Source organism: Nonomuraea sp. NPDC049649, assembly GCF_040675175.1.
In the GTDB taxonomy this organism is placed as follows: Bacteria; Actinomycetota; Actinomycetes; order Streptosporangiales; family Streptosporangiaceae; genus Nonomuraea.
Window position 1 is genome coordinate 1 of sequence record NZ_JBFAOH010000050.1, and the last position, 40,744, is coordinate 40,744.

Annotated in this window: 37 protein-coding genes and 1 tRNA gene; 21 read left to right on the forward strand and 17 right to left on the reverse strand. The window is 69.9% G+C overall.

Annotated elements, in window-relative coordinates:
- Nucleotides 1-263 precede the first annotated feature (263 nt).
- The 3 genes from AB0J42_RS34065 to AB0J42_RS34075 form a co-directional block, all read right to left on the reverse strand.
- Nucleotides 264-3,941, reverse strand: a complete 3,678-nt coding sequence (locus AB0J42_RS34065) for a hypothetical protein (protein ID WP_364301918.1) — start codon at nucleotides 3,939-3,941, stop codon at nucleotides 264-266.
- Between the two features lie 533 nt (nucleotides 3,942-4,474).
- Nucleotides 4,475-4,548 (reverse strand) — tRNA-Pro (locus tag AB0J42_RS34070).
- A 62-nt stretch (nucleotides 4,549-4,610) separates the two neighbouring features.
- Nucleotides 4,611-5,504 (reverse strand): metallophosphoesterase, encoded by an 894-nt coding sequence (locus AB0J42_RS34075; protein WP_364301920.1) that lies wholly within the window; start codon nucleotides 5,502-5,504, stop codon nucleotides 4,611-4,613.
- A gap of 60 nt (nucleotides 5,505-5,564) precedes the next feature.
- On the opposite strand from AB0J42_RS34075, the gene AB0J42_RS34080 reads away from it, so the two are divergent.
- On the forward strand, nucleotides 5,565-6,020 hold the full coding sequence (locus AB0J42_RS34080) for a GatB/YqeY domain-containing protein (RefSeq protein ID WP_364301922.1): 456 nt from the start codon (nucleotides 5,565-5,567) through the stop codon (nucleotides 6,018-6,020).
- Nucleotides 6,021-6,081: 61 nt separating this feature from the next.
- On the opposite strand, the gene AB0J42_RS34085 is transcribed toward AB0J42_RS34080, so the two are convergent.
- Nucleotides 6,082-8,286, reverse strand: coding sequence for a transglycosylase domain-containing protein (locus AB0J42_RS34085; RefSeq protein WP_364301924.1), 2,205 nt, complete (start codon nucleotides 8,284-8,286; stop codon nucleotides 6,082-6,084).
- A gap of 298 nt (nucleotides 8,287-8,584) precedes the next feature.
- On the opposite strand from AB0J42_RS34085, the gene AB0J42_RS34090 reads away from it, so the two are divergent.
- Nucleotides 8,585-8,881, forward strand: coding sequence for a WhiB family transcriptional regulator (locus AB0J42_RS34090; RefSeq protein ID WP_364301926.1), 297 nt, complete (start codon nucleotides 8,585-8,587; stop codon nucleotides 8,879-8,881).
- Between the two features lie 39 nt (nucleotides 8,882-8,920).
- Here AB0J42_RS34090 and AB0J42_RS34095 read toward each other — a convergent pair whose 3' ends face one another.
- Both AB0J42_RS34095 and AB0J42_RS34100 read right to left on the reverse strand, forming a co-directional pair.
- Nucleotides 8,921-10,048 (reverse strand): ArsA family ATPase, encoded by a 1,128-nt coding sequence (locus AB0J42_RS34095; RefSeq protein ID WP_364301928.1) that lies wholly within the window; start codon nucleotides 10,046-10,048, stop codon nucleotides 8,921-8,923.
- Nucleotides 10,045-11,046 (reverse strand): ArsA-related P-loop ATPase, encoded by a 1,002-nt coding sequence (locus AB0J42_RS34100; protein WP_364301930.1) that lies wholly within the window; start codon nucleotides 11,044-11,046, stop codon nucleotides 10,045-10,047. Before AB0J42_RS34100 ends, AB0J42_RS34095 begins: the two co-directional genes overlap by 4 nt.
- Before the next feature lie 76 nt (nucleotides 11,047-11,122).
- Here AB0J42_RS34100 and AB0J42_RS34105 point away from each other — a divergent pair, with 76 nt between their 5' ends.
- The 4 genes from AB0J42_RS34105 to AB0J42_RS34120 are packed head-to-tail and all read left to right on the forward strand — an operon-like array spanning nucleotide 11,123 to nucleotide 13,383.
- Nucleotides 11,123-11,278: a hypothetical protein gene (locus tag AB0J42_RS34105; protein ID WP_364301932.1), complete on the forward strand. Its 156-nt coding sequence runs from the start codon at nucleotides 11,123-11,125 to the stop codon at nucleotides 11,276-11,278.
- The gene (locus AB0J42_RS34110) at nucleotides 11,275-11,733 is read left to right on the forward strand and encodes a RidA family protein (RefSeq protein WP_364301934.1); all 459 of its coding nucleotides are present in this window, start codon (nucleotides 11,275-11,277) and stop codon (nucleotides 11,731-11,733) included. Before AB0J42_RS34105 ends, AB0J42_RS34110 begins: the two co-directional genes overlap by 4 nt.
- Before the next feature lie 46 nt (nucleotides 11,734-11,779).
- Nucleotides 11,780-12,598: an NUDIX hydrolase gene (locus AB0J42_RS34115; RefSeq protein ID WP_364301936.1), complete on the forward strand. Its 819-nt coding sequence runs from the start codon at nucleotides 11,780-11,782 to the stop codon at nucleotides 12,596-12,598.
- Nucleotides 12,595-13,383: an MBL fold metallo-hydrolase gene (locus AB0J42_RS34120; RefSeq protein ID WP_364301938.1), complete on the forward strand. Its 789-nt coding sequence runs from the start codon at nucleotides 12,595-12,597 to the stop codon at nucleotides 13,381-13,383. The genes AB0J42_RS34115 and AB0J42_RS34120 overlap by 4 nt, the downstream gene beginning before the upstream one ends.
- Here AB0J42_RS34120 and AB0J42_RS34125 read toward each other — a convergent pair.
- On the reverse strand, nucleotides 13,365-14,045 hold the full coding sequence (locus tag AB0J42_RS34125; RefSeq protein WP_364301940.1) for a Crp/Fnr family transcriptional regulator: 681 nt from the start codon (nucleotides 14,043-14,045) through the stop codon (nucleotides 13,365-13,367). The genes AB0J42_RS34120 and AB0J42_RS34125 overlap by 19 nt on opposite strands.
- Before the next feature lie 282 nt (nucleotides 14,046-14,327).
- On the opposite strand from AB0J42_RS34125, the gene nth reads away from it, so the two are divergent.
- Together nth and AB0J42_RS34135 are read left to right on the forward strand one after the other, a co-directional pair.
- On the forward strand, nucleotides 14,328-15,059 hold the full coding sequence (gene nth, locus AB0J42_RS34130; protein WP_364301942.1) for an endonuclease III: 732 nt from the start codon (nucleotides 14,328-14,330) through the stop codon (nucleotides 15,057-15,059).
- Between the two features lie 39 nt (nucleotides 15,060-15,098).
- Entirely contained in the window at nucleotides 15,099-15,746 is a 648-nt protein-coding gene (locus AB0J42_RS34135) for a CoA pyrophosphatase (RefSeq protein WP_364301944.1), read from the forward strand.
- On the opposite strand, the gene AB0J42_RS34140 is transcribed toward AB0J42_RS34135, so the two are convergent.
- A complete protein-coding gene (locus AB0J42_RS34140; protein WP_364301946.1) occupies nucleotides 15,723-16,241 on the reverse strand; it encodes a HEAT repeat domain-containing protein in 519 nt (172 codons plus the stop codon). The genes AB0J42_RS34135 and AB0J42_RS34140 overlap by 24 nt on opposite strands.
- An 82-nt stretch (nucleotides 16,242-16,323) precedes the next feature.
- Here AB0J42_RS34140 and AB0J42_RS34145 point away from each other — a divergent pair, with 82 nt between their 5' ends.
- The gene (locus AB0J42_RS34145; RefSeq protein ID WP_364301948.1) at nucleotides 16,324-17,517 is read left to right on the forward strand and encodes a MarP family serine protease; all 1,194 of its coding nucleotides are present in this window, start codon (nucleotides 16,324-16,326) and stop codon (nucleotides 17,515-17,517) included.
- Nucleotides 17,518-17,524: 7 nt separating this feature from the next.
- Here the strand turns inward: AB0J42_RS34145 and AB0J42_RS34150 are convergent, their stop codons facing one another.
- From AB0J42_RS34150 to acs, 4 genes are all read right to left on the reverse strand, one after another.
- Complete coding sequence (locus tag AB0J42_RS34150; protein WP_364301950.1) at nucleotides 17,525-17,980, reverse strand: DUF309 domain-containing protein; 456 nt, start codon at nucleotides 17,978-17,980, stop codon at nucleotides 17,525-17,527.
- Nucleotides 17,977-18,894: an alpha/beta hydrolase gene (locus AB0J42_RS34155; protein WP_364301952.1), complete on the reverse strand. Its 918-nt coding sequence runs from the start codon at nucleotides 18,892-18,894 to the stop codon at nucleotides 17,977-17,979. The genes AB0J42_RS34150 and AB0J42_RS34155 overlap by 4 nt, the downstream gene beginning before the upstream one ends.
- Nucleotides 18,884-19,330, reverse strand: coding sequence for a phage holin family protein (locus tag AB0J42_RS34160; protein WP_364301954.1), 447 nt, complete (start codon nucleotides 19,328-19,330; stop codon nucleotides 18,884-18,886). The genes AB0J42_RS34155 and AB0J42_RS34160 overlap by 11 nt, the downstream gene beginning before the upstream one ends.
- Nucleotides 19,331-19,593: 263 nt before the next feature.
- Complete coding sequence (acs, locus tag AB0J42_RS34165) at nucleotides 19,594-21,567, reverse strand: acetate--CoA ligase (RefSeq protein ID WP_364301956.1); 1,974 nt, start codon at nucleotides 21,565-21,567, stop codon at nucleotides 19,594-19,596.
- 239 nt (nucleotides 21,568-21,806) lie between these two features.
- Here acs and AB0J42_RS34170 point away from each other — a divergent pair, with 239 nt between their 5' ends.
- From AB0J42_RS34170 to AB0J42_RS34205, 8 genes are all read left to right on the forward strand, one after another.
- Nucleotides 21,807-22,586 carry an oxidoreductase gene (locus AB0J42_RS34170; protein ID WP_364301958.1) on the forward strand — a complete coding sequence of 260 codons (780 nt, stop codon included), beginning with the start codon at nucleotides 21,807-21,809 and terminating at the stop codon, nucleotides 22,584-22,586.
- Between the two features lie 692 nt (nucleotides 22,587-23,278).
- A complete protein-coding gene (gene ssd / locus AB0J42_RS34175; RefSeq protein WP_364301960.1) occupies nucleotides 23,279-24,346 on the forward strand; it encodes a septum site-determining protein Ssd in 1,068 nt (355 codons plus the stop codon).
- Nucleotides 24,331-25,647 (forward strand): TadA family conjugal transfer-associated ATPase, encoded by a 1,317-nt coding sequence (locus tag AB0J42_RS34180; protein ID WP_364301962.1) that lies wholly within the window; start codon nucleotides 24,331-24,333, stop codon nucleotides 25,645-25,647. Before ssd ends, AB0J42_RS34180 begins: the two co-directional genes overlap by 16 nt.
- The gene (locus AB0J42_RS34185) at nucleotides 25,644-26,348 is read left to right on the forward strand and encodes a type II secretion system F family protein (RefSeq protein ID WP_364301964.1); all 705 of its coding nucleotides are present in this window, start codon (nucleotides 25,644-25,646) and stop codon (nucleotides 26,346-26,348) included. Before AB0J42_RS34180 ends, AB0J42_RS34185 begins: the two co-directional genes overlap by 4 nt.
- Nucleotides 26,349-26,490: 142 nt before the next feature.
- Nucleotides 26,491-27,273 carry a type II secretion system F family protein gene (locus tag AB0J42_RS34190; RefSeq protein WP_364301966.1) on the forward strand — a complete coding sequence of 261 codons (783 nt, stop codon included), beginning with the start codon at nucleotides 26,491-26,493 and terminating at the stop codon, nucleotides 27,271-27,273.
- Nucleotides 27,274-27,454: 181 nt separating this feature from the next.
- Nucleotides 27,455-27,688 carry a DUF4244 domain-containing protein gene (locus tag AB0J42_RS34195; protein ID WP_364301968.1) on the forward strand — a complete coding sequence of 78 codons (234 nt, stop codon included), beginning with the start codon at nucleotides 27,455-27,457 and terminating at the stop codon, nucleotides 27,686-27,688.
- Nucleotides 27,685-28,038: a TadE family type IV pilus minor pilin gene (locus AB0J42_RS34200; RefSeq protein ID WP_364301970.1), complete on the forward strand. Its 354-nt coding sequence runs from the start codon at nucleotides 27,685-27,687 to the stop codon at nucleotides 28,036-28,038. Before AB0J42_RS34195 ends, AB0J42_RS34200 begins: the two co-directional genes overlap by 4 nt.
- A gap of 14 nt (nucleotides 28,039-28,052) precedes the next feature.
- Nucleotides 28,053-28,415 (forward strand): Rv3654c family TadE-like protein, encoded by a 363-nt coding sequence (locus tag AB0J42_RS34205; protein ID WP_364301972.1) that lies wholly within the window; start codon nucleotides 28,053-28,055, stop codon nucleotides 28,413-28,415.
- Between the two features lie 485 nt (nucleotides 28,416-28,900).
- On the opposite strand, the gene AB0J42_RS34210 is transcribed toward AB0J42_RS34205, so the two are convergent.
- The 3 genes from AB0J42_RS34210 to AB0J42_RS34220 all read right to left on the reverse strand — a co-directional run bounded on the left by AB0J42_RS34210 (nucleotide 28,901) and on the right by AB0J42_RS34220 (nucleotide 33,471).
- Complete coding sequence (locus AB0J42_RS34210; RefSeq protein WP_364301974.1) at nucleotides 28,901-29,362, reverse strand: transposase; 462 nt, start codon at nucleotides 29,360-29,362, stop codon at nucleotides 28,901-28,903.
- A 370-nt stretch (nucleotides 29,363-29,732) separates the two neighbouring features.
- Nucleotides 29,733-30,992, reverse strand: coding sequence for an arginine deiminase (locus AB0J42_RS34215; protein ID WP_364301976.1), 1,260 nt, complete (start codon nucleotides 30,990-30,992; stop codon nucleotides 29,733-29,735).
- Nucleotides 30,993-31,086: 94 nt separating this feature from the next.
- Nucleotides 31,087-33,471, reverse strand: coding sequence for a DEAD/DEAH box helicase (locus AB0J42_RS34220; RefSeq protein ID WP_364301978.1), 2,385 nt, complete (start codon nucleotides 33,469-33,471; stop codon nucleotides 31,087-31,089).
- Nucleotides 33,472-33,880: 409 nt separating this feature from the next.
- Here AB0J42_RS34220 and AB0J42_RS34225 point away from each other — a divergent pair, with 409 nt between their 5' ends.
- The 4 genes from AB0J42_RS34225 to AB0J42_RS34240 all read left to right on the forward strand — a co-directional run bounded on the left by AB0J42_RS34225 (nucleotide 33,881) and on the right by AB0J42_RS34240 (nucleotide 38,201).
- Nucleotides 33,881-34,231, forward strand: coding sequence for an STAS domain-containing protein (locus AB0J42_RS34225; protein ID WP_043629845.1), 351 nt, complete (start codon nucleotides 33,881-33,883; stop codon nucleotides 34,229-34,231).
- The gene (locus AB0J42_RS34230) at nucleotides 34,232-34,660 is read left to right on the forward strand and encodes an ATP-binding protein (protein ID WP_364301980.1); all 429 of its coding nucleotides are present in this window, start codon (nucleotides 34,232-34,234) and stop codon (nucleotides 34,658-34,660) included.
- Nucleotides 34,661-35,174: 514 nt separating this feature from the next.
- The gene (locus AB0J42_RS34235) at nucleotides 35,175-37,457 is read left to right on the forward strand and encodes a sodium-translocating pyrophosphatase (RefSeq protein ID WP_364301982.1); all 2,283 of its coding nucleotides are present in this window, start codon (nucleotides 35,175-35,177) and stop codon (nucleotides 37,455-37,457) included.
- A 270-nt stretch (nucleotides 37,458-37,727) separates the two neighbouring features.
- Nucleotides 37,728-38,201, forward strand: coding sequence for a histidine phosphatase family protein (locus AB0J42_RS34240; protein WP_364301984.1), 474 nt, complete (start codon nucleotides 37,728-37,730; stop codon nucleotides 38,199-38,201).
- Here AB0J42_RS34240 and serB read toward each other — a convergent pair.
- Entirely contained in the window at nucleotides 38,173-39,411 is a 1,239-nt protein-coding gene (gene serB, locus AB0J42_RS34245; protein WP_364301986.1) for a phosphoserine phosphatase SerB, read from the reverse strand. The genes AB0J42_RS34240 and serB overlap by 29 nt on opposite strands.
- A gap of 51 nt (nucleotides 39,412-39,462) precedes the next feature.
- Nucleotides 39,463-40,479: an S-adenosylmethionine:tRNA ribosyltransferase-isomerase gene (locus AB0J42_RS34250; protein ID WP_364301988.1), complete on the reverse strand. Its 1,017-nt coding sequence runs from the start codon at nucleotides 40,477-40,479 to the stop codon at nucleotides 39,463-39,465.
- Nucleotides 40,480-40,744: the final 265 nt, after the last annotated feature.

Sequence of the window (40,744 nt, forward strand, 5' to 3'; positions counted from 1 at the left end):
GTCCTCCAGATCGATCTCCGTCGATGCCTGGATCACAGTACTCATCAGGTGCGTTCTCCTTGATCAGGAGTTACACCGAAAACCGTACAGTCCCGGCATAGCCGGAAACTTCTTGAAGGGTTGATCCGGTCGATGTGTTGTTGAGTCCATGCCAGCCAACGCTCGGCGTTGGAGACGCTGCCGCCGTTCGACTTCACCTGGTCTATGCGCAATATCAGCGCCTCGCAATACTCCTTGAACTCTCGAACCCCCTTGGTGGGGTCTCAACGACGCATGATGACCCGGATGCCATGGATCTTCCCGGGTCGGAACGAACTGACCCGGCCGTGACGCTTGAGCTCGTTGAGCAGTTCGTTCGTCCCGTCCAGTTCCTTCAGCTTGGGACGGTGGCCACCGGTCCTGGTGAGCGGTTCGTACTCGTCGCCCAGCGCCAAAAGAATCTGGTCCAACACCGGTAGCTCAATGCCAGAAAGGTGGGGTTCCAGCAGACTCAGGATGTGCTCGGCGGGCGCTGCGGCTTCGCTGAGTTTGACCAGCAGATCCACCGAGACCGTGTTGCCCATGGCCGCCCACTCGCAGATCGCGATGGCACCCTGCTGGGACAACCGGCCGTGTACGTACTCCGCGTCATCGGCGATTGCCCGCTTGACGGCCGATACCACACGCGGGCTCCGCATGAGCTTGGGCAGGTCGTCGCTCGATAGCGGTAGTTCACATACGTAGGACGCCAGGTTCTTGGACGCCGCGAAGTACTCCTCGCGGACCGCGAACGGGCTACCGACCACACACGCATATGTCTCGGCGGCATCGGGCACCAGTTCGGCAACCAGCAGTGCCGGGAGCAGCTCAAGCCCGGCGCCCGTCAGGCGCTCGGGATCCAACTTGCCGGAGAGCTCGAGCTGCTTGACCAACCGGACCCTCGCTGCCGAGTCCAGGTTCTCGGCATGTGTCAGCGCATACCCGAGCTCGTACCTGGACTCCTCCTTCACCTCCTCGATCTCGGTGAGGTCGATGCTGTTCAGGTTCTTCACCAGTTCTTCGTGGACGCCGAACTTCGCTACGAACTGGCTCACGTTCCGGGCGGTAGGCGTGAACCGGCTCGCCGACACCACTGCAGTCCATGCCGTTTCGTCGAGGTCATCCAGGTCGGCTACCTTGCACGTCTGCGACGCGCCCTTGGCAACCGGCAGCACCACCGATTCGTCGGCACCGGCGACGTCGTTCAGCACCGCGACGAACTCCTCCGAGGCATCGACGGTCACTTCGCCCTCCTGACGAGCATGGAGGTAGCGGTCCAGATTGTTGAGGATGTGCTCGTAGACGGTCGCGTTGGTCGCCTTCACCATGTCGAGGGCCAGCGGGGTGCCTTCACCGAGTGCCGCGGACAGGTTCTCCCTCGTGACCGGGTACAGGCTAGCTGTGACCACCGCCTCACGCTGTGCGTCCCCCAGCACCGTGAGGTCGCCGACCTGGATGCCAAGACGACGAATCAGAACCACCAAATCAGCCGCCTTTGATGCCTCCATGGTGCTAACAAATGCCTGCATCTGGGCGTAATGCTCCGAGAGGAACTCTTCCACCCGGTCGGAGGAGTCGTAGTCGACGTCGCGAGCAGCGCTCCGGACAGCGGTGTCGACGAGCTCAACCGCCGCTGAGAGCTCGAACGGGGCTTTCTCGACCAAATGGACGAACATGCCCGTCCAACGAGGAGTCAGTTGGCTTACGAAGAGCGCCTTAGACTTGCCATCCATGAGGTACATATCGATGAAAGTGGAGTCGGTCCCGGCGCGTATGGCGAGCTTGTCGAAAGCCTTGTATAGCCGCTCGGGGCGTGCGGGCAGGTAGTGGTCGAAGACCTCAAGGTTGAAGACGCTCTCGCCGTCGAGGAAGCGATCGCCCATTTCCTTCTCAACGGCGTCGATGGAGGCAGCCTCGTCGAACCGGAAGCGGTGGTCTGCGCGGTCGACCTGGACGCAATGGAGGATGAAATTCATGGCGCTGACGCTGATAGCGATGCCGTGGTAATCCGAGCAGTACAGAGTAAAGTTCTCGTCGATGTAGCCCCTGGCAAGGAGGTCGTGGGCCAAGGGCGACACGAGGTCGGCAACGATCGCATCCAGGTTGCGCTCCACGCCGCCATCGGTGGGCATGACTAGGTCCGCCTCAGCCATGAGCTGCGCCATCGTGGCTTTCGCGACAAAGTCCTTCGTCTCCCGCGCAGCCCGGGAGACGCGCCGAAGACGTGCGACATCGGCATCCACCGGCGCAGCGGCTCCACCCCCGACCAGCGCGATCACCTCATCGAACGACAAGGTGACACCACCGTATCTCGGGTGAGGGTGGACAAAGTTCACCTCTTTGCGGGTCTTGTGCAGCGACCTCCAAAAGTCACCAGATGTAAGAGCCGCGAGCGGGTAGCGCTCCGACTCATACCAAAGGGCCGACTCGCCACCAACCCGCGATGCCTGGTGAACCATCTGCAGCACCTTCTGGAGCCGTTCGCCGGCGGCCTTCGCGTGCTTGTCCCACAGGGCGTTCGACGCGATCCGGTCGAGCGCCTCCTTGCTGACAGCTGCCTGGTGGCTCGTCTGATACGTGACCATGTCACGGAAAGCCTGGTAAGCCTCGTCGATCTTGCTCGTGCCCAGCCGGATGGCCTCGAAGTCCTCCAGATGTAGGTTTTTGTAAACCATCATCGCGAATAGCCGGTCCGCAGCGAGGCCTTTGAGACCTTCCTCTCCCAAAACCGCGGCACGGTAGATCTCGAACTCATTCCGAATATTGCGAATCAGGCGCATGTCAGTCAGACGCCCGCCAACTAGATTCACCAGTGCGGTCGAAGGCTTCTCTTCCGCTTCGGAGAACTCCGCCATCAACAGATCCCGCGCCGACCGGTGCGTAATGAACGGAACCATCGGGACAACCAGGTCGAAAAACTTTGTCCTGTTCGCTGACGGAGCGGACTCCAGAATAGACGCACGAAGTGCTACCGCGTCGGCATCGGCATCCGCATCGCTGTCCTGGGCGACATCGATGGAGAGTTGCTCAAAGATACTGTCACGGACCGCATACACGAATCGAACTGGCCGTGACTTGATCTGCTCGGAGTTGTTCAAGACGGTGTTCAACTCGCGTAGCGTCTCGAAAATGTGTGGATCCCCGAACCGGTCCAGGTCCTCAAAGATCGCAACCTGGGTCCGCGTCTTCTGGAAGAAGTAGACGATCTCGTCGAGGTACTCATCAAAGTACGAGTTTTCCTTGGCTCTCAGCGTGACGGCCGCTCCGCCCGCGGAGACGCTCTCCACGCGCACTCGGCTTTGCAGAGCACGCAAACCGAGAAAGCAGATCACACCCAGGAACACGCCGAACCCAGCGACGATGACCCACGGCACCCAGTCATGACTGGTGACCACGGCCTGGGGTCCCACCTGCTTCACGCGCTCCACCAGCCCGAGCAGGACCGCGACCACAAATGACCCTACAGCGGCCAGGGCGCTCCAGACCGCAGCCGGCCAGGGCCTGAACGAGTCGATACGGAAGTACCTCGACCCCGGCATGTCCGCAGGGGCCTTCCGGTAGAGCAACTGCTTGACGATCTCCTTCTGGATGAGGTTCGTCAGTGGAGCGAGGGTGCTGTCATCCTGGATGCGTGCCCGCTTCGTGTCGCCTATGCCCAGGCTCGACAGCGACAGATTGACCCAGCTGATCTTCCGCTTATCGAGCTCCTCCTGGACACCGCGAATGACACTGCTCTTTCCGCTGCCGTAGTGCCCCGCGAGCGCGATATTCCTCGCGGCGTTCGCGGACTTGTCGGTCAGAACCTTGAGGAGGACTGCGGCGTGCCGCCCATGCAGGTTCTCTTCGTACGTGGGCCCGAGACTTCGCAGGACCGGCACATCGGGCTGTGATGCGGACTGACGGGCCGGGCGCACTCGGAACATGGACGGAATCTTATGCCCGGGTTCCGCAGTTGGTGGTCACATGTGATGCCGAATCCGGGGCAAGAGCTGGGCGAACGTCGGCAGGGTCGGGGGGCATGTGTCCACACCCTGCCGACCGGTTCCGATCCCATGGGCTGGCTGGTGTGGGCCTCTCCTGGTTGCCCGGCACCGTTCATGACGCGATCGTCGCCTTGATCGACGTCTTAGCCGCCGCTCGACGTGACGACCTTCTCGGACAAGGCTTATCAGGGTGCTGCACGATCCGGGCGCCGTTCAAGCGGCAGCGCCATCGTCCGCGGCGTTGCTTGGGCAAGTCCATGCTCATGGGCAGCATCCGCGGTAGCTGCTCCTTACTTTGAACCACCGGAGACGGCAGACCGGCACCGATTCAGCGATCAAGGTGCCCAGGAGAACTCGTTTGAACCCGCCAATGCCGCCTGGAGGCGTTCAGACCCACGGTCAAATGACGGTCAAACGATCAAGGGCCCGACCGCTGTCTCCAGCGATCAGGCCCTTGACCTGCTACTGCACTGTCGGGGTGGCGGGATTTGAACCCACGACCTCTTCGTCCCGAACGAAGCGCGCTGCCAAGCTGCGCCACACCCCGGTGCACGTCGTCTTGCACGTGCCTGTAGAAGTCTAGCCGACTTCGTGGGTGCTTGTGACCACTCAGCGCCTCGGAACCAGTGTGAGCAGGGACGCTTCGGGAAAACAGGCGAACCGGGCGGGGGCGTACGGGGAGGTGCCGAGGCCGGCCGAGACGTGGAGCCAGGCGGAGGAGTGGCGGCTGAGGCCCTTGACGCGCTTCCTGTCGATGCCGCAGTTGGTGACGAGGGCGCCGTAGAAGGGGATGCAGAGCTGGCCGCCGTGGGTGTGGCCGGCGAGCAGGAGCTGGTAGCCGTCGTCGGCGAAGCGGGTCATGTTGCGCGGCTCGGGGGAGTGCATGACGCCGAGACGGAGGTCGGCGTCGGCGGGGGCGGGGCCGGCGACCAGGTCGTAGCGGTCGCGGGAGATGTGGGAGTCGTGGATGCCGGCCACCGCCACGTCGAGGTCGCCGACCTTGATGCGGGCGGTGGTGTTGTTCATGTCGAGCCAGCCTTCGGCGGCCATGCCGGCGCCGAGTTCTTCCCAGGGGAGGTTGGGGATGTGCTGGCGGCGTTCGTTGCGGGAGGTGCGCCAGAGGTAGCGGAGGGGGTTCTTGGGCTGGGGGGCGTAGAGGTCGTTGGACCCGTACACGAACAGGCCGGGGCGGCTCAGGAGCGGCTCCAGGGCGTGCAGCAGCGACGGCACGGCCTCGGGGTGGGCGATGGAGTCGCCGGTGTTGACGACCAGGTCGGGCTCCAGGGCGCCGAGTGAGCGCACCCAGTTGATCAGCATGGTGCGCCGCGGAGTCAGGTGCAGGTCGGACAGGTGCAGAATCCGTACCGGACGCTGGCCTCGTGCCAGGACCGGCACGTCGAAGCGGCGCAGCCGGAACGAGTTGCGCTCCACGACCGACGCGTAGGCGACGCCGGCCACGCCGAGCCCGAGCACTGACAACGGAACCGCGACTGCTTTCCTCACGTTCTCATGATGCCCGACATCCGGCACGGGGTGTCCCGGGCACGCGGCAAGATGGTCCGCATGAGTGCATTGAAAGACAGGCTGAAGGCCGATCTCACGGCCGCGATGAAGAGCCGGGACGAGGTGCGGCTGCGGACCATCCGGATGGCTCTGGCCGCGGTGAACGTGGAGGAGGTCTCGGGCAAGCAGTCGCGGGAGCTCTCCGACGCGGAGGTCCTGAAGGTGCTGACGAGGGAGGCGAAGAAGCGGCGGGAGGCCGCGGAGGCGTTCGGCAACGCCGGGCGCGCGGAGCAGGCGAAGGCGGAGCTCGACGAGCAGGCGGTGCTGGAGGAGTATCTCCCGGCGCAGCTCTCCGACGAGGAGCTGAACCGGCTGGTCGAGGAGTCCATCGCGGAGCTGGGCGTGTCGGGCCCGCAGGCGATGGGTCAGGTGATGAAGGTGGTCAACCCGAAGGTCGCGGGACGGGCGGAGGGCGGCCGGGTGGCCGCCGCGGTGCGCGCCAAGCTGACGTCCTGAGTGCCCGCCTGGACGGGCCTCCGGTCAGGGGCGGAGGCCTCGTCCTCGTACGGGCGAGCGGTCAGTCGGTCGGCGCCAGGCCGGTCTCGTTCCAGCCGCCCCAGTCGCCGCCGCGGCCCCGGTCGCCGCGGCCGCGGTCGCCACGGCCGCCGCGGTCGCCCCGGTCTTCGAACAGGTCGCGGAGGTCGTCGATGTCGCGGATCTCGTCGCGGTCCTTCTTCTTGGGCTTGGGCGGGCACTTGTCGCCGCAGCCGCCGAAGCGGGACCGGTTGACCGGGTGGAACTTGGCGGCCTCCACGCCCTTCAGCGCGGAGATCATCGAGTCCTTCCAGATGGGGCCGGCGATGGACGCGCCGTAGACGTACGGGTAGTAGCGGCCGCCGATGGTGACGCCTATGAGGTTGTGGCTGAAGGCGCCGCGCGGGTCGCCGATGCTGACGGCCGACGACAGGTTGGGGGTGTAGCCGGCGAACCAGGCGGCGGTGTAGTTGTCGGTGGTGCCGGTCTTGCCGGCGGCGTCGCGGCCGATGCCGCCGACCCCGCTCATCGTGCCCTTGGTGAACACGCCGGACAGGATGGCGCTGACGGCGTCGGCGACCTCCTTGTCGATGACCTGCTGGCACTTGGGCTTGAAGCGGGTGACCTTGCCGTCGCGGTCCTTGACCTCGGTGATGGCCAGCGGCTTGCAGTACTTGCCGCGGGCGCCGAGGGTGGCGTAGGAGTTGGCGACGTTGACCGGGTCGGCCTCGTTGATGCCGAGCGTGAACGTCTCGTACTCGCCGAGCTTCTGGCCGTCGGCGCGCTTGAGGCCCATCTCCTTGGCCGTCTTGACGGTGTCGCAGAGGCCGACGCTCTGCTGCAGCTTCATGAAGAAGGTGTTGACCGAGCCCCAGGTGCCGGTCTCCAGGGTCTTGAAGCCGCCGCCGCCCTCGCTGGAGTTGGTGACGGTGTGGGAGGGGTCGCCGACGTTGTTGCCCTTGCAGTCCTTGAAGGAGTTGTAGCCGGAGGCGCGGTAGCCGTTGGGGGAGGCGAAGCCGTCGCCGAGCTTCATGCCCTCCTTCAGGGCCGCGGTCAGCGTGTAGACCTTGGCGGTGGAGCCCTGCTGGAAGCCCCGGCCGCCGCCGTGCGCGGCGTCGGCGACCAGGTTGTAGGACATCTCGTTCTTCTTCTTGGAGTTGCCGAACTTGCGGGAGGCGGCCATCGCCTTGATCTCGCCGGTGCCCGGCACGATCATCGCCTGGGCGGCGACGGGCTTGTCCTTGGGGCTGACGTACTTGCGGATGGCCTTCTCGGCGGCCTTCTGCATCTTCGGGTCGATCGTGGTCTTGATCGTGAGGCCGCCGCGCTGGAGGAGCTTGAGCCGCTCCTCGGCGGTCTCGCCGAAGTCTTCGTTGAGGAGGATCTCGTTCTGCACGTAGAGGCAGAAGTACGGGTACTTGCTCTCCTCGCAGCCGCCGGGCATCTCGACGTCCTTCCAGCCCAGCTTCTTCTTCTTGGCCGCCTCGGCCTCGGCACGGGAGACGAAGCCGACCTCGGCCATCCGGTCGAGGACGACGTTCCGCCGCTCCAGGAGCAGGGCGCGGGACTTGGGGCCGACGTTGGGGTCGGTCCTGGCGGGGTTCTGCACCGCGCCGGCCAGCGTGGCGGCCTCGGCGAGGTTGAGCTCGGAGGCGGGCTTGTCGAAGAAGCGCCGGGCGGCGGCCTGGACGCCGTGGGCGCCCGCGCCGAAGTAGGCGATATTGAGGTAGCGCTCCAGGATCTCGTCCTTGGAGTACTTCTGCTCGATCGCCATCGCGTAGCGCAGCTCGTTGAGCTTGCGGGAGACGGTGGTGGCGGTGGCGGCGGCCCGCTCCTCGTCGGTCTCGGCCGCGTTGACCAGCACCTGCTTCACGTATTGCTGAGTGATGGAAGAACCGCCCTGAGTGACCCCGCCGGTGGTAAGGTTTTTGATCAGAGCCCGGGCGGTGCCCTCGATGTCGATGGGGCCGTGCTTGTAGAAGCGGAAGTCCTCGATGGCGATGAGGGCCTTCTGCATGATCGGCGCGACCTTGTCGAGGCTGACGGACTGGCGGTTCTGGAAGTAGAACTGCGCGATCTGCTTGCCGTTGGCGTCGACCAGGCGGGTGCGCTCGGGCAGTGGCGGCTCGTCGAGCTCTTCGGCCCTGAGGTCGAGCGCTCCCACGGCCGACCTGGCGGAGACGCCCGCGCCGCCGACGGCAGGCAGCGCGACGGCGGCGACGAGCACGCCCGCGGCAGCGCCTGCCACCGTCAGTTTGATGACGTTCAGGATCGGTGAAGAACGATCTTTGCCCTGAGCTTGCACAGTCCCAAGCCTACGTTGAAAGCGTGTGACCAACGGTAACACGACACCATTTCGCCTTGACTGGCTGGGGTGACTAGTCATTCCCGGTCAACAGTCCGGCGAGAATTTGGTCCTCTGGGGTCTGTCGGCCCGAACGTCTCCTTGCGTACGTTCTCCATGCGGCAACTGAATACGGAGGCTCGGCGCCCGCGCCCGTCGGCCCCAAATGACGACTGACCACCTAAGGGGAGTGGGGTCGAAAATGTGGATCACGGATTGGACCTCCCGTGCCGCCTGTCGAGGTGCGGACCCGGACGCGCTGTTCGTCCAAGGGGCTGCGCAGAACAGGGCGAAGCTGATCTGCCGAGGATGCCCGGTCCGTACCGAATGCCTCGCCGATGCGCTGGACAACCGCATCGAGTTCGGGGTGTGGGGCGGTATGACCGAACGCGAACGGCGTGCGCTTCTACGCCGGCGACCCGACGTCGACTCGTGGCGGCAGCTGCTCGAGTCCGCGAAGGAAGAGTACGAGCGGACCAACGAGCTGATCGCCGGCTGATCGGCCGGGGCGCGGCCGGCCGTGAGGCCGGCCGCGCTCTTACGCCTTAGCCAGGAGTTCGCCGATGCGGCGCAGGCCGTCCAGGTCGTGCACGTCTTCGGACATCGCAGGCACCTGGGCGATCGGCACCGTCGGGTGCGCGGTCACGAAGTGGTCCTGCTCCCGGTGTTCGCGAGCGGCGAGTTGCATCTTGCCGGTGTGCAGCCGCAGCACAGCGGCGGTCAGCTCGTGCTCGCCCCGGGCTTGCAGGTCCTCGGCGGCCGCGGCGCTCCGGACTCCCGAGAGCGTCGCGGCCGGTGACTCGTGGACCCGGTTGACGACCAGGCCGGCGAGGGGCATGCGCTCCTCGGCGAGCCGTTCGACGAAATAGGACGCCTCGCGCATGGCGTCGCGCTCGGGCGCGGCGACCACGAGGAAGGCGGTGCCGGGCGACTGGAGCAGCTGGTACGTACGCTCCGCCCGCTGCCTGAAGCCCCCGAAGACCGCGTCGAGCGCCGACACGAACGTCTGCAGGTCCTTGATGACCTGGGCGCCGAGCAGCTTGGTGAGCATGCCGGCGACGAGCCCGAACCCCGCGTTGAAGAGCCGGAAGGCGCTGCGCCCGCCGGCCTTGGCCGGGGCGGTGAGCAGCCGGATGAACCGTCCGTCGAGGAAGCGGCCGAGCCGCTCGGGCGCGTCGAGGAAGTCGAGCGCGGAGCGTGACGGCGGCGTGTCGACGATGATCAGGTCCCATTCGTCGGAGCGGCGGAGCTGGCCGAGCTTCTCCATGGCCATGTACTCCTGCGTGCCGGCGAAGCTCGACGACAGCGACTGGTAGAAGGGGTTCGACAGGATCTGCCGGGCCCGCTCGGGGTCGGCGTGCGCCTCGATGATCTCGTCGAACGTGCGCTTCATGTCGAGCATCATGGCGTGGAGCTCGCCGCCGCTCTCGTACTCGACGATGCGCCGCGGCGTGTTGTCGAGCTCGGTGAGCCCCATCGCCTGGGCCAGGCGGCGGGCGGGGTCGACGGTGAGCACCACGGCGCTTCTGCCGCGTTCGGCGGCGCGCAGCCCGAGCGCGGCGGCGGTGGTGGTCTTGCCGACGCCGCCGGAGCCGCAGCAGACGATGATGCGGGTGCCGCTGTCGTCGAGGATGGCGTCGATGTCGAGGCTGGCGGGCTTCTTCACGCTGCTCCCTGGGTGCGGATGCTCTCGGCCAGCTCGTACAGGCCCGCCAGGTCGACCCCGTCGGCCAGCAGCGGCAGCTCGTAGGTGGGCCGGGCGGCGGCGTCGAGGGTCCGGCGCTCCTCGCGTTCGGTCTCGGTGCGGCGGGCGTGCTCGACGACCTCCTCGGTGAGCGCCTCCGCGAGGGCCTTGGCGTCGCTGCCGGTGGCCAGGCCGGCGGCCTCCAGCCCGGCGACGAGCTCGGCGGAGTCGAAGCGGCCCTTGACCGCCTGGTCGAGCACGGGCTGGGGGAAGAGCGGCTCGCGCACCATGTTGATGAAGACGCCGCCGGGCGGCAGGCCGGCCTCGCGCAGCTCGTCCAGGCCGTCGAGGGTCTCCTGGACGGGCATCTCCTCCAGCAGCGTCACGAAGTGCACCGCCGTTTCCGGACTTTTCACAACGCCTCGTACGAGGTCGGAATGGTTCTTGATGGGGCCGACCTTGGCCAGGCCCGCGACCTCCTCGGTGACGTTCAGGAAGCGTGTGATGCGGCCGGTCGGCGGCGCGTCGAGGACCACGGCGTCGTAGACCCGCTCGCCGTTCTTGTCGCGCCTGCGCACCGCCTCGGTGGTCTTGCCGGTGACCAGCACGTCGCGGAAGCCCGGGGCGATCGTGGTGGCGAAGTCGAGCACGCCCAGCTTGGTCAGCGCCCGGCCCGCCCGGCGCATGCCGTAGAACATCTCCAGGTAGTCGAGCATGGCCTCCTCGGGATCGACGGCCAGCGCGTACACGTCGCCGCCGCCGGGGGCCACGGCGATGCGGCGCTCCTCGTACGGAAGCGGGGGCAGATCGAAGATCTGCGCGATGCCCTGGCGGCCCTCCACCTCCACGAGCAGCACCTTGCGGCCGCCCGCGGCGAGCGCGAGCGCGAGCGCGGCGGCCACCGTCGTCTTCCCGGTGCCGCCCTTGCCGGTGACGACGTGCAGGCGCACACCGTCCCAATCCGTGTCCCGAGAGTCCACGTTTCGAGGCTACCGAACGGTCACTTGACGTAAGCCCAGGAGAACACCGGAGATTGCTCACACTACGCTGATGGTCATGAAGAAATGGGAGTACCTCACGGCCCCGGTGCTGATCCACAACACCAAGATGATCCTCGACAACTTCGGCTCCGACGGCTGGGAGCTGGTCCAGATCGTCCAGGGTCAGACGCCCGAGCAGCTGGTCGCCTACTTCAAGCGGGAGAAGCAGTGACTCCTGAGCAGAAGATCGCCGCTCTAGGGCTCGAACTGCCCGAGGTGACCGCGCCGCTGGCGGCGTACGTGCCGACGGTGCGGACCGGCAACCTGGTCTACACCTCGGGCCAGATCCCGGTCGAGAAGGGCGAGGTACGCATCACCGGCAAGCTCGGCGCGGAGGTCGGCGTCGAGGACGGCCAGGCGGCGGCCCGGATCTGCGCGCTCAACGCGCTGGCCGCGCTGAAGGCCGAAATCGGCGAGCTGGCCAAGGTCAAGCGGATCGTCAAGGTCGTGGTGTTCGTGGCCAGCGCTCCCGACTTCACCGGGCAGCCGCAGGTCGCCAACGGCGCCAGCGAGCTGCTGGGCGAGGTGCTGGGCGAGGCGGGCAAGCACGCGCGCAGCGCCGTCGGCGTGGCGGCGCTGCCGCTGAACGTCCCGGTCGAGGTGGAGCTGGTCGCCGAGGTGTCCTGAAAGCCTGATATGCCACTATGACCGAGTGATGTTCTAGGTGGAGGTCATGGTGGCTGGTCTTCGGATTTCTCGGGAACACGCCGAGCACATCAGAGGTGTGCTGTCCGGGCGTGTCGCCCCGGCCCGCGCGCGGGACGCCGCGACCGTGGCGCTCTTCCGCGCGGCCCGGGGCGGCGGCATCCAGGTCTACCTGCTGCGGCGCAAGTCCACGATGGCCTTCGCGGCCGGCGCGTACGTCTTCCCCGGCGGATCGGTCGACCCGCGCGACACCGACCACGCGGTGGCCTGGGCGGGGCCGTCGCCCGCCGAGTGGGGGCGGGTCTTCGACGCGGACGAGTCCGTGGCCAGAGGGCTGGTGTGCGCGGCCGTACGCGAGACGTTCGAGGAGTCCGGGGTGCTGCTCGCCGGACCGGGCCCCGACTCGGTGGTCGCCGACACGCGGGGCGACGACTGGGAGGCCGACCGGCTGGCCCTGATCGACCGGAGCCTCGGCTTCGCCGACTTCCTCGGCAAGCGCGGCCTGGTGCTCCGCTCCGACCTGCTCAAGCCGTGGGCCCACTGGATCACGCCCGAGGCCGAGGAGCGGCGCTTCGACACCCGTTTCTTCGTCGCCGTGCTGCCCGAGGGCCAGCGGACCCGCGACGTCGGCGGCGAGGCCGACCGGGTCGAGTGGCGCGCCCCGGCCGAGGCTCTCGCGATGGGCGACCGGGGCGAGATCTTCCTGATGCCTCCCACGTACCGCGTGCTCAGCGACCTGGCCCGCCACGACAGCGTGGAGTCGGTGCTCGCCGAGAAACGCGAGATCGTCACCGTGGTGCCCAGGATCGTGGAGGTCGACGGCGAGTTCCGGGTGGAGCCGGCATGAGCGGCCTGCACATCCCGCTCGGCACGCCCGACGGCTCGCGCACCGACCACGCGGAGAACCTCCTCGCGCCCAACCCGTCGCCCATGACGCTCGACGGCACCAACACCTGGGTGATCGGCGAGCGGGAGGCCGTGGTCGTCGACCCCGGGCCCGACGACGAGGCCCACCTGCTCCGGGTCCGCGACCACCTGGGGGAGCGGCGTGTCACCGAGATCCTGCTCACGCACGGCCACCCCGACCACAGCGGCGGCGCGCGCCGCTTCGCCGAGCTGGTCGGCGCGCCGGTGCGGGCCCTGGACCCGCGCCACCGGCTGGGCGAGGAGGGGCTGGCCGACGGCGACGTGGTGACCGTCGACGGGCTGGAGATCCATGTGTACGGGACGCCCGGCCACACGTTCGACTCGCTCTGCTTCTGGCTGCCGCAGGACCGGGCCATCCTGACCGGCGACACCGTGCTCGGCCGCGGCACCACGATCATCGCCGAGGACGGCGACCTGGGCGACTACCTGCGCAGCCTGGACCGGCTCAGAGCCGCGGCGGAGAGCCTGGAGGCGCGGGCCCTGCTGCCGGGGCACGGGCCGGTGCTGCCCGACCCGATCGGCGCGCTCGACGGCTACATCGCGCACCGGCGCGAGCGGCTCGACCAGATCAGGGAGGCGCGGCGGCGCGGCGCGCGCACGCCGCGCGAGGTCGTGGAGATCGTGTACGCGGACGTCGACCGGGCGCTCTGGCCCGCGGCGGAGGTGTCGGTGCGGGCCCAGCTCGACTATCTGGACCGGTTGTAGAGCCGGTCGTGGTCGAGGATCACCACGGCCTTGGCCTCGATGCGCAGCCAGCCGCGGTGCGCGAAGTCGGCCAGCGCCTTGTTGACCGTCTCGCGTGAGGCGCCGACGAGCTGCGCCAGCTCCTCCTGGGTGAGGTCGTGGTGGACGCGCATGCCGTCCTCGGTCCGGGTGCCGAACCGCTCGGCCAGGTCGAGCAGCTGCTTGGCGACGCGGCCGGGCACGTCGGTGAAGACCAGGTCGGCCAGCACGTCGTTGGTGCGGCGCAGCCGCTGGGCGAGCGCCCGCAGCAGGTGGAGAGCCACCTCGGGGCGGCCCGTCAGCCAGGGTCGCAGGTCGTCGTGGCCCAGCCCCGCCAGCCGCACCTCGGTCAGCGCCGTCGCCGTGGCCGTGCGCGGCCGGGGGTCGAACAGCGACAGCTCGCCGAACATCTCGCTCGGGCCGAGCACGCTCAGCACGTTCTCCCGGCCGTCCTGGGAGGTGCGGGAGAGCTTGACCTTGCCTTCGAGCACGACGTAGAGCCGGTCGCCGGTCTCGTTCTCGTGGAAGACCGTCTGGCCTTTGGAAAGCTGGACCTCGGTGATGCTCGTCCGAAGCGCCGCGGCGCTCTCCCGGTCGAGCGCGGCGAACAGGGGGGCCTTGCCCAGCACGTCTTCGGTGTTCACACTGCCTCCTCTGCTGCCATTGTGACGCACGCCACTCCGCGCGTCGGCCGGACCGCGTCACGGGCTCGAGATGGTCCCCCCAAGGCGAGCCGTGCGATCCTCCTGCCGAAGTGTACGAACAAAACCGTCAACATGCTTACTCATCCCCCGCCCATAACCGTCCAGCCTGCTAGATACACTCACAAACGCGGCCTAACCCCCTGGAGAGCGGCAGAGCCCGCCCGGCGACGGGAAAGAACGCGTCATGCCCGGGAAACGGCCGCTTGGCCATACCCTTGCGGCATGGCGACGAACGTGGCGGCCGCCCGCGGACGCAAGCCGGAGACCCGGCTGGGGCTGGTGCGGCGGGCCAGGAAGATGAACCGGATCCTCGCGGAGACCTACCCCGACGCGCACTGCGAGCTCGACTTCACCAACTCCTTCGAACTGCTGGTCGCGACCGTGCTGTCGGCGCAGACCACCGACGTGCGGGTCAACCTGACCACCCCGGCGCTCTTCGCCAAGTACCCGACCCCCGACGACCTCGCCGCCGCCGACCCCGAGGACGTCGAGGCGATCATCAAGCCGACCGGGTTCTTCCGCGCGAAGACCCGCTCGATCATCGGCCTGGCCCAGGGCCTGCGCGACCGCTTCGGCGGCGAGGTGCCGCGCAAGCTCGACGACCTCGTGACGCTGCCCGGCGTCGGCCGCAAGACCGCCAACGTCGTGCTCGGCAACGCCTTCGGGGTGCCGGGGCTGACCGTCGACACCCACTTCCAGCGGCTGGTCCGCCGCTTCGGCTGGACCGAGGAGACCGACCCGGTCAAGATCGAGAAGGTGGTCGGCGAGCTCATCCCCAAGCGCGAGTGGACCGTGTTCTCCCACCGGATCATCTGGCACGGCCGGCGCATCTGCCACGCCCGCAAGCCCGCCTGCGGCGCCTGCCCGCTGGCCGCGCTCTGCCCCTCCTACGGTACCGGCCCCACCGAGGCCGAGGAGGCCCGCAAGCTGGTGCGTTCCGGCCCCTTCTCCTGAGCGGGGAAGCTCGGTGATCCCTGGAACGTTGGAGCAGTCGTGACCTCGATTCCCCGCTGGCTCGACCAGCTCGCCGCCAACGCCGCCCGCTCCCGCGTACCGGCAGGGCTGCGCCCGCCCGCGCGCGGCGGACGCGAGGCGGCGGTGCTGGCGCTGTTCGGCGAGGGCCCCTACGGCCCCGACGTGCTGCTCATCCAGCGCAGCGCCAACGGGCGGAGCCACCCCGGCCAGCCGGCCTTCCCCGGCGGCGGCGTGGACCCCGGCGACGGCGGCCCGATCGGCGCGGCGCTGCGCGAGGCGGAGGAGGAGACCGGCCTCGACCCGCGCGGCGTCACCGTGCTGTCCACCATGCCCGAGCTGTACGTGCGACACAGCGACAACCGGGTCACCCCCGTGATCGGCTGGTGGCACGACCCGTGCGCCGTGCACGCCGCCTCACCCGACGAGGTCGAGTCCGTCGAACGGGTGCCGCTGGCCGAGCTGGTCGACCCGGACAACCGGATCATGCTCCGCTACCGCGCCGGGCTGGCCGGCCCGGCGTTCCGGGTACGCGGGATGCTCGTGTGGGGGTTCACCGCGGGCGTGCTCGACGGGCTGCTGCGCGAGGGCGGGCTGGAACGCCCGTGGGACCGCGCCCGGGTGGAGGAACTGCCGCCCCAGGGGCTAAACGTGACGGCCCGTGGCTAGCGCCACGCTGAGCGAGGCCCAGCCCGCCACGTCGGCGTCGTCGTCCAGGGTCAGCCGGCGCAGCGCCGCCAGCCCGGAGCGGTCCGGCGGGTCGCCCAGGACGTGCTGGAGCGCGTAGGCCGCCCCGTACCGCACCCGCGCGTCCCGATGACCGGCCAGGTCGATCACGGACGGCAGCGAGCGCGGGTCCCCGAGATGGCCGAAGGCGATCAGCACCGAGTACAGCAGCACCGGGTCGTCCTCGCTGGCCGCCAGATAGCGCAGGATGGGCAGCGTACGGTCCACGTACGCGCGCAGCATGCCGAGGATGTCCACGCCCAGCAGCCGCTCGTCCGCCTCGTCGGCGGCGCACAGCCGCCGCGCCTCGATGAAGGACTCGACGTCGCCGCGCTCCCGCAGCAGGCTGATCACCTGCCAGCGCACCGGCCCGTCCGGGTCGGTGTCCTGAAGAGCTGCCTCGATGAGACCGCGAACTGTTCCCTCGAACGGCGGCATGCGGATCACGCTAACGACGCCGCGCGGGCAGTCCTGGCGGAAGACATGCACACTTGACCCGCTCCCTGGTTAGCTTTGAAGCGTGCGCGGTGATCTGCTTGACCTCATCTTGATCGGCCTCGTGATCGCCTTCGGGATCTCGGGATACCGGCAGGGCTTCATCATCGGGGTGATGAGCTTCGTCGGTTTCGTGGGCGGGGCCGTCCTGGGGGTGTTCATCGCGCCGCCGATCGCCCGTACCGTCGTCGACGGCGACACGCCGCAGGCGCTGCTGGCCATCGTGATCGTCTTCCTGTCGGCGACGATCGGCCAGTTCGCCTCGTCCACGATGGGGGCCGTGGTGCGCTCCCATGTCACGTGGGAGCCCGCCAAGGTGGCCGACGCCGTCGGCGGCACGTTCGCCAGCGCGCTGTCGGTGCTGGTGATCGCCTGGCTGATCGGGTCGCTGATCGTCTCGACCTCGTTCTCGCCGCTGGTCGACCAGGTCAAGGGCTCGCTGCTGCTCACCACCGTCGACCAGGCCATCCCGCAGGCCGCGCGCAACTGGCAGCAGCCGTTCAAGAAGTTCATCGACCGCTCGGAGTTCCCGCCGGTCTTCGACGCGATCGGCGCCGGCCAGCTCGTGGACGTCGAGCCGGCCCCGCGCAGCATCCTCAAGGGCGCCAAACTGGAGCGCGCGACCCGGGCCATCGTCAAGGTGCAGGGCAACGCCGAGAGCTGCAACAAGCACATCGAGGGCACCGGCTTCGTCTACGCCCGCGACCGCATCATGACCAACGCGCACGTCGTCGCCGGCGTCACCCGCGACCTGCAGGTCGTCGACCACACCGGCAAGCGCCACAACGCCACCGTGGTCCGCTACAACCCGCAGCGCGACATCGCCATCCTCCGGGTGCCGCGGCTCGGCCTCCCGGCGCTCGCCTTCCGCGGCGAGGCCAAGAAGGGCGACAACGCGATCATCGCCGGGTTCCCGAAGGGGCAGGGCTTCACCGCCGAGCCGGCCCGCATCCGCAGCCGGATCAACAACGCCGAGAGCCCCGACATCTACCGCGACAGCAACGTCACCCGCTCGGTGTACGCGATCCGCGGCGTGGTGCTGCCGGGCAACTCCGGCGGCCCGCTGCTCGCCGTCGACGGGCGCGTGTACGGGGTGATCTTCGCGGCCGCGGTCAGCCAGGAGGAGACCGGCTACGCCCTGACCGCCGACGAGGTCCGCCCGGACGCCGAGCAGGGCAAGTCCGCCACCCGGCCGGCCGACACCCAGGAGTGCGACTGAGCCGGGCTCAGGTCTCGCCCGGCTCCGGCAGCTCCGCCAGGATCAGCGCGATCGCCTCGCCGGCGTCGCTGTCGTCGTGCAGGCCGGACGCCGCTCTGCCCACTCCGTCGTACGGCTCGCCGTACGTCTGCACCCGGGCCGCGCCGCGGGAGAGCAGCGTCACCGCGCCGCGCCCGTTGCCGCGCTGCAGATGGGTCAGCCCCACGCAGATCTGCGCCAGGCCCTGCCACAGGTCGCGCTCCTCCTCCGGAGCGCACTTCCACCGGCCCTCGAACACCTCGTGGGCGTTGAACGGCAGGCCCTGCTCCAGGAACCGGCGGCCGTCGGCGAGCGCCTGGTCCGTCGTCGGCGCGTAGTCGTCGGGCACTCTCGGCATGCCCGGCGACCCGTACGGCAGGGGACGGCCGAACGCGTCACGCGGCCGGGCGTTGCGCGGACGGCCCTCGGGATCTCGGTCTCTCATCGGTCCGGCTCCGGATCGTTGAGCCAGCCGAGCAGTTCGGTGTCGAACACGTCGGGAATCTCCTCGTGCGGGAAGTGGCCCGCCCCTTCGAAGAGCCGCCACCGGTACGGGGCGGCCACGTAACGCCCGGACCCCTGAGCGGTCCGGGGAAGCGTGCAGGTGTCGAGCGCGCCGTGCAGCTGGAGCGTGGGCGCCTGTATCTCGGCCCGCATGGCCCTGGCGAAGCGGTGGCCGTCGGGGCGCAGCTGGGAACGGCCGAACCAGCGGTGGTACTCCAGCGCGCAGTGGGACACCGCCGGGATCGAGAACGCCTCGCGGTAGGTGCGCGCGGTCTCCGCGTCCGGCCAGCCCGGCCCCGCCCAGTCGTCGAGCAGCCTGCCCACCAGCGCGCCCTCACGCCGCGTCAGCCGGTACTCGGGGAGCAGCGGAAGCTGGAAGCCGAACGCCCGGCGGCTCGCCCTGAGCTGCGCGAGGTCGGTCAGCAGCGCGCGGCGCAGGCGCAGCGGGTGCGGGGCCGACACGGTCACCAGCCGGTGCACGCACTTCGGGTCGAGCACCGCCATCGTCCAGGCCAGCAGCCCGCCCCAGTCGTGGCCGACCACGATCGCGCCCGTCTCGCCCAGCGCCTTGATCAGCCCGGCCGCGTCGGCGGCGAGCGTCGGCAGGTCGTAGCCGCGCGGCGGCTTGTCGCTGCCGCCGTAGCCGCGCAGGTCGACCGCGACCGCCCGGTAGCCGGCCGCGGGCAGCGAGGCGAGCTGGTGCCGCCACGTCCACCAGAACTGGGGGAAGCCGTGCAGCAGCAGCACCAGCGGGCCTTCACCGGCCTCCACGACGTGGAAACGGGTGCCGCCGGCGTGCACCGCGCGGTGCGTCCACGGCCCCTCGATCCGGACGACGGCCTCGTCAGGCGCCATCACTCGTCACCGGCCTCTTGTCTGGTCGTGGCGCCTCATCCGGCGCGGCCTGGCCGTCGGAGCCGGCGATCTCCTTGAGGTCCTTGATCGACCGGGCGGTCCGCTTCATCCCGGCCAGCCCCTTCAGCTTGCGGTACCCCAGGAAGGCCGCCCCCAGCGCGAAGAGCAGGTAGACGCCGGTCACGATGAGGAAGGCGATCCATGTCGGCAGCCACAGGGCGAGGAAGTAGGCGAACGCGAACGAGGCGAGGATCAGGCACAGGTGTGCCGCGAACACGGCGCCGGCGAACATGACCCCCGCCAGGCCGACCCGCTTGGCGTCGAACCTGAGCTCGGCCTTGGCCAGCTTGATCTCTGAACGGATCAGGTCCGAGATGTGGTCGCTCGCCCGGGCGACCAGCGTGCCCAGCGATTCTTCCTCGGGAGTCTGCGGCATGAACGTCTCCTATCGAGGCCTGATGGCCGTGTCAATCATCATCCGGCGGGATGCGATGCTCGCGTACCCGTAGGTCCAACGTCCCCACCTGGAGGAACCCGCCTGACCGCCCCGCCACCCCCGGCCGAACATCCCAGGAACCTGCCCACCACGCGCCCCGCAATCACTCCCAGATCTACCCGATCCGAGAACATAGCGCCGGACCCGCCTCGCACACGAGCGACCCCCCGGCCCGGCTGGGACGGGGGGTCGCCTGAGTGTTCCTAGTCGTCGGCCTTGGCGGACGGGAGCTTCTGCGCGATCAGGTCCATCACCGTGCTGTCGGCCAGCGTGGTGACATCGCCTATGCTCCGGTTCTCCGCCACGTCACGCAGCAGGCGCCGCATGATCTTGCCGGACCGGGTCTTGGGCAGCTCCGGCACCACCAGGATCTGGCGTGGCTTGGCGATCGGGCCCAGCGTCTTGGCGACGTGCGCGCGCAGCTCGGACGCGATGTCCTCGTCCTCCTCGACCGCGCCGCGCAGGATGACGAACGACACGATGGCCTGGCCGGTCACCGGGTCGGTGGCGCCCACGACCGCCGCCTCGGCCACCTTCGGGTGGCTGACCAGCGCGCTCTCCACCTCGGTGGTGGAGATGTTGTGGCCGGAGACGAGCATGACGTCGTCGACGCGGCCCAGCAGCCACAGGTCGCCGTCCTCGTCCTTCTTGGCGCCGTCGCCGGGGAAGTAGAGGCCGTCGAACCTCGACCAGTACGTGTCGACGTAGCGCTGGTCGTTGCCCCAGATCGTGCGGAGCATGGCCGGCCACGGCTCGCGGATCACCAGGAACCCGCCGCCGCCGTTGGGCACGCTGTTGCCCTGGTCGTCGACCACGTCGGCGACGATGCCGGGCAGCGCGCGCATGGCCGCGCCGGGCTTGGCGTGCGTCACGCCGGGCAGCGGGCTGATCATGATCGCGCCCGTCTCGGTCTGCCACCAGGTGTCGACCACCGGGCAGCGGCCGCCGCCGATGTTCTCCCGGTACCAGATGTAGGCCTCGGGGTTGATCGGCTCGCCCACCGAGCCCAGGATGCGCAGGCTCGACATGTCGAACTTGGCGGGGATCTCGTCGCCCCACTTCATGAACGTCCGGATGGCCGTGGGCGCGGTGTAGAGGATCGAGATCTTGTACTTCTGCACGATCTCCCAGAAGCGGCCCCGGTGCGGGGTGTCGGGCGTGCCCTCGTAGATCACGCTCGTCGCGCCGTTGGCCAGCGGCCCGTACACGATGTAGGAGTGCCCGGTCACCCAGCCGATGTCGGCCGTGCACCAGTAGATGTCGGAGTCGGGCTTCAGGTCGAAGACGGCCTCGTGCGTCCAGGCCGTCTGGACCATGTAGCCGCCGGTGGTGTGCAGGATGCCCTTCGGGCTGCCGGTGGTGCCGCTGGTGTAGAGGATGTAGAGCGGGTCCTCGGCGTCGTTCGCCTCAGGGGTGTGCTCGGTGCTCTGCCGGCCGACGACGTCGTGCCACCACAGGTCCTTGTCGCCGAACGCGATCTCCTGACCGGTGCGCCGGACCACCAGGACCTTCTCCACCTGCGGGCTCTCGGCAACGGCCTCGTCCACGGTGGGCTTGAGCGCCGAGGGCTTGCCGCGGCGGTAGCCGCCGTCGGCGGTGACGACCACCTTGGCGTCGGCGTCGTGGATGCGGCTCTTCAGCGCCGACGAGGAGAACCCGCCGAACACCACCGAGTGGACGGCGCCGATGCGGGCGCAGGCCAGCATGGTGATCGGCAGCTCGGGGATCATCGGCAGGTAGACGGCCACCCGGTCGCCCTTGCGCACCCCCAGCTCGTGCAGGGCGTTGGCCGCCTTGCACACCTCGTCCTTCAGCTCGGCGTAGGTGATCACGCGGGAGTCGCCCTCGGGCTCGCCCTCCCAGTAGTAGGCCACCTTGTCGCCGTGGCCGGCCTCGACGTGCCGGTCGACACAGTTGTAGGCGACGTTCAGCTCACCGCCGACGAACCACTTCGCGAAAGGCGCGTTCCACTCAAGGGTGGTGTCCCACCGTTTGGTCCACGTCAGTCTCTCGGCGGCACGCTCCCAGAACGCTAGGCGGTCGGCGTCCGCCTCGGCATAGGCTGCTTCGGTCACGTTCGCGGCCGCTGCCAGCTCTGCCGGCGGCGCGAACCGGCGGTTCTCCTGAAGCAGGTTGGACAGTGCCTGGGTCTCGTTTCCAGGGGTCTCCGGGGCCACCTTCGCGCTCCTTCTAGGGCCAGATCGAGTAGGTCATATCCCACTTCACCAGGTCACAGCACACCCACACAAGAGGTCTAGACAGGTCTGTACCGTTCGGCGCACGAACTCGACAGCTTGTCGATTCGAATGACAAAAGCTATTGAAACGTTGTCATCCTGAAATATTGCGCCATTTGCTGCCTGGCTTTATGGGCCCTCTCAGGAGTGGTCCTCTACCCGCGGGTATGGTCCTTATCCGTGAGCGACCCATTGGCCGTCATCGCACGGCTTCCCGGCGTGCCGGAGGCGGTCGACGCCGCCCGCGAGGCCGTCGACCGGCTCTACCGGCACCGTGTCCTGCGCCGCGCCAGCCCTGCCGTCTCCACCGAGTCGTCGCTGCGCGGCGCCCGCGCCTCGGCCGCGATCGAGGGCGTGGACGTCCCGCTCGACGCGCTGCGCCGCGACGAGGCGCACGATCCGGTCGTCCAGGGCGCGCTGCGCGCCTCCGCCGAGCTGGGCCGGCTCGGGTCCACCTGGCGCAAGGCCCCCCGGCAGGTGCTGGCCCGCCTGCACACCGTCGCCGCGGCCGGTCTGACCGGCCAGGACGCGCTCGGGCGGCCCCGCACGGCCGACGAGGCCCCCGACCCGCTGGGCCTGGGCCCCGCGCCGTCCGCCGAGGAGACCGCGGTCCGGATGGAGAGCCTCTTCCGGCTGATGGACAGCGCCACCAAGGCCCCGGCGCTGGTCATGGCCGCGATCGTGCACGCGGAGCTGGCGGTGCTGCGGCCCTTCGGCTCGGCCGACGGCGTCGTCGCGCGCGCCGCCGAGCGGCTCACCCTGGTCGAGTACGGGCTGGACCCCAAGTCGCTGGTGGCCGTCGAGGTGGGGCACCGGGAGCTGCCCTACGCCGAGGGGCTGCGGGCCTACCTGGGCGGCACGCAGGAAGGCGTCGCCCAGTGGATACAGCAGTGTGCCTCCGCGGTGACCCTGGGGGTGCGGGAAGCCGTCGCCATCTGCGAAGCCATGCAGAGAGGCTGAGGACATAGCCGACGGCGCCCCTGTCAAGAGACGCCGTCTGCCGATGCACCACACCGGGTTACCAAGCGTGCACCTCAATTCGTCGGAGCGGGTCAAGCCCGTCACGACGCGCCTCCCGCGGCTGGTCGCGCGTGGGTACCCGGTTGATGCACCCGGACAACCTGTCCGTGACACCTTTGTATGACGGATCCGCCCTGATGGGAAGCCCCGGAGGCAAGACCTTTACCGGACGTTGGCGGCGGCGCCGGTGTGGCGCGCTCGCGCGGCGGTTCCCGGCGTGGCGCCGATCACTGTGCGTGATCGGCTTTATGTGATCGTTATGCGTTTACGGAAAAACTTGGCGGAAATGCGAGATTGCGCCTCGACGAAACTCGAGTCGATCGGGCAGCATACGGAGGTATCGCCCGAAACTGGAGCGACGGGGCACGGGGTTTGTTTCCCAGTCCCTTGCCATGCTCTGGTGAAGTGATGAAAGCTTTCTTCTGAAACGGGACCGGCTCTACCCCCCCGGAGCCGGACCGAACAGGCGACCCCCGCTCTCCCCCCCGGCGGGGGTCGCCCTATTTGTGGCCCCGGCCGTCATCCACAGCCTGTGCACGACGCCCGCGCTCCGTCCCCAGAACCGCGTTCGCCTCCTCGCGCCCCGCCTCGCCCCGGGCATCGTCGGACCCCCGACCCCGAGGGAGGCCCCGATGAATCGCCCGCTGGTCATCACCGAGGACCGCGACCTGCTCGACGACCTGGTCCGCATCGCCGCCGCGGCCGGAGCCCAGCTCGACGTGGCCCACGCCCCCGCCCACGCACGCCCGTACTGGACCCAGGCCCCGCTGGTGGTCGTCGGCGCCGACCTCGCCGACGCCGTCGCCGCCTGCGCCCCGCCGCCCAGAGACCGCGTGCTCCTCGTCACCCGCACCCCCGCCGACCCCGCCACCTGGCGCGCCTGCGTCACCGCCGGAGCCCAGGCGGTCGTCCCGCTCCCCGAGGAGGAGCGCCGCCTGGTCGAGGAGTTCGCCGACGCGATGGAGCCCCACCCGAGAGCGGGCGTGACCATCTGCGTCATCGGCGGCCGGGGCGGCGCGGGCGCCAGCGTCCTGTCGGCGTGCCTGGCGCTCCGGGCTTCCGAAGACCGGCTGCGCACCCTCCTGGTCGACGCCGACCCGCTGGGAGGCGGCCTGGACGCCCTTCTGGGGCAGGAGGAGACGCCCGGGGCCCGCTGGGCGGACCTGGTGGCCCGGCAAGGCCGCATCGGCGCCTCAGCCCTTCAGGAAGCGCTTCCCAGCTTCGGCGACCTCGCGGTCCTGTCGTTCCACCGCGGCGAGGTCCGCCCCATCCCCCGCGAAGCGATGCGCTCGGTCCTCGAAGCCGGCCGCCGCGGCTTCGACCTGGTGATCGCCGACCTGCCCCGCCACCTCGACGACGCCGCCGCCGAAGCCCTGGGCCGGGCCACCACCACCCTCCTGGTGGCCACCGCCGACGTCCGCGGCGTCCTGTCCGCCGCCCAGGTCCTGCGCCAGGCGGCCGAGCACACCTCCGACATCCGCGCCGTCATCCGCCCCGGCGTCCTCGACCCCGACACGGTGGCGGCCTCCCTGGCCATCCCCGCCGCCGCCCGCCTGCCGGACCACCCCCGCCTGACGGCCACGCTCAACCGCGGCGAGCTTCCCAGGCTCGGCCCCCGCAGCAGCCTCGGCGCCCTCTGCGCCACCCTCCTCCGCGACCTCCTCCCGGCCGAGACGAGCCCCGCATGTCCCACCAAGTGACCCCCGAGCTCGTCGAAGCCGTCCGCGTCCGCCTCGCCCGCGCAGGGGCGGAGCCCACCGCCGCCCAGGTGGCCGTGGCGCTCCGCGCCGAACGCGCCGTCTACGGCGACGCCGAGATCCTCGCCGTGGCCCGGGCCCTCTGCGCCGACCTCATCGGCGCCGGCCCCCTGGAACCGCTCCTGGCCGCGCCGGACGTGACGGACGTCCTGGTCAACGGCCCCCGCGAGGTCTGGGTCGACGACGGCCGCGGCCTGCGCCTCACCCCGGTCACCTTCACCGACGACGCCGCCGTCCGCAGGCTCGCCCAGCGCCTGGCCGCCGCCGCGGGCCGCCGCCTCGACGACGCCTCCCCGTACGTCGACGCCCGCCTCGCCGGAGGCGTCCGCCTCCACGCGATCCTGCCTCCCATCGCCTCGGGAGGCACCTGCGTCTCGCTGCGCCTGCCACCCCGGCGCACCTACACCCTTCCCGACCTGGTCGCCGCCGGCACGATCACCCCCGCTGCCGTCCCCATCCTCCAGACCCTGGTCACCACCAGGCGAGCCTTCCTGATCTCCGGAGGCACCGGCACAGGCAAGACGACCCTCCTCAGCGCGCTGCTGTCCCTGGCCGACCCCGCCGAACGCCTCCTGCTGGTCGAGGACTCTGCCGAACTCCGCCCCCGCCACCCCCACGTGGTCCGCCTGGAATCCAGACCCGCCAACGTCGAAGGCGCGGGTAGCGTCAGCCTGCGCGACCTCGTCCGCCAAGCCCTCCGCATGCGCCCCGACCGTCTGGTGGTCGGCGAGGTCCGAGGCTCGGAAGTGGTCGACCTCCTGGCCGCACTCAACACCGGCCACGAAGGCGGCTGCGGCACCCTCCACGCCAACACCGCCGCCGACGTCCCACCCCGCCTGGAAGCCCTCGGCTGCGCCGCCGGCCTCAGCAGACAGGCCGTCCACAGCCAGCTGGCCGCCGCCCTCGACGTCGTCATCCACCTCACCCGCGGCCGCTCCGACGGCCGCCGCCGCATCTCCGAGATCCGCCTCCTCACCAGAACCGACGACGACCTCGTACGAGCCATCCCCGCCGTGACCTTCACCCCCGACGGCCACACCCACCCCGGCCCCGCCTACACCGCCCTGACAGGCCAACCCTCACCCGGCCTCGACGGCCACGAGCAGCGCGCTCCGCAGGACGGTCACCCCAGCCCCCACCCCGATGGCCACGAGCGGCGCGCTCCGCAGGACGGTTACCCCAGCCCCCACCGCTCCCCGTCGACCGGTCAAGCGTGCTTCCCCGGCCCCGAGCCGTCGCCATGATCGCGCTAGCCGCACTCTTCACCGTCCTCGCCGTGTGGCTCTGGACCGGCCCGGACGCCGCAACTTCGCGTCTTGCCAGGCTCACCCACCAAGGCGACGAGTCCCGCCCGCGCACGATGAAGGCACTTCTCGCCCGCCCGAGCAGGTCACGCCGCGCCGACGCCTGGCGCCGCGCCTCGATCGAGCTGTGCCACGCCATGACCGCCGAACTATCAGCAGGCAGGACCCCGGGCGAGTCCCTCACCAGAGCACTCACCTCAGTCGACTTCCCGGACCCGGACGCGCTGCGCCCCGTGTCGGCAGCAGCCAGAGACGGCGGCGACGTATCCGCAGCCCTGCTTCGAGCCGCCCCCGGAGAGGGCGGAGAGGGCCTGCGCCGCCTCGCCGCCTGCTGGGACGTCAGCATCACGGCCGGAGCAGGCCTGAGCGCCCTGGTGGACCGCGTGGCGGCGACCATGCGCTCCTCCCAGGCCCACCGTCAGGACGTGGCAGCCCAACTCGCAGGCCCTCGCGCCACCGCGAAAATGCTGGCCGTTCTCCCGGCCCTGGGCCTCCTGATGGCCGCCGCCCTGGGCATGCGCCCCCTGGCCTTCCTCCTGGGCAGCCTCCCGGGCCTCCTCTGCCTCACCGCCGGCATCTCCCTGAACGTCTGCGGCCTCTGGTGGACCCACCGCATGGCCACCCGAGCCACCAACCTCTGACGTACTTCGTACGAGGCAAGCCCCCAGAAAAACCCCGCTCGAGGCCGCGAGCTCAGTTCCCAGGGCGGCCATCCGTCAGAGCGGCTTACAGGTCCCAGCCATGAGATCAGTCGCCCAACGACACCCATCCCAAGGACTTCCGATGCTCGCCCTAGCCTCCGTCCTCTGCGCGGCCTTCGCGGCCTACCTCTGGACCTCGCCCGCCACACCCGCACACCGCCTCGCCCGCCTGCTCCCCGCACCCCCGCTCCGGCCGAACGGGTCCAAGCCCGCCGACACACCCACACCCGTCTGGCTCGAAGACGGAGATGGAGCCGAGCGCCGACTCACCGTCCGCACCGTCGTCCCGTCCCTCTGTCTCGGCCTGATCGTCGCACTACTGGTCGGCGGCATCCCGGGCATCGTGGCCGCCCTCCTGGCCACCCCCGTCGCCGCCACGGCACTCCATCGCAGGGAACCACCGGAACGGGAACGCGACCGCATCCAGATCACCGCCGACCTGCCGTTCGCCGCCGATCTCATGTCCGCCTGCCTGCTCGCGGGCCGCCCCACCAGCACCGCCACCGAGACCGCCGCCACAGCCGTCGGCGGCCCGCTCGGACTCCGGCTCACTTGGGTGGCCGCCCAGCTCAGGCTCGGCGCCGACCCCGAACCGACCTGGGCTCACCTGTCCAGAGACCCGGCCACCGCCCCACTCGCCCGAGCGATGATCCGAGCTGCCCAGAGCGGCGCCCCCGTGGCCGACGTCCTCACCCGCCTGGCGGACGACGCCCGCGAATCGTCGAGAGCAGCCTCAGTGGCCGCAGCCCGCGCCGTGGGCGTCAAGGCGGTGGCACCCCTGGGCCTCTGCTTCCTCCCGGCCTTCGTCCTCTTGGGGATCATCCCCGTGGTCGCCGGCCTCGCCGCCACGATCGTCCTCCCTTGACAGCCACCAGAGGCCGGACAACCCACACCAGGGCCAGGCGGAGGCCTATCCACAGCTGCCCACACCCCCGACCCACTTATCCCCAGAACGCCACTCGGCCTCATAACCCCAGGCCGGTTCGCGCGAATCTTGGACCCGCGACGCCGGGCACCACCCCGGCCCCGACCCTCCTGGAGGCACGATGCAGGACCTCACCACGCCGTCTCTCCGCGCCCGCTGCCGTCGCTGGTGGTCGGCCAGGCAGGCCCACCTGACGGGATCCGCCCGAGACAGAGGCATGTCAACCGCCGAGTACGCGGTAGGCACCATCGCCGCCTGCGCCTTCGCCGCCCTGCTCTTCAAGGTGGTCAGCAGCTCCGAAGTGCAGGAGATGCTCTCGTCCCTGGTCGGCCGCGCACTCAACACCAACGGATGACCACATCCGCACGTTCGTCGAAGGGCTCGGTCACCGCCGAAACCGCCGCGACGCTCCCAGCGCTCATCGTCGTCCTCGCCGCCGCGCTCTGGGCCATCCAAGCAGTCGGGGCCCAGCTCGAATGCGTCGACGCCGCCCGCGCCGCCGCGCGCGCCGCAGCCAGGGGCGAGCGCCTGGACCAGGTACGAGACCTCGCCCGCTCAGCCACCCACCCGGAAGCCGACGTGACAGTCAACCGCACCCCAGAGCAGACCACCGTGACCATCTCCCGCGCGGTCCGCCCACCCTGGGGCCCCGCCCTGCCCGCAGTCCAGGTGACCGCCTCCGCCACCGCGGCCACCGAATCCTAACCAGGAGACCTCAGATGCCATGCAACGACCGAGGCTCAGCCACTCTCTGGGGCGTCGCGCTCATGGGTCTGCTGATGTCCGTGGCCCTGGCCTTCGCCGTGACCGGCTCCGCACGAGTCGCCCGCCACCGCGTCCACCAAGCCGCCGACCTCAGCGCACTGGCCGCCGCCCGCCTAGCTCTGGTAGCCCCCAAAAGCGCCTGCACAAGAGCAGCCGCCCTAGCGAGACAAAACGGTGCCGACCTATCAAGCTGCACCATCACCGGCGCGGTGGCAGACGTCCAAACGTCCCTGACCATCTCAATCCCCGGTCTCGGACCCCGCACCTTGACCGGCCGCTCCCGCGCGGGCCCCTCCCACGACCACCCGGCAAGGTAGCTTTCGGGTCTTTCGTCGGCTTGGGAAGCCAGTCCGCGTACTCCTTGATCCAGTTGCTGTACTGCTCCACCGTGTCGGCGCTGCTCGCACAGTTTCCGATCATGGCTGACCAAGCGGCCACCACCAGAGCCACACTTCTTGCGGTGGCCGCCTGATCAGGCTTCTCCGCGATGATTGCCCCGACCCCTGGCGGGCGCAGGTAGGCGCGACGCGGGAGGCGTACACCTCACGGTCCGCCCCTCCGCTGGTCCGCCCCTCCACTGGTCCGCTCCTCCGCGCCCAGGGTCCGGTCGCTGCCTACGCTCAGCCCGGGTCTGGCCGCCACGCACCTGAGCGGATACGCGGGAACGCCGCTAGGAACCGGATCTTGATGCGCTCCAGCACGGCCCCAACCTGCGGGTCTGGGCCTAACTTGCCCCTGAGCGTATTTGGCAGGTGCGCCTTGGCGGGTAGGTCACCCCGTGAGTGGCCCGGCCAAGTCACCCTCAGCCGGAACCTGCACTGTCGTCGTTGCCGTCGCTGCTAGTAGCTGACGGCTGCACCGTGTCCGTGTGGGGTATGAACCTGAAGCGCAGCCCCTTCTCCTCGTCGGCGGCCTGTTGGAGCGCCTGGGCCAGCTCGGCCCCCAGGATCGTGCCGGCGGGCCCGGTCGTGGTGGGGTCCACGTTCGCCGGTTCCAGGTCGGACTGACGAGCCGGAGCCCCGGCGGCCATCACCTGCATCAGCTCCTCGAATACGCCCGCCGCCACCCATGTCCGGAACCGGTCGTAGGCGGTGGGCCACGGCCCATACTCGGCAGGCAGATCCCGCCAGGGGCTGTGGGTACGGAACCGCCACAGCACCGCGTTGAACTGCTGCCGCAGGTCCGGGATCGGGCCTCGCTCACCCAGGGGCAGGTGAGGCTCGATCAGGGACCATTCCTCATCGGTGAGGTCTCCATGCGCCATGGCGCAGACTTATCAGGATCACGGTCCGTAGCGCAGCGAAACTCTGTGATCTGAACTCCAGACAGGGCCTCAAGTCGACCTAGGCGTGCGGGGGGTTCATGACCTGGTGATCCGTTGTCATGCACTGACTGACCAGGGGTGGAAGCTCTCAAGCAGTTACTGCACCAGTAGGCGAGATGGCCGGCCGCCGGTGAGGCAGTCACGGGGACCGGCCATCCGGTTTCGGGTGAACCCTGTACGTGCGACGCCACGTGGTCGAGCGCTGCTTCAACCGGCTCAAGCACGTTCCCGGCCTGACGACCCGTTACGACAAGATCGTGTAGACGGTCGCGTCCTCGCTCTTTTGGCTGTGATCAGTTCAAGGCGCGGCTTAGATCGGGGCTCGTTGGATGGGGCAGGTCATGCAGCGGGCGCCGCCACGGCCCTTGCCGAGTTCGAAGCCTTCGATTTCGACCACCTCGACGCCGCGGGCCCGCAACTGACGGTTGGTGAACTGGTTCTTGTGGTAGCCGATCACGACGCCGGGGGAGAGGGCGAAGAAGTTGTTGCCAGAGTCCCACTGTTCGCGGGCCTGCTGGTAGTCGTCGCCGCCGGTGGGGATCAGCTCAAGTTCGCGGATGCCGAGGGTTTCCGCGACAGCGCGGGCGAAGCTCGCGTCGAGGTGGACGTCGAGGGTGCCGGGTTTGTCCGCTGGGCGGAGGGAGTAGGTGGTGGCGGTCTCCAGGAAGGGTGGGTAGACGGCCGCTTTGTCCACGTCCAGGAGGGTGAAGACGGTGTCCAGGTGCATGTACGTACGGCGCTTGGGGATCTCGACGGCGATCACGCGGTCGACGGAGCCTCCCTCGAACAGCGAGAGCGCGAGGTGTTCGGCGGTGCGCGGGTTGGTCCGCTCGCTCAGGCCGATCACGACGGTGCGGTTGCCGATGGGCATCATGTCGCCGCCCTCCATGGCGGCGGCGCCGAAGTCCTCCTCGGAGAAGCGCGACTCCTCGCCGCGTCTCGGGTACCAGAACGCGAACTCCTCGTCGGCGAACATGGGGTGGTAGCGGAAGATCGTGCTCTGGTTCATCGTCTCCAGGCGGCGGGCGTGGTAGTACATCGGGTTGAGCGACACCCCGCCGTAGAGCCAGGCGACCGGGTCGCGCTGGTAGAGGGAGTTGGGCAGCGGCGGCAGCATGAAGTCGTCGGGCCGTGCCGAGGCCGCCACCAGGGAGCCGGCTTCCAGGCCGGTGACGCCGTACTCCTGTTTGGTCAGCCCGCCGATGAGGTGGGCGGCCAGCTTCTCGCCGCTCCACCCGGCGAGGGTTTCCCGCACGCCGTCCACGAGCGCGGGGCCGACGGTCAGATGGGTGACGGCCTGCTCGACGGCGTGCTGTTTGGCCTCGAAGCTCGCGTCGAGCGCCTGCGCGAGCAGTTCCTGGTGGTAGAAGACCTCGACGCCGTGCGCGCGCATGACGGCGACGAACGCGTCGTGCTCACGCTGCGCGTGCTCCACCCAGATGATGTCGTCGAAGAGCAGCCGGTCGCGGTTGGCCGGGGTGAGCCGTCTGAGGCTCAGCTCCGGGCGGTGCACGATGACCTTGCGCAGCGTGCCCACCTCCGAGTGGACGCCGAACAGCTGGTCGGTCACGATTCCTTACCCCCTGAACGAGTCAGTGCATGGCGGTTCATCTCTTTCCGGCAGGGTCCGTCCGGAATCACCCTGCCCCCATCGCATGTGGCGGTCACTCCTTCAGCAGGGTGGCGAGGAGGCGGAGGGCGCCCCGCTTGTCCAGGGGGTCGTTGCCGTTGCCGCATTTCGGCGACTGGATGCAGGAAGGGCAGCCGCGCTCGCATTCGCAGGAGTCGATGGCCTCGCGGGTGGCGGTCAGCCATTCCCGTGCCCGCGCGTACCCGCGTTCGGCGATGCCGGCGCCGCCCGGGTGGCCGTCGTAGACGAACACGGTGAGCAGGCCGGTGTCGGCGTGCAACTCCGTGGAGACGCCGCCGATGTCCCAGCGGTCGCAGGTCGCGAAGAGGGGGAGCAGGCCGATGGCGGCGTGCTCGGCGGCGTGGGCGGAGCCGCCGAGGTCGAAGCCCTCCTCGGCCAGCGGGGCGACCTCGGGGGGCGGCAGCGTCCACCAGACCGCGCGGGTGCGGAGGGTGCGCGGCGGCAGGTCCAGCGGCTCGTCGCCGAGCATCTCGCCCGACTGCGTCCGGCGTTTCAGGTACGAGACGACCTGCCTGGTCACCTCGACCTCGCCGAAGTGGAGGGTGCCTGGCCCGAGCGGCTGCGAACGCAGGGAGGACAGGACGGAGATGTCGGTGATGTCCCGGGCGAACGTCGAGTAGTCCGGGGCGGCACTGCTCACCAGCGCCACCCCGGCCTCCAGGTCCAGCTCCTCCACGAGGAACGTCTCGCCCTGGTGGAGATAGACCGCCCCGGTGTGCACGGTCGTGTGGGCGGAGGGCTCGTCCACGCTTCCGAGCAGGCGGCCGGTCGCGGACTCGACGACGTGGATCGGGGCGCCGCCACCGCCCCGGATGTCGGCCAGATCGGTGGCGCGCTCCCGCCTGGTCCAGTACCAGCCGGCCGGGCGGCGGCGCAGCAGGCCCTCGGCGACGAGGTCCGCGAGCACGCCGGGCGCGGCCTCGCCGAAGAGCGGCAGGTCCTGCTCGGTCAGCGGAATCTCGGCGGCGGCGGCGCACAGGTGCGGGCCCAGCACGTACGGGTTGTCCGGGTCGAGGACGACGGCCTCGACCGGCCGCCCGAACAGCGCCTCCGGGTGGTGGACGAGATAGGTGTCGAGCGGGTCGTCCCGGGCGATGAACACGGCCAGCGCGTCCTGGCCCTCCCGGCCCGCCCGGCCGACCTGCTGCCAGAGCGAGGCGCGGGTGCCCGGCCAGCCGGCGATCAGCACGGCGTCCAGGCCGGACACGTCGACTCCGAGCTCCAGGGCGTTGGTGGTGGCCAGGCCCGTCAGGGCGCCGGAGCGCAGGGCCTTCTCCAGCAGCCTGCGGTCCTCCGCCAGATAGCCCGCCCGGTACGCGGCGACCTTCTCCGGCAGGTTCGCCAGTTCCTCGGCCTCGGACGGCTCCCACGACAGGGCCTCGTGCCGGGACTCCGTTCCAGCGGCGGACTCTGACAACCGGGTTTCCGCTTGGCCGGTGGACTCCGACAGCCGGGCTTCCGCCCGGCCGGTCGGCTGCTGGGTTCCCACCCGGTCAGCGGACTCGGGCAGCCGGGGTTCCGCCTCGTCGGCGGGCTTCGGCTGCGGGGTGTCCGCCTGGTCGGAGGGTTCGGGTCGTCGCGGTGTCACGGCATCGTACGCGGCGGTCTCCGGCGTGGTGTCTCTTCCGGGGGACGGCGATGGGTGGCCGTGGGCGGACAGGGAGAAGGCGACGTCGGAGAGCTTGGCGCGGGCGTGGAGCGCCACCGTCTCGGCGCCCCGGCGGCTGCGGACGAAGGCGAGCGTGCGGACGTCGGCCAGCACCAGGTCCGCCAGCAGGTCGGCGGCCTCGGCCGTGGCGGTACGGCGCACGGGGGCGCCCTTCTCACCCCTGAGCTCCGTCAGCGGCGGCTCCCACAGCGCGATGGTCGTCGAGCCCTTGGGGGAGGCGTCCGAGGTCACCTCGGCCACGTCCAGCCCGGTCAGCCGCTGAGCGAACAGGCCGGGCTCGCTCGCCGTCGCCGAGGCCAGCAGGAAGGCGGGTGAGGATCCGTACCGTGAACAGACGCGGCGCAGCCGCCGCATGATCTGCGCGACGTGGGAGCCGAAGACGCCCCGGTAGCCGTGGCACTCGTCCACGACCACCAGGCGCAGCCGGCGGAAGAACAGCGACCACTGGGCGTGCCGGGGCAGGATGCTGCGGTGGAGCATGTCCGGGTTCGTCAGCACGTAGTTGGCGTGCTTGCGCACCCAGGTGCGCTCCTCGAACGGGGTGTCGCCGTCGAAGGTCGCGGCCCGCACCTGGGCGATGCGGAGTTCGCGGATGCCGTTGAGCTGGTCGGCGGCGAGGGCCTTGGTGGGTGTGAGGTAGAGGACGGTGCCGCCGTCGAGGCAGGCGGCCACGGCCGGGGTGAGGTAGGCCAGCGATTTCCCGGACGCCGTCCCTGTGGAAATGATCACGTTTCGGCCACGATAGGCCAGGTCAGCGGCCTCGTACTGGTGCTGCCAGAGCCCCTGGACCCCCCGGTTCGCCAAGCGCGTAACCAGGAGTTCCGGCGCCCAGTTGGGCCATCCCACTTGACCCGCCTGACGTGCTGGAACATGCTCCACATGGGTGACGCGCTCGTGACGTGCGGGAACTCCGAGCAGGTGCCGGAGGAGTGGACCTGGCCGGTGTGGGGAGGAAGCGGTGGAAGTCACTGTTTCCAGTCTGCATCCGTGGGCAAAGTCGCCGGGAATCGTGATTTCGTAGTAGACACAAGCCAGACGCGTGGTTGAATGCCGCGCGTCAGGGTCCGACAGTCGGGAGCCCCGCTCCAGACTGCCAGGCCCGCAAGGGTACTTTCGCAGGCGAGGCGCTGGAGGATCTGTGGATCTGAAGTTGGATCACCGCACCGAAGACCGACTCACCATCGTGGAGGTCGAAGGTGAGATCGATGTCTACACGGCGCCGAGATTGCGTGAGCTCCTCATCGATCTGGTGAACAAGGGTAACTTCCACCTTCTGGTCAACATGGAGAAGGTGGACTTCCTGGACTCGACGGGCCTGGGCGTCCTGGTGGGCGGGCTCAAGCGGGTCCGCGCGCACGACGGCTCCCTGGAGCTGGTCTGCACTCAGGAGCGCATCCTCAAGATCTTCCGGATCACGGGGCTGACCAAGGTCTTCGGGATCTACGCCTCGGTCGACGAGGCCAAGGAAGCTCACGGCAAAGACAAGTAGATGGCCACCGTCGAGCTGACGTTCAGCGCTCTCCCCGCGCACGTGCGGACCGCACGGCTGGTGGCCACGGCGATCGCCCGGCGCACCGGCGTGGAGGAGTCCCTGCTGGATGAGGTCCGGCTCGCTGTGGGTGAGGCCTGTTCCCGGGCAGTGGAGGCGCACCGCGCCCACTGCCCGGGCGAGCCCATCCGCATCGAGCTCAAGGACGACTCGGGCCGCTTCGAGGTCACGGTCAGTGACCAGGCCCCGAGTGACGAGATCAAGCCGGAGGAGCCCCTCGATCTGGGCATGCTCTCCGACTCGTTCATGACCGGCTTCGGAATCGCGGTGATCGCGGGGCTGGCGGACGACGTGGAGGTGCTCCCGAGCCCCAAGGGCATGCGCATCCGCATGAGCTGGCCCGCCGCCGCCAACGGGCATCCCCGCTGACGGGCCTTTCCGGCCGTAGGGCTTGAACTCGGCGCGGGACGCCTTCTGACCCTCGCGGTCAGGGGGCGTCCCCTGTACGAACGACACGGGCATCCGGTGAGACCGCGGTGCCCATCCACCCTTTCACGTGGTTCGCTCCGCCGTGCCCGCGTTCCTCGCCTGCCAGGCGCGGCCGGAGCCCCCGCGAATCGCCCAGCCGCGGACGACTCGCCCGAGCCCCTATTACGGTCGGACCTTTTTTATTCGCAGTCATGACCGTAAAGCGGGGGATATTTCCCCAGTCAAGCGACAATCCACCCCGCTGTCAGCGGCTTACTGACCGGCCGCACAAATGCCCGGCTCCAGAGCCTTCATATCTGCGTATTGCCTGCGTAGACTCCCGGCACCGGCCAAGGTGATCCAGCAGAACTGCGGATTCAACCGGAAGCGGCACCCACAACCCGGATGGTGCCGCACCGCCCGCCTACATAGCAGCACCACCCGGGCAGGACGACCGGTCTTGCCGAGGAGAACGATGTCTAGGCACATGCTGGCAGTGGAGCCAGCGTCCAATCTGACCCTTAGCGGAAACAACCTCACCATCGTGATCGTGGTCGCCGCGGTCGCACTCATCGCGCTAGCCGTCGCAGGCGGCCTGGTGCGCGAGGTGCTCGCCGCCGACCAGGGCACGGAGCGCATGCAGAACATCGCCCGTGCCGTCCAGGAAGGGGCCGCCGCGTACCTGACGCGGCAGTTCCGCACCCTGGCGATCTTCGTCGTGATCATTCCCTTCCTGCTGCTCCTCCTACCGGGCGAAACCGACGTACGGGTCGGACGCTCGATCTTCTTCGTCGTCGGCGCGGTGTTCTCCGCGCTGACCGGCTTCATGGGCATGTGGCTGGCCGTGCGCGGCAACGTGCGCGTCGCCGCCGCGGCCCGCGAGTCGGGCGAGAAGCGCGCCATGCGCATCGCCTTCCGCACGGGCGGCGTCGCGGGCATGTTCACCGTGGGCCTCGGCCTGCTCGGCGCGGCCGTGGTCGTGCTCATCTACCAGGGCGACGCGCCCGGCGTGCTGGAAGGCTTCGGCTTCGGCGCCGCGCTGCTCGCCATGTTCATGAGGGTGGGCGGCGGCATCTTCACCAAGGCGGCCGACGTGGGCGCCGACCTCGTCGGCAAGGTCGAGCAGGGCATCCCCGAAGACGACCCGCGCAACGCCGCCACCATCGCCGACAACGTGGGCGACAACGTCGGCGACTGCGCCGGCATGGCGGCCGACCTGTTCGAGTCGTACGCCGTCATGCTGGTGGCCAGCCTCATCCTGGGCCGGGTGGCCTTCGGCGAGCACGGCCTGATCTTCCCGCTCATCGTCCCGATGATCGGCGTGCTGACCGCCATCATCGGCATCTTCGTCACCCGGCTGCGCGACGGCGACCGCAACGGCATGGCCGCCATCAACCGCAGCTTCTTCATCTCCGCCGCGATCTCCGCGGTCCTGGTCGCGGCGGCCGCGTTCTGGTACCTGCCGCCCACCTTCGACGGCCTGAGCGGCGCCACCGTGCAGTCCGACGCCGACCCGCGGATCATCGCCATCGGCGCGGTGCTCATCGGCCTGGTCCTGGCCAGCGCCATCCAGCTGCTCACCGGCTACTTCACCGAGACCAACCGGCGCCCGGTCCGCGAGATCGGCGAGAGCTCCCGCACCGGTGCCGCGACCGTCATCCTGTCGGGCATCAGCGTCGGCCTGGAGTCGGCGGTCTACTCGGCGCTGATCATCGGCGCGGCGGTCTACGGGGCGTTCCTGCTCGGCTTCGGGAACGTGACGGTGGCGCTGTTCGCCGTCGCCCTGGCGGGCACCGGCCTGCTGACCACGGTCGGCGTCATCGTCTCGATGGACACCTTCGGCCCCGTCGCCGACAACGCCCAGGGCATCGCCGAGATGTCCGGCGACGTCGAGGGCGAGGGCGCCCAGGTGCTCACCAGCCTCGACGCGGTCGGCAACACCACCAAGGCCATCACCAAGGGCATCGCGATCGCGACCGCCGTGCTGGCCGCCACCGCGCTGTTCGGAGCGTTCCGCACCGCCGTCGAAGGCCAGCTGCCCGCGGGCAGCGTGTTCAGCCTCAGCATCGACGTGCCGGACGTGCTGGTCGGTCTGATCATCGGCGCGGCCGTGGTGTTCCTGTTCTCCGGGCTGGCCATCATGGCGGTCGGCCGCGCCGCGATGCGGGTCGTCTTCGAGGTACGGGAGCAGTTCCGCAGCAAGCCGGGCATCATGGACGGCACCGAGAAGCCCGAGTACGGGCGCGTCGTCGACATCTGCACCCGCGACTCGCTCCGCGAGCTGGCCACGCCCGGCCTGCTCGCGGTCATGACGCCGATCGCGGTGGGCTTCGCGCTCGGGTACGCCCCGCTGGGCGCGTTCCTGGCGGGCGCCATCGCCGCGGGCACGCTGATGGCCGTCTTCCTCGCCAACTCCGGCGGAGCCTGGGACAACGCCAAGAAGCTGGTCGAGGACGGCCACCACGGCGGCAAGGGCTCCGAGGCGCACGAGGCCACGGTCATCGGCGACACCGTCGGCGACCCGTTCAAGGACACCGCGGGCCCGGCCATCAACCCGCTGATCAAGGTGATGAACCTGGTCGCGCTGCTGGTGGCCCCGGCCGTGGTGCTGTGGGCCGACAACACCGCGCTCCGCATCGGCGTCACGGTGGTCTCGGTGGGCGTGGTCGTCGCCGCCATCGTCATCTCCAAGCGCCGCTCGGCCACCACCGAGCCGGCCAACGACGAGGACCGCGACAAGGAGACCGTCGCGTCCTGACCGGTTTTCTGACGACGCCCGCCCCTCACACCGAGGGGCGGGCGTCTTCATGTAGCTCCGGCTGCCGGGGTGTGGCACTCCATGACGGAGATGGGCGCCGGTGAGGCGGGTGTCTTCACGGACGGCCGGTTGCCGGAGTGAGCGGGTGCGGTGGGAAACTGGGCGGATGGAAGACAAGCCACCGTCCGGCGGGAAGACCCTGGCCGCCATCCTGCTCGCGATGCTGGCGATCATGGTCGTGATCGCGGCCCTGGCGATCTGGGCGTCGAGATGACGCGCACGCTGATCCTGATCCGCCACGCCCAGGCGGTCTCCCAGAGCCTGGGGAGCTCAGACAAGGACCGGCAGCTGACCGAGCGCGGGGAACGCGACGCCGAGCAGGCCGGCGAGGAGCTGCGGAAGCTCGGGCTGGTGCCCGAGCTCGTGCTCAGCTCGTCGGCCACGCGTACGAAGCAGACCACCGCGCTGGTCTTCCCCGGCGCCACGGCCCGGTACGAGGACGGGCTCTACCAGGCCTACGCCGAGGAACTGCTGGAACGGCTGCGCCGGCTCGACCCCGACCTCTCCACCGTGGCGCTGTGCGGCCACAACCCGGCCGTCCACGAGCTGGCGGTGATGCTCACGGGCGACGTCACCGGGTTCGAGCCGGGCACCTTCGCGGTGATCGAATGTGCGGCGCCCTGGCCGGAGCTGTCGACCGGCGAGGGCGAGCAGGTCACGCGCTGGTGCCCGACACAGAGCTGAGCAGCAGGGCGTCCTCGGCGTCGGCCGCCTCCACCTCGTCGCGGGAGATCCCGAGCAGGTAGAGGATCGAGTCGAGGTAGGGCGTGTTGACCGCGGTGTCGGCCGCCTGGCGGACCACGGGCTTGGCGTTGAAGGCGACGCCCAGCCCGGCCGCGGCGATCATGTCGAGGTCGTTGGCCCCGTCGCCGATGGCGACGGTCTGGCTGATCGGCACCCCGGCCTCGCGGGCGAACCGTTCGAGCGCGCGGGCCTTGCCGGGCCGGTCGACGATGTCGCCGACGAGCCGGCCGGTCAGCCTGCCGTCGATGATCTCCAGGACGTTCGCCGCCGAGTAGTCGATGCCCAGGTCGTCGACGAGCGCGTCGGTGATCTGGGTGAAGCCGCCGCTGACGATGGCGAACCGGTAGTCGAGCCGCTTGAGCGTCCGTACGAGCGTGCGGGCGCCGGGGGTGAGCACGACCTCCTCGCGCACCTGGTCCAGCACCTCGGCGGGCAGCCCTTCGAGCAGGGCGACCCGGCGGCGCAGCGACTCGGCGAAGTCGAGCTCGCCCCGCATGGCCTCCGCGGTGACCCGGGCGACCTCTTCGAGACAGCCGGCCCGCTTGGCCAGCAGCTCGATGACCTCGCCCTGGATGAGGGTGGAGTCGACGTCCATGACGATGAGCCGCTTGGCCCGCCGGGACAGCCCGGTGCGCTGCACGGCCACGTCGACCTGCTGCACGGCGGCCTCGGCGGCCAGCTGCACGCGGAGCTCGTCGGGGTTGGCCCCGGAGACGGACAGCTCGATGCAGGTGACCGGCCACTGGGCCAGCCGTTCGATGCGGTCGATGTTGGCGCCGGCGGCGGCGATCCGCCCGGCGATGCCGGCGATGGCGGCGGGCGTGAGCGTGGTGCCGAGCACGCTGACCGACAGGCGGCCGCGGCGGCGGTGCTCCTTGGTCAGCGAGCCGGTGGACAGCTCCACTTCCATGCCCAGGTCCTCGGCGATCCGCTCGACGGCGGTCCACAGGGCGCCGAGGGTGCTGCCGGTGCCGGTGGAGGGACCTCCGGCGTAGGCGACCAGGACGCCGAGGGTGAGGCGGCCGCGGATGACGACCTGCTCGATGTCGGCCACGGTCACGGGGAAGCCCGCCAGGACGGAGAACAGGCGGGAGGTCACGCCTGGCCGGTCGGGGCCGGTGAATGTGATCAGGAGGGTTCGCTGGTCCACATTCAGTCACGGTACTGCGCCCGGGGGTATGCCCGTGCCTCAGGGGCGGTTTTAGCGCCGCAAGATCAGGTGCGCGTCGCCGAATTCGTGCCACAGGTATCCCTCACGCAGCGCCGCCTCGTACGCCGCGCGGAGCGGCCTCTCGCCCGCGACGGCGGCCAGCATCATCAGGTGGCTGGAGCGCGGCTCGTGCAGGCCGGTGATGAGCCCCGTGACCGCCCGCACGCCGGTCTCGGGGGTCACGACGTGGCTGGTCCAGCCCTCGGACGCGATCACCCGCCCGTCGGTGGCGGCGGCCTCCAGCGCCCGCACGACGGTGGTTCCGGCGGCGACCACCCGCGCGCCCGCGCCGAGCGCGACGCGGACCAGGCGTGCGGTGCTCTCCGGTACGGAGTAGCGCTCGGCGTACGGCGGCTCGTCGCGCTCCGGCGAGGCCACCCCCGTGTGCAGCGTGATCGGCGCGATGCCGACGCCGCGCGCCACCAGCGCGGTGACCAACTCCGGGGTGAACGGCCGTGCCGCGCTCGGCATCTCCGCGCTGCCCGGCACCGTCGCGAACACCGTCTGGTACGACTCGATCGGCCAGTCCCGGGCCACGTACGCGTACCGGATCGGGGCCCCGTACCGGCGCAGGTACGGCTCCACCTCGCGGTCCAGCACGGCCCGCCACAGCCGGGGCGTCTCCCGTTCCAGGAGCCGGAGCGTGGCGCGTCCCGGGAGCGGCAGCCACTCGCCCGGCTCGCCGCCGCCGTACGGCTCGGTCGCGGTTCCGGTACGGCGGCGCAGCTCGACCAGCCAGGTGCCGTCGGGGCGTGCGGTGGAGAAGTGCACCGCGAGCCGGTCCAGCTTTACGGCGGCGGGCAGCGTCGCCGAGTTGTTGACCACGATCAGGTCCCCGGGATCGAGCAGCCCGGGCAGGTCGGTGAAGCGGCGATGCACCGGTTCCCGGCCGCCTGCCGAAACCAGCAGCCGGACCCCGTCCCTGGTGAGCCCCCGCGCCTCGGGCGGCTCCTGCGCGGCCAGCGCCGGCGGCAGCACGAAGCCCGGGGCGGTCCCGCCGCTCGTCACGGAGGCAGCGGCGGGTGTTTCCGTGGTTGCGAAGGCTGAGGTGATCTTCGCGGCGGTTCCGTCGGGTGCGAGGGTTGCGGAGGTCTCCGCGGTCCTCTCAGAGGGCGGTCTGTGAGCCTATGCCCGTGATGTCGTACTGTGATCGAGTGAATCTGTAGCGTTATGCCCGACTGGTGAGCGTGGACGTGCTGAGATAGCCGGGTGAGTGAACGCAAGCCGTACGCGACGGACTTATCCGATGAGCGGTGGGCCCTGATCGAGCCGG

Bases quoted from the DNA above. Each gene is read 5' to 3' on its own strand.
- AB0J42_RS34195 (WP_364301968.1), top strand. From the start codon at position 27,455: ATGCAGGACCTCACCACGCCGTCTCTCCGCGCCCGCTGCCGTCGCTGG.
- AB0J42_RS34160 (WP_364301954.1), bottom strand. From the start codon at position 19,330: ATGCCGCAGACTCCCGAGGAAGAATCGCTGGGCACGCTGGTCGCCCGG.
- AB0J42_RS34155 (WP_364301952.1), bottom strand. From the start codon at position 18,894: ATGGCGCCTGACGAGGCCGTCGTCCGGATCGAGGGGCCGTGGACGCAC.
- AB0J42_RS34230 (WP_364301980.1), top strand. From the start codon at position 34,232: ATGGCCACCGTCGAGCTGACGTTCAGCGCTCTCCCCGCGCACGTGCGG.
- AB0J42_RS34090 (WP_364301926.1), top strand. From the start codon at position 8,585: ATGTGGATCACGGATTGGACCTCCCGTGCCGCCTGTCGAGGTGCGGAC.
- AB0J42_RS34140 (WP_364301946.1), bottom strand. From the start codon at position 16,241: ATGCCGCCGTTCGAGGGAACAGTTCGCGGTCTCATCGAGGCAGCTCTT.
- AB0J42_RS34105 (WP_364301932.1), top strand. From the start codon at position 11,123: ATGAAGAAATGGGAGTACCTCACGGCCCCGGTGCTGATCCACAACACC.
- AB0J42_RS34150 (WP_364301950.1), bottom strand. From the start codon at position 17,980: ATGAGAGACCGAGATCCCGAGGGCCGTCCGCGCAACGCCCGGCCGCGT.
- AB0J42_RS34185 (WP_364301964.1), top strand. From the start codon at position 25,644: ATGATCGCGCTAGCCGCACTCTTCACCGTCCTCGCCGTGTGGCTCTGG.
- AB0J42_RS34200 (WP_364301970.1), top strand. From the start codon at position 27,685: ATGACCACATCCGCACGTTCGTCGAAGGGCTCGGTCACCGCCGAAACC.
- AB0J42_RS34065 (WP_364301918.1), bottom strand. From the start codon at position 3,941: ATGTTCCGAGTGCGCCCGGCCCGTCAGTCCGCATCACAGCCCGATGTG.
- AB0J42_RS34240 (WP_364301984.1), top strand. From the start codon at position 37,728: ATGACGCGCACGCTGATCCTGATCCGCCACGCCCAGGCGGTCTCCCAG.
- nth (WP_364301942.1), top strand. From the start codon at position 14,328: ATGGCGACGAACGTGGCGGCCGCCCGCGGACGCAAGCCGGAGACCCGG.
- AB0J42_RS34080 (WP_364301922.1), top strand. From the start codon at position 5,565: ATGAGTGCATTGAAAGACAGGCTGAAGGCCGATCTCACGGCCGCGATG.
- AB0J42_RS34115 (WP_364301936.1), top strand. From the start codon at position 11,780: ATGGTGGCTGGTCTTCGGATTTCTCGGGAACACGCCGAGCACATCAGA.
- AB0J42_RS34235 (WP_364301982.1), top strand. From the start codon at position 35,175: ATGTCTAGGCACATGCTGGCAGTGGAGCCAGCGTCCAATCTGACCCTT.
- AB0J42_RS34205 (WP_364301972.1), top strand. From the start codon at position 28,053: ATGCCATGCAACGACCGAGGCTCAGCCACTCTCTGGGGCGTCGCGCTC.
- ssd (WP_364301960.1), top strand. From the start codon at position 23,279: ATGAATCGCCCGCTGGTCATCACCGAGGACCGCGACCTGCTCGACGAC.
- AB0J42_RS34180 (WP_364301962.1), top strand. From the start codon at position 24,331: ATGTCCCACCAAGTGACCCCCGAGCTCGTCGAAGCCGTCCGCGTCCGC.
- AB0J42_RS34210 (WP_364301974.1), bottom strand. From the start codon at position 29,362: ATGGCGCATGGAGACCTCACCGATGAGGAATGGTCCCTGATCGAGCCT.
- AB0J42_RS34120 (WP_364301938.1), top strand. From the start codon at position 12,595: ATGAGCGGCCTGCACATCCCGCTCGGCACGCCCGACGGCTCGCGCACC.
- AB0J42_RS34190 (WP_364301966.1), top strand. From the start codon at position 26,491: ATGCTCGCCCTAGCCTCCGTCCTCTGCGCGGCCTTCGCGGCCTACCTC.